This is a genomic window from Leucobacter chromiisoli (assembly GCF_016522505.1).
GTDB lineage: Bacteria > Actinomycetota > Actinomycetes > Actinomycetales > Microbacteriaceae > Leucobacter > Leucobacter chromiisoli.
Genome location: NZ_JAEHOH010000009.1, coordinates 113,221 through 169,719 on the forward strand (window position 1 = coordinate 113,221; position 56,499 = coordinate 169,719).

A 56,499-nucleotide genomic window follows, 5' to 3' on the forward strand; every position below is an offset into this window, starting at 1 on the left:
CTCCTCCACCGTCTTCGGCAACGACGTGTGGGGCGTGCTCGTCAAGAAGAGCGCGCGCATGGAGTCGATGAGGGAGAGCCGCTGGTGGACCCTCGCCGCGGGCGTCGTCGTCATCCTGGTGGCCCTGGTGGTCCGCGACGTGGTGACGGCCCTCACCGTCGCGTACAACCTCCTCGTCGGCGGCCTGCTCGTCCCCGTGGTCGCCGCGCTGTTCTGGCGTCGTGCGACGTCCCAGGGGGCCTTCGCGTCGATCCTCGTCGGCAGCGCGGTGGTGATCGCGTCGATGGCGATCTTCGGGCTCGCCGCGGATCAGCCGATCTACTTCGGTCTCGTCGCCAGCGCCTTCGCGATGGTCGTCACGAGCCTGCTCGGGCCGAGGAAGGACGAGGCGACGCTCGTGGAGCGCAGCCGCGCATCCGAGGAGCGCCGGGAGGTGCCGGTGCGCGACTGACCGCGGTCACCGGCCGAGCGGTTTGATCATGCGGTGGCGCACGGTGAGCCGCCGCTCGGCGGCCCAGACGGCGACGCGGAGATCGGAGATGCCCGTCAGCGTGAGCGGATCCCGGCCGCTGAGCTCCGCGATCCGCGCGAGACGGTGGCGCACGGTGTTGACGTGGACGAACAGCCGCTCGGCCGTCGCCTGCAGCTGCCGATCCTCGGCGATGAACGCCGAGAGCGTCGCCATCAGGTCGCCCCGGCCGATCTCGTCGGCCCTGACGATCGGATCGACGAGCTGCTCGATGAACGGCGCCAGCTGCTCGGGGGCCTGCTGCTCGAGCAGGGCGTCGAGCGAGGCGAGCTGATCCGGGCCGGCCACGCCGCCCCGGCTGCGCGCGAGGCGGAGCGAGGCCCGGGCCTCGCTGAACGCCTGCCGGAGACTGCCGAGCGAGACGACCGTGCTGTAGCCGCACACGAGGCCGAGCGATGAGAAGGAGTCGTCGGTCTCGGGGCTGGTGATCAGGGCGACCTCGCGCGAGGTCGTGCCGATCAGCCCGTTCGCCCAGCGACGGCCGATCGCGCCCTCACTGCCGGCGGGCCAGAAGGAGACCCTGAGGCGATCCGGATCGAGGCCCTGGGATTCGATCTCGGGCAGGAGCGCCGCGGGGTGGGCGAGGCCGCCGATGATGAGGTCGATCAGCTGCCCGAGGCGCTGCTGCAGCTCGAGCAGCTCCCGCGCCTGCTCGACGTTCGAGAACTCGAGGAGGCTCTCCAGCTGGTCCATGAACGCGGTCGAGGGGGCCTCCCCGTCCGCCCTCCACACGAGGGCGCCGCCCGCCTCGTCCCGGCCCACCTCGCCGCCGAGCGCGTCGGCGACCTCGCGCAGCAGCGCCTCCTCTCCGGCTCCATCGCGCGCCAGCGTCAGGAGGCGCGCGAGCAACGACGTCTCGCGCCTCCTCGCGTCGCTCTCGATCTGGCTCCGCCTCCGGAGGACGGAGTCGTTCACCGCGAGGAAGGGGATCCCGTGCTCGAGGAGGAGGAGCGGCATGCCGCGACGGCGGCAGGCCTCGAGAAGCTCCTCGGGCGGCTCGAGGTGGACCTCGCCGAGGCCGAGCGCAATGCCCGCGACGCCCGCCTCGTCGAGCGCATCGACGAACACGTGGGCCGCGCGGGGTCGCACGATCGAGCTGCCCAGGGTGCAGACGAGCTCGTGCCGTCGCAGATGGGGGCGCGGATCGAGCTGCTCGGTCGCGTGCACCCAGAAGACGGGCCGCCGCTCGGCTCCGCGGGGGAGCACGGCGGCGGTCGCCGACAGGGTGCCGTCGGCGAGCAGATCGCCGACGGTCACGGACGCTTCAGGGGACCGGGTCTCGACCATGCATCGATTGTAGCTTCCTACATCGCAATCGGGTGCTGCTGGAGGTGCGTCCCGATCGATCCCGCGTCTCGTTGGCGAAGCGGATAATGAGTCTGACTCGCCGGTACCGGGTGGACGGTCGTGGCCCAGGGCCGCGCGGATCGCTCGCCCGCATGAAGCAGAAGGGTTCCCACTTGAGCACGAGCACCCCAGTCCCCCCGATCGACGGCCAGCTCTCCCCCCGCTACGCGGGCTTCACGACGTTCGCCCGCCTGCCCCGCATCGACGACGTCGCCGAGCACGACCTCGCCGTGGTCGGCGTGCCGTTCGACAGCGGCGTGACCTTCCGGCCGGGGGCCCGCTTCGGCCCCGGTGGCATCCGGGAGGCCTCCCGGCTGCTGCGCCCCTACAATCCCGCGCTGGAGGTCGCACCGTTCGAAGCGGTGCAGGTGGTCGACGCCGGCGACATCGACTGCAACCCGTTCGACATCACGACGGCGCTCGGCGAGATCGAGGCCGGCATCTCGGCGCTCGCGAAGGGCGGCAAGCCGGTCATGGTGCTGGGCGGGGATCATACGATCGCGCTCGCGTCGCTGCGCGCCCTGCATCGCGAGCACGGCCCCCTGGCGCTCGTGCACTTCGACGCGCACCTCGACACGTGGGGACCCTACTTCGACACGCCCGTCACCCACGGCACGCCGTTCCGCGTCGCGATCGAGGAGGGGCTGCTGCTGAAGGAGCACTCGGCTCACGTGGGCATCCGCGGCTCCCTCTACAGCGCCGACGACCTCAGCGATGACGAGGAGCTCGGGTTCACGATCGTCCACGCCCGGGAGTTCCACACGACCCCGTTCACGGAGATCATCGAACGCATCAGCGCGCGCATCGGCGATGCCCCCCTGTACATCTCCATCGACATCGACGTGCTCGATCCCGCGCACGCTCCCGGCACCGGCACGCCGGAGGCCGGAGGGCTGACGAGTCGCGAGCTGCTCGAGCTGCTGCGGGGCCTGCGCGGCAAGAACCTCGTCGGCGCCGACGTCGTCGAGGTCGCGCCGGCGTACGACCACGCGAGCATCACCTCGGTGGCCGCGTCGCACTGCGCCTACGATCTCGTCTCGATCATGGGCGCGCGCGTCGCGAGCCGGTCGGGTCGGTAGCGAGGGCCGGCCGTGTCGCCCCGTCGTCTCAGTCGAAGAGGTCGCCCAGCCAGTCCATCGGCTTCTTCTGCTTCCGACGGTGGCCGTCGCGCGACGAGCCGTAGCGGGGGTCGTCGTAGCGGCGGTCGCCGTAGCCGCGATCCCGATCCTCGTACCGGCGGTCGTCGTATCGAGGCTGCCCGTAGGGCTGCTGAGCGGGAGGGGCGTAGGGCTGCTGCGGCGCCGCCGGGGGAGCCGAGGGAGCGGGAGGAGCAGTGGAGGCCGGCGGGGCCGCGGCCTCGGCTTCGGCCTGGGCGCGCTCGAGGATCTTGTCGAGCTCGCCGCGGTCGAGCCAGACGCCGCGGCACTGGGGGCAGTAGTCGATCTCGATCCCCTGGCGCTCGCTCATGAGCAGGGTCGTTCCGTCGCTCGGGCAGTTCATGTCTCAAAGCTAGACCGCGCCGCGGGGCGGGCTCTCCGCCACGCTGGCTTTCGCAGCGGATTCACGGTTCTGCCCCGACGTCCCCTTCGGCGGCGTCTCTCCCGTGGGCGGCCTCCAGCGGTGGGTCTGCCTCCAGCGGTATCGGAACCGGGATCCTGATTCCTCTGAGGGCAGATCCACCGCTGAGGGCCGGCGGGCGCCGGCTGCTGAAGTCGGCCGCTGCGGGGAGGCGCGTGTTCAGCCGAACAGCTCGGCGGGGTGCGTGAGGCGCCACCACAGGTCGGGCTCCTCGATGGCCGAGCCCACGAGCACCGGGACGTCCTCGTCTCCGCTCGGGGTCTCGACCCGGATCGTCCCGGCGGTCGCCCCGGACGGCCCGGCCCCGACCGTTCCGAGGTCGACGGTGCGGCCGGCCGATTCGCCGGGCAGCAGCACGGCGCTCGCCCCGCGCTCCGCGCTCAGATCGATCGTCTCCCCCGTCCAGGTGGTCACCTCGCCGATCCGCTCCCCCTCGGCGGCCACCTCGATCGTCTGCGGCAGGGCGTCCATCGCGCCGAGCAGCGCTCCGGTCGAGGCCGCGCGATCCTCACCGGTGGCGCGTCCGAGCGTCGCCGCGATCTTCACCACGCTCCGGTCCGCGGCCGAGCCCTGCTGGGCCGCGACCAGGTTGTAGCCCGCGTCGACCGTGCGCCCGGTCTTGAGCCCGATCACTCCCGGGCGGCCGATGAGCGGGTTCGTGCTCTCCACGACGCCGATCCCCGGGATCTCGGCGCTGGGCATCGACGTGATCTCGGTGATCGTCGGGTTCTGCAGCGCGAGCCGGGCGATGCGCACCACATCGTCGGCGCTCGCCCGGTTGCGCGTGTCCATGCCGCTCGGCTCGACCAGCTCGAGCGTCTCGAGGCCGTTGCGGTCGGCCCACTCCGCGACCGCGGCGAGGAACGCGTCCTCGCTGCCGAACGTGGCCCGCGCGTAGGAGATCGCGTAGTCGTTCGACGAGGGGATCAGGGCGAGCTGCAGCAGCTGTCTCGTGGTCAGCTGCGATCCGGCGGGGAGGGGGTGCGCGACGCCGTCGAGTGCGATGAGCTCGCGCTGCACGCGCTCGTCCTCCTCCGTGAGCGTGTAGACCGGCCCGTCCTCGCCCGGCGCGAGCGGCGCGGCCTCGAGGCACACGAGCGCGGTGACGAGCTTCGTGATGCTGGCGATCGGATGCGGCGAGGCATCGTTCGTCCACACCCCGTCCGCTTCCGCCCAGCCGATGGCGGTGGGCTGCGGGTAGGCGGCGACCGCGGCCTCGGCCGGTGCGGGATCGGCCGGGAACTCGGCCGTCTCCGCCACCGCCGGCTGAACCCGGAGCTCGGGGAGCGGAGTCGCGGCGCACGCCCAGGTGTACCCGCCGCCCGCCACGATCAGTGCGCCGACCGTGCCGAGCGCCCACCGTTTCCTCACCCCGCCAGGTTAGCGGAGGCCGAGCGGTCGGAGAGGCGCCCGCAGAATCAGTGCTCCAGCACGTAGCGATCCCGGCCCACCGCGAGCCCCGCGAGCACCTGACCGAGCGCCACGGCGAAGAGCAGCGCGAACGGCAGCGTCCACCCCGCGGAGATCTCATGCAGCCATCCGAACGCGATCGGCCCTCCCGCGGCGAGCAGGTAGCCGACGGACTGCGACATGCCCGACAGGGCGCTGGAGCTCTCGGGGGTGCGCGCTCGCACCGCCACCAGCGTGAGCCCCATGCTCAGTGACGCTCCGGTGGCGAGCCCGTAGACCAGGATCCAGAGCAGGAGCAGCTCCGGGAGGAACACGATCCCCGTCGCCGACACTCCCATGGCGATCGGGATGAGGGCCGGGAGCCAGCGCCGCAGCCGGCCGCGGTAGAGGAGCGGGATGAGGATCGATCCCGCGATCCCCGTCAGCTGCAGGAACATGACGTCGAAGCCGGCCTCGACCTCGGAGCGGCCGCGGGAGATCTCGAGCGGGGCGAGCCAGGTGGTGAGCATGTAGAAGAGCGCCGACTGCGCACCCATGTAGAACGCGACGAGCCACGCGAGCCGATCCCGCCAGATGCGGCGCCCGGCGCTCCGGCCCCGGGCGCCGGGCGCCCGTGCATCGGGTCTGCCGGGCGAGTCCGCGGCGCGGGATCCGCCGGACGCTTCCGGAGCCAGGGCCTCGAGGGCCGCGGCGCCGACGCCGCCCGCCCCGCCTCCCAGCTGCTCGGGGTGCATCGGGGCGACCGTCCGCCGGCCCGCGTTCGCCCACACCCATGCGACGAGCGCGGGCAGGATCAGCACACCGGTGCCGAGCATGGCGAACCGCCAGCCGAGCTCCTCGCCGCCGTGCTCGATGTGGGAGAGCGGCGCCACGATGCCTGCGCCGACCGATCCCAGCGCGCCGAGCACGGCCGTGTACACGCCCATCACCAGCGGCACCCGATGCGAGAAGTCCCGCTTGATCACCGCGGGCATAAGCACGTTGCCGACCGCGAGCGCCGCCCCGATGAGGGCGGTGCCGAGCCAGAGGTTGAGGGGGCCGCCCGGCAGCGAACGCCAGACGGTGCCGATCGCCAGCACGACGAGGGACCAGGAGATGGTGCGCGACATGCCGATCCGCACGCTGATCGCGTGGGTGAGCGGCGACACGAACGCCCAGACGAGCAGGGGCACCGAGGCGAGCGCGCCGAGCGCGGACGGGCTGACGCCCTGGTCGTCGGCGATCTGGTCGAGCAGCGGGCCCACTCCCATGATGGTCATCCGCATGTTGGCCGCGACCAGGCACACCGCGATGAAGAGGGGGATCCAGGGGCGGGATCGGGCGGCTGCGGATGGGGCGGTCACAATCGACCCAGCCTATCGTGCGGTGGTCTACAGCGGCCCGCCCTCGTTCGTCGTGGAGACCCGCTCGAGGAGCCGGTCGGGCAGCACGCGCGTGAGCGGTGCGACGAGACGGTAGCGCCAGTCGGAGATCATCACGCTGCGGCCGCGGGAGAGGGCGCGGAGCCCCTCGCGGGCGACGCGGGAGGTATCGGCCCAGGCCATGCGGGGTAGTCTCGGCAGGTGATCGAGCCCCATGCGCTCGTGGAACTCCGTGTCGAGCAGCCCCGGGCACAGCGCCGTCACGCGAACGCCCCGGGCGCGATAGCGGGCGTTCAGCGAGCGGGAGAGGGAGACCACTGCGGCCTTCGCGGCCCCGTAGGTGCCGGTCGGCGTGAAGGCTGCGACGCTCGCGACGTTCAGGATCCATCCCCGGCCGCGCTGCAGCATCCCCGGCACGGCGGCGTGGGAGAGCCTGAGCGGCGCCCACGACAGCAGCTCGTGCAGACGCCGCTCGGCCGCGATGTCGCTGCGCTCGAAGCCGTCGTAGACGCCGAAGCCGGCGTTGTTGATCAGGATGTCGATCGGGCGATCATCGTCGGCGAGCCGAGCCGCGACCCGCTCGAGCCCCTCCGCGGTGGTGAGGTCGGCCGCGATCACCTCGGCGCGCTCCCGGGAGCCCCGCAGCTCGTCGGCGAGCGCCCGCAGCCGGTGCTCGTCGCGCGCGACGAGCCCCCCCGAGACGCCCCCCCCCGAGACCTGCAAAGCCCGCACGCCCCCGAGGCCGGTCGAAGCTCCGGTGATGAGTGCCGTGTATCCCATGCGACCAGTCTCGCAGGGATGCTCCCCAGCGGCCCGGGGCATGCGGAAGGCCCCCGGTCCTCGTCGAGATCTCGACGAGGACCGGGGGCCTCGCGTGGCGGAGCATGGGGGATTTGAACCCCCGAGGGCGTGAACCCAACACGCGTTCCAGGCGTGCGCCATAGGCCGCTAGGCGAATGCTCCGCGGATCAGTCTAGCCTGTTCTGCGCCGAGCCGCGAAACGGCCGGCTATTCGCTCAGCGGATGCGGCACCATGCCGGCGCCCGCTCCGTCCGCCTCGTCCTCTTCGGGCCGGGGCTCCCGTCCGTCGGCGGCCGCGAACGCCACCGCGGCCACGGCGAGGGCGAACGCCACGATCCCGAGCGGATTGCACAGCGCGATCGACATCTCGGTCGACCACGTCGACCCGCTCGGCGCGCTGAGGATCGACACGAGCTCGCCGTTCACGGAGTCGGGCACGGTCAGTCCGAAGCCGATCGCCGAGACCCACGCGAGCACCAGGCTCACGATGGTGCTGCGGCTGGTCCGGCGTCCGCGCTCGCGGGTGACGCGGATGCGGCGAGCGGCCCACAGCTGCAGCGCCGCGAACCCGAGGCCGATCGTCGGCAGATACCACCAGGTCAGGGGCCCTCCCAGCCCGACCGCCCATCGGCCGAGAGACATCCAGACCGCCATCACGATGCCGATCGTCGCCACCCACCGGCTGCTCACGTGCGCTCCTCCCGTTCCCCGTCGTGCGGCTCGCGCCCCGGATCTCCCCGAGGTCTTCGCCCTGCCGAGATGATATCGGGGATCCGGGTGCAGCGGCTCGCGAGGCGGGCGGCCGATTTCGCATCGACATGAGAAAGGTGTTATTCTCTAACGGTTGTCATCGCAAGATGGCCGCGCCCCGATAGCTCAGTGGTAGAGCACTTCCATGGTAAGGAAGGGGTCGCCAGTTCAATCCTGGCTCGGGGCTCTGACTCTGTTGGTCTTCGGATCAGGTTTGGCTGAGTAGCTCAGCTGGTTAGAGCGCACGACTCATAATCGTGAGGTCGCGGGATCGAGCCCCGCCTCAGCTACCGGAGTCACGACAAGCCCCCGGTGCAGCCGGGGGCTTCGTCGTTCACCGGGGCCGCGGCCCCGTCGATGGGAACGGCCGGATCGCCGGATCCTGACGGAATGGACGGCCCGCCGCGGCGCCTCAGCCCGCCGCCTTCTTCTTCCGCGCGCGGGGCTTCGCCGTGCCGGATCGCCCCTTCCGGCTCCGCCCCTTCGCGGCCCGGGACCGCTGCACGCTCTGTCTGAGTGCCTCCATGAGGTCGATGACCTCGGCCCCCGCTCCATCGCCGTCCTCGCCGTCCTTGCCGAAGGTCGCCTCGGTGTCGAGCGCCTCCCCCTCCTCGAGCTTCGCCTGCACGAGGGTGCGCAGCTCCTCCTGGTACTCGTCGCGGAAGTCCTCCGGCGAGAAGTCGGACGAGAAGCTCTTCACGAGCGCCGCCGAGAGCTGCATCTCCTTGGCGCTGATCCGCACCCGCTCCTCGAGGGCGGGGAAGGCGGCCTCGCGCACCTCGTCGGCCCAGAGCAGCGTCTGCACGAGCAGCACGTCCCCCCGCACTCGCAGCGCCGCGAGTCTGGTCTTCTGGCGCAGCGCGAACTGCACGATGGCGGTGCGGTCGGTCTTCTCCAGGGTGCGGCGCAGCAGCACGTAGGCCTTCGAGGACTTCCCCGCCGGCGCGAGGTAGTAGCTGCGCTCGAAGAGGATCGGGTCGACCTGCTCGCTGGGCACGAACTCGACGACCGAGATCTCCCGGCTGCGCTCCGCGGGAAGCGCCGCCAGCTCCTCCCGCGTCAGCACCACCGTCTCCTCGTCCTCCACGTAGGCCCGGTCGATGTGCTCGTAGGGGATCACCTCTCCGCACACCTCGCAGCGGCGCTGGTAGCGGATCCGGCCCCCGTCCTCGTCGTGCACCTGGTGCAGATCGAGGTCGTGATCCTCCGTCGCGCTGTAGAGCTTGACGGGCACATTGACGAGGCCGAAGGTGATCGCCCCGGTCCAGATCGCTCTCATGGGTACAGTACAGCCGATCTCGATGTCAAAGGGCTACCCAGTTGCGGATCCCCCGGTCGATGATGTACCCATGGCTGGATCTCATCAGATGGTGACGATCGGGGGGCGCCGCATCCGGCTCTCGAGCCTGGACCGAGTGCTCTACCCCTCGACCGGAACGACGAAGGGCGACGTGATCGGCTACTGCAGCGCGATCGCGCCGGTGATGCTGCCGCACTGCCGCGACCGGGCGGCGACGCGCAAGCGGTGGCCGAGGGGCGTCGGCGAGGACGGGTCGGCCGACTTCTTCTTCCAGAAGGACCTCGGCGAGGGGGCGCCCGACTGGGTCGAGACGCGGAGCATCCAGCATCGGGATCACGTCAACCGCTATCCCCTCGTCAACGACGAGGCGACGCTCGTGTGGCTCGCGCAGCTCTCGGCCCTCGAGGTGCACGTGCCCCAGTGGCGGTTCGGGCGGGGCGACGAGCAGCTGCCCCCGGACCGGATGGTGCTCGACCTCGATCCGGGGGAGGGCGTCGGCCTGCGGGAGTGCGCCCAGGTGGCACGCCTCGTGCGCGACATCCTCGCCGACATGGGCCTCGAGTCGATCCCCGTCACGAGCGGCAGCAAGGGCATCCACCTGTACGCAGCACTCGACGGACGGCAGAGCTCCGACGAGGTCTCGGCGGTCGCGCGCGAGCTGGCGCGGTCTCTCGAGGCGGATCACCCCGACGAGGTGACGAGCTCGATGAAGCGGTCGCTGCGGCCGGGCAAGGTGTTCATCGACTGGAGCCAGAACAATGCCAGCAAGACGACGGTCGCCCCGTACTCGCTCCGGGGGCGCGTGCGTCCCACGGTCGCCGCGCCCCGGACCTGGCGCGAGCTCGCCTCTCCGCACCTGCGGCAGCTGGAGTATCACGAGGTGCTGCAGCGCGTGGAGCGCCGCGGGGACCCGCTCGCGGCGATCGCCGAACGCGCCGCAGGGGGCGGCGAGAGGCTGGACCGATTATCCCGCTATCGATCGATGCGGGACGCGGGCGTCACGCCCGAGCCGGTGCCCGAGAGGATCGAGGTGCGGCCGCGGGGAGGGGACCTGGAACCTTTGAGGTTCGTCATCCAGCGCCATGAGGCCCGGCGCCTCCACTACGACTTCCGGCTCGAGCACGACGGCGTGCTCGTCAGCTGGGCGCTGCCGAAGGGGGTGCCCACCGATCCGGCCCGCAATCACCTCGCCGTGCCGACCGAGGATCACCCCATGGAGTACCGCTTCTTCGAGGGAGAGATCCCGAAAGGCGAGTACGGCGCGGGGACGGTCGAGATCTGGGACAGCGGGACGTACGAGCTCGAGAAGTGGCGGGAGGACGAGGTCATCGCGACGCTGACCGGGACGGCGGGCGGCGGCCTGGGCGGCACGCGCAGGCTGGCCCTCTTCCGCACGCAGCCGGATCCGAAGCCGTCATGGATGATCCACCTGATGGAACTGAAGACCGGAGGAGCCGATCGGCAGAATCATGCCGGGATGAGGCCGATGCTCGCCACCCGCGCGTCGCCGGAGCAGCTGGAGCGGCTCGACGAGCAGCGCTGGGCCTTCGAGATGAAGTGGGACGGGATCCGTGCGCTCGCGACCCTCGACGGCGGCGACGTCGGGCTCATGAGCCGCTCGGGCGCCGAGATCACGGACGCCTACCCCGAGCTCGGCCGGCTCGCCGAGGTGGTCGCCGCAGACGGGGCGGTGCTCGACGGCGAGATCGTCGCCTTCGGGGAGGACGGCGCGCCGAGCTTCGGTCGGCTGCAGACGAGGATGGGCTTGAGCGGGGCGCGGGAGGTGGCCCGCGCCCGATCCGTCGCGCCGGTGTCGCTGCTGCTCTTCGACGTGCTCTCGGTCAACGGAGAGGACTGTCGTCGGCTCGCCTACGAACAGCGACGCGGACTGCTCCTGGAGATGATCGACGACGATCCGGCCGTGCCGGTCGCCCTTCCGCCCGCGTTCGAGGGCGACGCCGCCGAGGCGATCGCCGCGAGCCGGCGTCTGCACCTGGAGGGGATCGTCGCCAAACGGCGGGAGAGCCCGTATCGATCCGGTGCGCGCTCCCTGGACTGGCTCAAGATCCCGCTCTTCGAGACGGCGGAGGTCGTGGTCGTCGGATGGCGACGGAGCGAGGCGGACGCGCTCGGCCTCGCCTCGTTGCTGCTCGCCACCGTGCACGACGGCGAGCTCCGCTATGCGGGGCGGGTGGGCACCGGCTTCTCGAACGCCGATCGTCGAGCGATCCGCCGACGTCTGAGCGGCATCGAACAGGCCTCTCCTCCGGTCGCGGTACCCGGTGCCGACCGCGTCGACGCCCACTGGGTGACCCCGGAGCTGGTGGCGGAGGTCACCTACAAGCAACTGACCGCCTCGGGGCGGCTGCGGCAGGCGGTGTGGCGCGGCTGGCGCCCCGACAAGTCCGTCGACGACGTCGCCGATCCGGTGGTCGCTGCCGTGGGGGCGGGCGAAGGGGCATAACGGAAGCGGGGGGGCGCCCCCCACGTCGGGGGCCCCCCCCACAGGGGGGATACGCGACCGGGGGGGGGGCGGGGGGGGGGGGGGCCCCCCCCCCCCCGCCGGCGGGGGCCCCCCCCCCCCCCCCCCCCCCCCCCGCTCCTCTGGAGTGCTACGCGAGCAGACTCGCGTCACATTCCGCTACTGCGTTCCGGCTTAGAGCTCGGCCGCCTTCTGACGACGAGCCGCCAGCACGGTCACCGCGCCGCCCACGAGCAGCATGGCCGCAGCCGTGATGCCGAGGGGGAGCAGCGAGAGGCCACCGGTGTTGGCGAGGTCGTCGCCGCCGCCGTTGCCGCCCTCACCGTTGCCGTCACCATCGCCGCCGCCGTTGCCGCCACCGCCGTTGTCGGACGCGACAGCGAAGGAGACGGTGGCCGCGGCGGAATCGACGCCGCCGACGTTCTGGGTGGCCGACAGATCGTAGCTGCCGGCGGCCAGCGCCGCACCGAAGTCGACGGTCCAGGTGCCGTTCTCACCGACCGTGGCCGTGTAGGACTGACCGCCCACGGTCACGGTGACGGTGGCGCCGGGGATGCCGGTGCCGGAGACGTTGCTCGGGCCCTGGCCGGCCGGGAAGGCCTGGCCGTCGGTGATCGAGGTGATCGTCGGCGCGGCGGGGACCTCGGGCTCCGTCACGACGAAGGAGGAGGTCGTCGCGTTCGAGGTCACGCCCTCGACGGCCTGCGTCGCGCTGACCGAGTACTCGCCGGCACCGAGGTTCGTCTCGACGGTCCAGTTGCCCTCGGCGTTCACGGTGGCGGTGCCCTCGACGGCGCCGGTCACGGTCACGGTCGCGCCGGGGATGCCGGTGCCGGTGATCGCGGTGACGGGGCCCTCGACGGTCGAGCCGTCGGCCGGAGCGGTGATCGCGGGCGCCTCGACGACCGGATCCTCGCTCGGAGCGGCCTCACCCGAGAGGGTGTAGTTGCCGAGGCTGCCGTAGTTGCTGAAGCCGCCGGCGTTCGCGCCCGTCGCGTTGTCGGGGTTGCCGGTGCCGACGCCCTCGACGGTGAGCGTGTAGGTGCCCGCCTCGACGTCGTTCGCCGTGATGGAGGCGCCCATCCCGCTGGCGACCGCCTCGGAGTCCCGAGTCGGGTTGCCCGCGTCCTCGGCCACCACGTTGCCGCTGGCGTCCATGAGGGTGAGCTTCGCGTTCAGGTTCGGGGAGACATCGGCGACCTCGACGGACGCGGAGACCTCGCCGCCCTCGGTGCTGAGGGCGAACGCGTCGACGTCGGCGGTGTTGCCGATGACGCCCTCGGCGGCGAAGCTGCCGGTGGCGTTGTCGAGCGCCGTAGCGCCGGAAGCGTCGTCGCCGTGATCGTCGGCGGCGAAGTCAGCGCGGTCGGTGAACGTCCAGTTGGTGGTCAGGATCGCGCCGCTGCCATCGCACTGGTTATCCGCGTTCGGAACCTGGAACTGGTCGCCCGGCTGCGGGTTCTGCGGGTCGGAGCCGTTCACGGGGCACACGGGGCCGTCGTACGGCGTGCCGTCGGGCAGCGTGACGCTGACGAGGAAGTACTCGGCGGCACCACGATCGGTGATGACCGAGAGATCGTCCTCGCCGTTGGTCGCACCGGCGTAGTCGCCGATCGACCACTGGGTGACGGGGACGTTGTAGCCGGCGCCCATGATCGGACCCCACAGGCCCTCGGTCGGAGCGTAGTACTCCTCCTCGCCGTGGCCGTCGTGGGTGAGGCCGAAGTTGTGGCCGGACTCGTGCGTGGCGATCTCGGCGATGCTCTTGGCGGTCGCGTCGGCGCCGCCCGCGCCCTCGGTGAAGACGAGCGCGCCCCGGAGGAAGTCGGAGCCGGTGCCGCCGCGCCAGGCGATGCCGCCGGTGCCTTCGGCCTCGTCGAGAACATCGGTGTACGAATCGGTGATGATGACGTGCGAGCCGTAGGTGTTGTCATCCGTCGAGGTCTTGTAGAGCGCGTCGGCGCCGGGGTTGACCGTGGTGACGTTCACGTTGAACGGTGCGTAGTCCTCCGCGACCGCTGCCCAGACCCGCGCCTCGTTGACGCCGGAGGCGGCAGCGAAGTTGAGCGTGGCCTCGCCCTGGAGCTCGTTCCAGTTGGTGCCCTCGAGGGTCTCTCCGTCGAAGTCGAGGTAGACCGTCACGGGAGCGCCGGGGCGCGAGCCGCCGATCGGGTCGCCCGGGACCTGGGCCTCGTCGATCTCGAAGTCGGCGTGCCCGTGCACATCGATGGGATCGATGTGGGCGACGAAGCCTCCCTCGGTGACGAGAAGCTTGTCAGCTGCTTCCTGCTGCTGAACGTCTTCCTTCGTCGTGCCGAGCTGAGCTGCGGCGAGCTCGTACTTGTCGGCGGTAGTGGTCTCAACCGGTGCGGTAGGTGCTTCCTCGGCAAGCGCGGGGCTTGCGAGGAAGAGGCTGCCGAAGCCGATCGTTGCTGCTGCGCCGAGCGCAAGCGGGCGACGTATCGTCACTCTTTCCCCCATGCTGTGCTGTTTCCTCAATGTGTTGATGGACATGCTTGGTCGTGCGAGGGACCCGGCAGACTCCCACCCGCCGGTCGCACAAGCCCGGATCTTTCGATCGGGTGACACCCGTGAAATACGTCGGGCACCGCAAGCCAAAGTAACCTGAATGCTCGCTGAGCGCAAGAAAGTTATTGCATTCAAGTAACTTTTGGGCGCGCCTACTTGAGGGGAGGAGGCAGGCGGAGGATTCTACTGTGCTGGAACAACGAGCTGCCGAAGCGCCCTACGCCGCGGCCGGGAGGGTCAGGGGTAGAGGAGGAAGCCGTTCTTCGATACCTTGGCGCTCTTGTCGCGGAGCAGCAGCTCCTTCAGCTCGTCGACGGTCATGCCGTTGCGCTCCGCCACGACGTCGATGTCGTCGCCGAGCGCCTCGATCGCGTCCTGCCCGCCCATCGTCTTCGGCAGGACCTGACGGGTATCGGACTTCACGCCGCCCTCGTCGCCGGTGCCCTCGTCGCCTCCGTTGCCGGCGCCGTCGGTGTCGTCGTCGCCCGGCGTGCCGGGAGCCTCGGTCTCGCTCGTGTCCGTGCCGTTCGAGGCGGGGGAAGTCGAGTCGCCGTTCGTGGTCATCTGCATCACTCCAAAGACGATCGCGGCCGCGATGACGATAGCGAGCACCACAAGCGTCACGAGCAGGCCCTTGCGGCTGCGCGGTTCCGTGGTCTTGTTCTCAGTCATGTTGGTTCCCTTGCCAGTGCATCCGGTGTGCCCAAGGTAGTGAAGCGAGGTGTGAGTTCGCCGAATTGGCTCGTGGTGCGCCCTACTCCCGGGTGAACAGCGCCACGGACTCGAGGTGGTGCGTGTGCGGGAAGAGGTCGAAGGCCCGCAGCCCGGCGAGTGCGTAGCCGGCGGCGAGCAGCGTCTTCGTGTCGCGCGCGAGCGCCACCGGATCGCAGGCCACGTAGACGATGTTGGCGGGGGCGAGCCCGGCCAGCTGCGCGCACACATCGCCGCCGGCCCCCGATCGGGGCGGATCCAGCACGACGGTGCCGCGCCGCAGGCGATCCCGAACGGGCGGGGCGGCCGAGAGCAGATCCGCGAGGTAGCGGTCCACGCGCGCCGTGATCGCGCGGGCGCCGACGAGCTCGGCGAGGTTCTCGGCGGCGTCGTCGGTGGCGCCGGCATCGGCCTCGACCGTCGTGACCTTGACCTGCGGGCCCGCGGCCTCCGCCATGGCCGCCGCGAGCAGGCCGGCGCCGCCGTAGAGGTCGAGGTTCGCCGCCGCGGCGTCGAAGCGGCCCTCGTCGATGAGGTGCGTCACCGCGTCCCGCACGGCGGTGAACAGCACCTCGGGGGCTTCGCGGTGCACCTGCCAGAAGCCCCCGGCGCGCACCAGGAAGCCGCGGTCGCCCACGAGCTCGCGCACCGGATCGTCCTCGCCGGCCCGCTTCCTCCCGTCTCCGACGGTCAGCAGCATGCGCGGGTCGTCGGCGCTCGGGGCGACGAGGTCGACGGCGGCGACGTCGGGCATGGAATCCCCGAGCGGCGCGATGGCCTCGACGCCCTCCGTCGCGAGCGGCAGCGACAGCACCGGGATCACGCGGCGGCTGCGAGCGGCGTAGGGGCCGACGGCGCCGGTCTCGGGATCGACGTGCAGCCGCACGCGGGTGCGGTACCCGAGTCCGTTCGACTCGTCGTCCCCGAGGCACGCCTCGACCTCGAGCCCGACGAGCTCCTCGACGTCGAGGCCCCCGAAGCGCTGCATCGCGTCCACGAGCACCTGGGCCTTGAGGTCCCGCTGCCGGGGGAGGGCGATGTGGCCGAACTCGGCCCCTCCGGCGCGATCCTGGGGCGCGCGGTCGAGAGCGGCCTCGGGCCAGACGTGGTCGCGTCGATCCGGTGACGCCTCGATCACCTCGACCGTGACCGCCCGGGCGAACGACTTCTTGCGAGCCTCCGTGACCCGGGCGCGCACCCGCTCGCCGGGGATCGCGTCGGCGACGAACACGACGCGGCCGCCGTGGCGCGCCACGCTCACACCGCCGTGCGCGATGTTCGTGACGTCGAGCTCGACCTCGTCGCCGACGGAGAGGGGAGCGGGGGCCGCAGGGTCTGCGGGCTGCGAGGAGTGTGCCATGCTCACATTCTCCCACCGCCCGCCCGAGCGGATCGGCAGCGCGCCGCTTGACGCTGCGGATCCGGCGGCGCAGGATGCAGATATGAGCTCAGCGGATCCGGCGATCTCGGTGCGCGGCCTGTCGGTGCGGCGCGGCGGGAGGGACGTGTTCTCGGGCGTCGACCTCGACATCGCCCGCGGCCGGGTGACGGGTCTGCTCGGGCCATCCGGATGCGGCAAGAGCACGCTGATGCGCGCGACGGTCGGAGTGCAGCTGGGCGTCAGCGGCGAGATCAGGGTGCTGGGGCTGCCCGCCGGCTCCCGAGCGCTGCGTCGCAGGGTCGCCTACGCGACGCAGTCGGCCTCCGTCTACGACGACCTCACCGTCGGCCAGAACCTGCGCTACTTCGCGCGCATGCTCGGCGCCCCCCGCGGTGACGCCGAGCGCGTGGCGGCCCTCGTCGGTCTCGAGCCGCAGCTGCGGCAGCGGGTGGACGCGCTGAGCGGCGGGCAGCGCGGCCGCGTGTCGCTCGGCGCGGCGCTCCTCGGAAGCCCCGAGGTGCTCGTGCTCGACGAACCCACCGTGGGTCTCGATCCGGTACTGCGCGCCGAGCTCTGGGAGCTGCTCCGCGGGCTCGCCGACGAGGGCGCCGCTCTGCTCGTGAGCAGCCACGTGATGGATGAGGCGCTGCACTGCGACCGGCTGGTCCTGATGCGAGAGGGCGGCATCGTCGCCGACACGACGCCCGACGAGCTGCTCTCCTCCACCGGGGCCCGCGATCCCGAGGCCGCATTCCTGGCCGTGATCGAGGCCCGCTCGTGAGCCCGGTCAGAGCGCTCGCCACCGCCGGCCGGGTGCTGCGCCAGCTCTCCCACGATCCGCGCTCCGTCGCGCTGCTGCTGCTCGCGCCGAGCCTGCTCGTGGGTCTCTTCGCCTGGCTGTTCAGCGAGCAGGAGGGGGTCTTCGACCAGTACGGAGCGCCGATCCTCGCCCTGTTCCCCTTCATCCTGATGTTCGTGGTGACGTCCGTGACCACGCTGCGGGAGCGGCGATCGGGCACGCTTGAGCGGCTCATGACGATGCCGATCGGCAAGGGCGACTTCATCGTCGGCTACGCCCTGGCGTTCGGCATCGTGGCCGCCCTGCAGGCCGTCGTCACCGTCGGCTTCGCGGTGCTCGTGTGCGGCCTGACGACCGAGGGCCCCGTCTGGCAGCTCGGGCTGGTCGCCGTGCTCGACGCGCTCATGGGCACCGCCCTCGGCCTGCTCGCGAGCGCCTTCGCCCGGACGGAGTTCCAGGCGGTGCAGTTCATGCCCGCGATCGTGTTCCCGCAGATCATCCTGGGCGGCCTGCTGATGCCGCGGGATCGGATGCCGGAGGTGCTGCACGCCGTCTCGGACTGGCTGCCCCTGAGCTACGCGATCGACGCGGTGACGGCGGTCGTCGCGGGCGACGAGGGCTGGGACGTGACGAGGCCGCTGCTCGTGATCGCGGGGATCGCGGTCGCGTCGCTCCTCGCGGCGTCGCTGACCCTGCGCCGGCGCACCCCCTGATCGCCGCGGGCGGGAGCGCCGCGGGCGGGACCGTCGCCGGGAGGATCGCCGCCGGTAGGATCGCCGCATGCGCCTGATCCTCGCCTCCACGTCCCCGGCCCGCCTCTCCGTGCTGCGCGCCGCCGGCATCGAGCCGGTGTGCTTCTCGCCCGAGGTGGACGAGGAGGCCGAGGTCGCCGCTCGCGAGACGGCGCTCGGGCGACGGCTGACGGCTCCCGAACTGGTGGAGCACCTCGGGCGGCTGAAGGCCGAGGACGTGGTGCGGCGGCACCGCGCCGAGATCGCCGAGATCGGCGGCGGCCTCGTGCTGGGCGGGGACTCGGCGTTCCTGCTCGACGGGGAGATCCTCGGCAAGCCCCACCTCCCCGCGGTGGCGCTGGAGCGGTCGAAGCAGCACCGCGGACGGACCGGGGTGCTGCACTCCGGCCACTGGCTCGTCGACTGCACCGGGGGACCCGGGAGCGGTGCTGCGGAGCCCGGCGTCCCCGAGGCGGGAGCGCGCTCCGCCGCGGGCGCCGTCGACACCGCGACCGTCACGCTCTCCGCGGACGTCGGCGACGCCGAGCTCGAGGCCTACGTGGCGACCGGCGAGCCGCTGCAGCTCGCCGGCGGCTTCGCGATCGACGGGCTCGCAGGGGCCTTCATCGAGCGGATCGAGGGCGCGCCGAGCTGCGTGATCGGACTCTCGCTCCCCGCCCTGCGTCGCCTCGTCGTGCGGCTCGGCCACGACTACACGGCGCTGTGGAACGCCCCCGGCCTCCCCGGTGCGGCGGGCGCGGCCGAGCCGCGGGGGTGAGCGCCCCGTGTCGCCGGCGAACTTCACGCTGATCCAGCTGCGCTACTTCACCGAGACGGCGCGCGCGGGCAGCATGACCGAGGCGGCCCGGAAGCTGCACGTCTCGCAGCCGGCGCTGTCGACGGCGATCAACCAGCTGGAGCGCGATCTGGGGGCGACGCTCTTCGAGCGCGTTCCGCGCAAGGGGATCCGGCTCACGGCCGCAGGGCGGCAGTTCCACCTCGACGCCGTCGCGCTGCTCTCGCACGCGGAGAGCATGTCGGAGCGGGCGGGCAACTTCGCCGGCTCCCTGAGCGGCACGCTGCGGGTCGGCATGTACCTGCCGATGGCGCCGTTCCGGGCGCCGACGGTGGTGCACGCGTTCACCAGGCGGCACCCCCAGATCGCGCTGGAGCTCGTCGAGGCCGACCACGACGAGCTGGTGCGGATGCTCGACGAGCAGGAGATCGACGTGGCGCTGGCCTATGCCATGGCGCCGTTCGAGCATCACGAGGCGGAGCTGCTCGAGACGATCCAGCCCCACATGATCGTGTCGCCCGAGCACCCGCTGGCCGGCGCCCGGAAACCGGTGAGCCTCAGGAGGTTCGCCTCCGACCCGCTGATCCTGCTCGACCTCCCGCACACCGCCTCCTACTACCTGGGACTAATCCGCTCGGTCGGCGTCGAGCCGCAGGTGAGGTTCCGCGTCAAGGGGTACGAGACCGTGCGGGGGCTGGTGGGCCGCGGGTTCGGGGTGTCGCTCCTCAATCAGCGCGTCGCGCACGACCTCACCTACGGCGGCACGAAGGTCGTGGCCGTGGAGCTCGAGGAGGAGCTGCCCGGCCTGAGTCTGCGGCTGGTGCGCAGGCTCGGCGAGGAGTCGCAGCGCGTCGAGGCGTTCAACGAGGTCTGCCGCCGTCTCTACGCGCCCTCGCGCTGAGCGCTGCCGGCCGGTTTCGCACGCAAAGAATCTTGCCATCGGTATCAGTTTTATTTAGTTGAAATCGATTATTCATTGCGAGCGCCGTCGCCGGCGGATGCGCGAAACCCGGCACCAAACCGCGCTTCGGCGCGGGGTGCATCATTGCGGAATGCACGATCTTCCGAAACGCGCCGGAAATATTCGACCGGTGGAAGCCCGCTTTCGCCGCAGCTCGGGCCCGGGACACGCATTGACAGGGGCTATGGCTGTCCGTAGGTTCTGATGACCATGAACCACATAAGCAATGAAGCTTCTCCAGGTACCAGGCCGGGCGGCCACGCCGGTGAGATCCACGCGTTCGACAGCGGCGAGCACACGGGCATCACCCGCATGCAGCGCCGCGTGCTGCTCGGCGGCAGCGTCGGCCAGTTCATCGAGTTCTACGACTTCGCCCTCTACGGGCTCTCCGCGGTCGTCCTCTCCGCGCTCTTCTTCCCCTCCGACAATCAGCTGGCGGGGCTGCTCGCGCTGTTCGCGACGTTCGGCGTCGCGTTCTTCGTGCGCCCCATCGGCGGCCTCATCTTCGGTTCCCTCGGCGACCGCATCGGCCGCCGCAACGTGCTCGTCATCACACTCCTGCTGATCGGCGTGGCGACCACGGGCATCGGCCTGCTGCCGACCTTCGAGACGGCGGGCCCGATCGCGCCGATCCTGCTCGTGCTGCTGCGTCTCGTGCAGGGGCTCTCTGCCGGCGGCGAATCGGCGGGCGCCCCCTCCTTCGTCTTCGAGCACGCGCCGGTCAACCGCCGCGGCCTGTTCGTCAACATCACCCTCGCCGCGACGGCGCTGCCCTCCGTGGCCGCGGCCTTCTTCATCTTCTTCCTCTCGATCTCCATGAACGACGAGGCCTTCACCGCCTGGGGCTGGCGCGTGCCGTTCCTCATCGCCCTGCCGCTCGCGCTCGTCGGCCTCTGGATCCGGGCGAAGACCGAGGAGTCCCCCGCGTTCAAGGAGATGGCGCGCGAGCAGGCGGAGCAGGCCGCCGAGGTCGCGGCCGAGGTCGAGGTCGCCAAGCACTCCCCGGTGCGCGAGGCCTTCCGCACCAACTGGCTCAAGATGATCCAGGTCGTCTTCGTCATGGGCCTCACCGCCATGGGCTTCTACTTCCTCTCCGGCTACTTCGTGCCCTTCGTGCAGACCTCCGGCAACCTGAGCCGCGACCAGGCGCTGCTGCTCAACGGCTTCGCGATGCTCGCCTACACCGTCCTGCTCCCCGTCGCCGGCGCCATCGGCGACCGGATCGGGCGCCGCCCCATGCTGATCGGCGGCGCGATCACGATCGCGGTGCTGGCGATCCCGTCCTTCCTCCTCGTCACGAGCGGCAGCGTGCCCCTCGCGATGTGCGGCCAGCTCCTCTTCGTGCTCGCCATCTGCTTCTACGGCGGCGGCTGCTACACCTTCTTCATCGAGGTGTTCGACACGAAGACCCGCTTCACCTCGGCGGCGTTCAGCTACAACCTCGGCTACGCGCTGCTGGGCGGCACCGCGCCCTTCGTCGGCACCGCGCTCGTGAACGCCACCGAGGTGCCGTTCTCGCCGGCCTTCTACGTGATCGGCATCGCGCTGCTCACGCTCGTCGCCATGGCGATCACGAAGGTGCCCGAGACCCGCGGCCTGCGCCACTGAGCACGGGTTCGGGATCCCGAAGGCCGCCCGCTCGAGGGGGCGCCGGGATCCCGCACCCTCCCGTCCCATCCCGAGAACCACGAGAGAATCACCGAGAACCAGAAGAATGAGCATCGCAGACAGCTTCCTCAAGGATTTCCACCACGTCGCCACCATCGGCGCCACCGAGCACCGCGGCGTCGAGCGCCAGGCGGCCACCGAGAAGGATCGCGAGACCCGCGACTGGTTCGTCGCCTTCGCGAAGGAGCGCGGCTGGAGGGTCGACGTCGACGGCGTCGGGAACATCTTCGCGACCGTGGAGTTCGTGCCCGGAGCGCCCGCCGTGCTCACCGGCTCCCATCTCGACTCCCAGCCCCGCGCCGGCCGCTTCGACGGCGCCTACGGCGTGCTGGCCTCCCTGCACGCGGCCGCGGAGATCGAGCGCCGCGTGCGCGCGGGAGAGCTGCAGCCGAACTACAACCTCGTGGTCGTCGACTGGTTCAACGAGGAGGGCAGCCGCTTCGCCCCGTCGATCATGGGCAGCTCCGTCTACACGGGGCTCATGGACCGCGAGGAGATCCTCGCCGTGCGCGACCTCGAGGGCACGAGCGTGCGCGAGGCGCTCGACGGCATCGGCTACCTCGGCACGGGCGAGGGGCCGCGCGAGCTCGCCGGCTACGCCGAGATCCACATCGAGCAGGGCCGCATCCTCGAGCGCGAGGGCATCGAGCTCGGCGCGGTCGACTCCAGCTGGTACACCCAGAAGATCGACGTCGAGGTGCTCGGCGAGCAGTCCCACACGGGGGCGACCGCGATGGCCGACCGCCGCGACGCGCTCGTCGCCGCGGCCCAGATCATCCTGATGGCCCGCGACATCTGCGCGGAGTTCCCCGCCGAGTCGCTCGTCTCCTCGGTCGGCCAGATGACGGTCGAGCCCAACTCGCCCATCGTCGTGAACAGCCGCGTGCACCTCGTGGCCGACCTCCGCGCGAACGATCCCGCGATCGTGCAGCAGGCGCGCGACACCCTCATGGAGCGCTTCCAGGAGGTCGCGAAGCGCGAGGACGTCGAGGTCGTCGCGCGCGACTTCGACATCCGGCCCAACCGCTACTTCCCGCAGGAGGGCATCGAGCTCTCGGAGCGGGTGGCGAAGGATCTCGGCTTCAGCATCCGGCGCATCCAGACCATGGCGGGCCACGACACCGTGCCGCTCAACACCGCCACCCCCACGGTCATGCTGTTCGTGCCCTCGGTCGACGGCGTCTCGCACTGCGAGCGCGAGTTCACGAAGGACGAGGACATGGTGAACGGCCTGCGCGGCCTCACCGGCGTGATCTCGGAGATGCTCACCGGCGCGCTCGACGGGGTCACCTACCCCGGGACGGCCCCCGAGGGCTCGGGCTCCGGCTCCGCTTCGGGCGAGGGGCGGTAGCGATCGTGGCACCCGAAGCCCTCCACGAGCTCGGCGCGGTCGAGGCGCTCCGCCGGTTCCGCGCGCGGGAGCTCTCGCCGGTCGAGCTGCTGACGGCCGTGCTGGATCGGATCGACGCGGTCGACCAGCATGGCGGCGCCGACGCGGTGAACGCCGTCGTGCAGACGCTCGACCGCAGCCGGGACGCAGCGGCGGCCGCCGAGCGCCGCTACGCCGACGGCGGCGATCTGGCGCCGCTGGGCGAGGGGGAGACGGCCCTGCTCGGCCTTCCCGTCGCCACCAAGGAGAAGCACGGGATCGCCGGCGAACCGCTGAGTCAGGGCATCTACGCGCTGCGCGACGAGGTCGCCGCGGCCGACCACCCCGTGATCGAGCGGATCTCGGCTGCGGGCGGCATCGTGCACGCCCGCACGAGCTCGCCCGAGTTCAGCTGCGCCACCGTGACGCACTCGAAGCTCTGGGGGGTCACCCGCAACCCCTGGAACCGTGAGCTCTCGCCCGGCGGGTCCTCGGGCGGGGCAGGCGCCGCGCTCGCCGCCGGGTACGCGCCGCTCGCCACGGCCTCGGACATCGCGGGATCCACCCGCATCCCCGCCGCCTTCTGCGGCGTCGTCGGTTACAAGGCCCCCTACGGCCGCATCCCCGGTCTGCCGCCGCTCGCCGCGGACTGGTACCGCGGAGACGGGCCCATGGGGCGCAGCGTGGCCGACACGGCGCTGCTCACGAACGTGCTCACGGGCATCCACCCCGTCGACCACGGTACGGTGCCGGGCGAGGGGCGGATCCCCGTCGAGTTCCCGGATGCCGCCGCGTGGCTCGCGGGCAAGCGGATCGCGCTCGTCGCGCGCCCGGGCGACTACCCCGTGCACCCCGACGTCGAGCGCGCCGTGCGCGAGGCGGCGGCGCAGCTCGCGGCGGCCGGCGCCGTCGTCGAGGAGGTCGAGCTGCCGTGGTCGACGGCTTCGGTGCGCGACATCACGATGGGCCACTTCGGCAACATCCTGGGGCCGGCGATGGCGCAGGTGACGGATGGGCTGCCCGATCTCGCCGATTACACGCAGCGCTTCATCGCCGACACGGCCGCGGCGGCCGGGCGGATGAGCCTCGTCGAGACCCTCGCCGGCGAGGCGCGGATGCAGGCCGAGCTCGCCGGGGCGATGGCCGGCTACGACGTGCTGCTCGCGCCGGTCAACGCCGTCGACGGGCTGCGCGCCGACGGCAGCTATCTCGAGGGCGTGGACGCCGTGTCGGCCGCTGGCGTCGGCGTGCACCTCGAGCACTACTGGGAAGGGCACATCACGGTACCCTTCAACGTGAACAACCGCTGCCCCGTGCTGTCGGTGCCCGTCGGGTTCGCCGGCAACGGCCTGCCCGTGGGCATGCAGATCGTGGGGCACCCCTACGCCGAGGAGTCGGTGTTCCGCGCCGGCGCCGCCCTCGAGGCGATCCGGCCCTGGCCGCTGCTCGCGCCGTAGCCGGCGCCGCCGGTGCTGGATCCGAGGACGGCGCCAGGCTCGAGGAAGGCACAGGGCTCCAGGAAGGATCGATGAGGTGAGGAACGACGATCGCTCGGGGGCGACGAGCCGGGCGACGCTGCTGCTCGTCACCGCGATCTGGGGCGTCAACTTCGTGTCCGCCCGCTTCGGGCTCGACGCGATGACCCCCTGGGCGTTCCGCGCGCTCTCCTTCGGAGGAGGCGCGCTGCTCCTCCTCCTGCTCGCGCTGGTGCTCCGGGTACGGCTGCGGCTGCCCCGGTCGATCGACTACCTGCACCTGCTCGTCGCGGGGGCCTTCGGCGTCGCCGGCTTCGGGGTGCTCTCCGCGATCGCGCTGCTCAACACGACGGCCGGCCGCACCTCGATCGTGGTGTACACGATGCCGATCTGGGTGGCGCTGCTCAGCCGATTCTTCCTGGGCGAGGTGCTGGGCGCGAAGCGGGTCGCCGCGATGTGCCTCGGGATCCTCGGTCTCGGCGTGCTCATGCTGCCGGTGCTCGCCGACGGGTTCTCCATCGGCGTGCTCGCCGCGCTCGCCGCCGCGCTCAGCTGGGCCGTGGGCACCGTGTACCTGAAGTGGGCGCGTCCAGACGCGCCGCCCCTGGCGGTCACCGTCTGGCAGCTGCTCGCCGGGGCGGTCGTCTCCGCGGCGGCGCTGCTCATCGAGGGCGGCCGCATCCTGCACGCCGCACCCGGTCCGACCGCGTGGGCCGGGCTCGCCTACACGACCCTCATCGGCACGGCCGTCGCCTACCTGCTCTGGTTCCAGGTGGTGCAGCGTCTTCCCGCGAGCGTGGCCGGCCTGGGCACCCTGCTCGTGCCGGTCTTCGGGATGCTCTCGGGCGTGCTGCTGCTGGGGGAGCGACCGACGCTCTTCGACGCGGCGGGCTTCGCGCTGATCCTCGCGGCCGGGGTGCTCGCGCTCGGAGGCGGGGCGTCGAATGCGCAGCGGGCTTCGCGTGGTGCGGATCCGCGGCGGGGCTCGCAAGCGCCGGGTGGGTCGGGTGGGCCGGACGCGCCGCGCCCGCCGGGTGGGTCGGACGCGCCGACCACGCCACGTCCGCCCGCCCCGTAGCCGCGGCCCCCGGCGCCGGACCGTCGCCGCGGCCGTCCGCTCTGCGGCGCCCCAGCAGCTCCTCTCCCCGCCGCAGACATTTCGCGCAGGATGCGGGCTTCTCGTGCATACTTCATCGTCTGTTGCATAAACGTGATCTTCATCTCCGTAGCATCTGAATCGACGCCGAATGGGGAGGCGTCTCTATTCGAACGCGATCACAGGGGAGCCGAAGATGGCACAGGATGTTATTGAGACCGGCGCGGCGGCGCGGACGACGAGCGCCGCGAGCTCGAAGCGGCGCAAGATCACCGCGGTGCTCGCGGGCGGGCTCGTGCTCGGGGTGGGCGCCGCGGTCACGCTCGCCGCGTGGAACGACTCCGAGTTCGCGACTGGCACCTTCACCGCAGGCTCGTTCACCTTCCAGGGCTCGGCCGACGGCGCGACCTTCGAGGATCACGCCTCGGTCGGCGGCGCGGCGGATCTGAGCTTCACGCAGGGCTTCGACAACCTCACACCCGGAGATACGGTCTACGCGCTCTACTCGCTCAAGCTCGAGGGCACGTCCGACGCGACCGTCACCCCGGTCGCTCCGGCGCTCGCAGCGGGATCCACCCTCGAGGCCGGCGACCTGACGTTCGCCTCGAACACCATCGCCGGCACCACCTGCGACGCGACCGCGTTCGCCGGCGGCACCCCCACGGCGAGCTCCTTCGCCATGAGCCCCGACGACCAGGTGAACCTGTGCCTCGAGGTGACCGCCGGCTCCGCCGCCGTGCTCGAGCAGGGCGAGACCGGCGACGTGGTCTGGCAGTGGAACGCGGTCTCGCAGTAGCGGAGGCCTCACGGCAGCGCAGGTCCCGATGAGCTCCCGCCGCACCTCGCGGCACGCTTCGCCGCGGCAGCGCCCGAGCACGCTCGCGCGTGTCCGGGCGCTGCTGGCCGGTGCCCTCGTGCTGGGCGTCGGCGGGACCGCGACGCTCGCCGCCTGGACGGACGAGGAGCGGGCCACGGCCACCGTGACGGCGGGGACGTTCGCGCTGCAGTCGCGCGTCGGGCCCGCTCCGACGCCGTGGGCGAACCACACCACCACGGCCGCCGCGCTGCCGCTCTCGGCGGCCGGACTGTACCCGGGGCAGAGCCGCGCGGCCTGGATCCAGATCCAGAACACCGGCAGCGTGGCCGGCACCGTGAACCTCAGCGGCGTGACGTTCGCGTCGACCCCGGCGCCGGGCTCCAATCACGAACGGCTGCGGGATGCCACGAGGGTGCGCATCTCGGCGACCGCCGCGGACGGGGCGGCCTCGAACGCCCCGAGCTGCACCACCTCGACGCCGGGCACGGAGGTGACGGGACTGCAGAACGTCCCGGCGCTGACCGCGCAGCCGCTCAAGGCCGCGAGCGCCAACACGGTGACCTACTGCGTGGTCATCACGCTGTCGGCCGACGCGCCCAATGAGGCCCAGGGCGGCAGCGTGACCCCCACCTGGACCTTCACCGGCTCGACGCCGACGAGCTGAGGGCGGGCGCCGTGGTCGGATCGAATCTTCGGAGAGCGGACGGGACCCCGCGCGCCCCGGTCGGGGCGGGCCCGGCCGCGGGCGTGGCGACTCCCGCGGCGGACGGGGCGACTCCTGCCCCGTCGAGGGCGCCGGGCTCCATGGGCCGCGCCGCCCGCGCGGTCGCCCGTGCGCTGCGCGAGACGCTGCTCACGATCGCGGCGCTGGGCGGGGCTGCCTGCATCGTCCTGGTGATCCTCGCCTTCGCCGGCGGATACTCGCTCGTCATGTTCAAGACCGGGTCGATGTCGCCCACGATCCCGGCGGGATCCGTCGCCCTGGTGCGCGAGATCCCGGCGGGCGAGGTGTCGGTTGGGGATGTGCTCACCGTCGACCGCCCCGGGAGCCTGCCCGTCACCCACCGCGTCACGAGCGTCGCGGCGGGCCCCTCGGCGGCCGAGCGCGTCATCACGATGCGGGGCGACGCGAACGACGTCGAGGATCCGCTCCCGTACACGATCGAGCGGGGCAGGGTCGTGGTCGGCTCCGTACCGCATCTGGCTCACGTGATCGTGTGGTTCGGCAGCCCCTGGGTGCTCGGCGGCATCACGGTGGGGGCCGCGCTGCTCGTGACCTGGGCGTTCTGGCCGCGGGATCCCGCGCCGGCCGAGCCGAGGCGGCCGAAGCGCGGTCGCCGTCGCGCCGCCGCGGCGGGTGCGATCGCGGTGCTGATCGGGATCCTGCTCCCCTGGGCGCCCGGGCGGGCGGCGCCCGCGACCGCGGTGGAGCCGGACTCGACGCGCGATGCGCTGACGCTGCACTCCGATCTCCCCGAGGGAGGCCCGCATCCCCTCGATGCGGAGCTGCCGCTCCACTGGCATCTCCACGCCGACGCAACGGCGGCCCCGAGCGGGGGCGAGCTGACGCTGACGATCGAGGGCCGGGGCGACCCGCTCGTCGGCGTCGCGGCGGAGGTGAGGAGCTGCGACGATCCGTGGTCGGCCGGAGAGTGCCCGAGCGGCGAGCGACTGCTGCGATCCGCCGTCCCGATCGCCGTGGACGGCGCTCCGAGCGAACTGCTCCGCACCCCCACGCCGGTGAGGGCGCACCTGCGGATCGCCCTCACCGCCCGACCCGATGCGGAGGCCGGCGGCGATGAGCAGATCGAGCTCACGGTCAGGGCCTCCGCTGCGGGGGAGCACCGCGAGACCGGCACGGGCGAGCTTCCGGTGACCGGGTCGGGCCCTGCGGGGCTGGCGCTCGCTCCGGCCGCGATCCTGATCGGTCTCGGCGCGGCCCTCGTCGCCCATCGCAGGCGCGGGAGACGCCGGGAGGGGGAGCGATGAGCGGCAGGCTTTCGCGCCCGCACCACCCGTGGGCCCGAGGACGCGCCCTCTGGAGGCGCCTGCTCGCCGGAATCGCAGGAGGCGGGCTGGTCCTGTCGGTCGCGCTCAGCACGGCCCGGCCGGTCGAGCCGGTGGAGGCCGCCTGGACGCACGACCAGCGCGCCGCCGCGGGGACCGTGAGCGCCGCGGCGCTCGCGTCCCCCGCGGAGTACCGGTGCGCGAGCGGAGGCAACTTCGTGACGGGATGGACCGCCACGCTGAGTTGGAAGGAGGTGACGGGCGCCACCGGCTATCGGCTTCGCGTCTGGGATCCCGCTGCCTCGCAGTGGGTGCGCAGCGATCTGCTGACCGGTACCGGCATCACCTTCAGCAACGGCCTGCTCGGAGGCCTGCTGGGAGGGCTCCTGGGCGGCCTGCTCGGCACCCTGCTCGGGGCGGCCGGCAGCACGGCCGACATCTACGTCGAGGCCGTCCGCGACGGCACGAACTGGGTGTCCGCCCCGGGCGGGCCCCTGAAGATCGCCCACAAGGTCTCCCTGCTGGGCCAGAGCTACGAGTGCGGATGAGGCGACGCGCGGGTATCGCCTGCGGATGACGCGGGGCGAACCTCAGAGTCGAGAACCTCAGAGCCGAGAGCATCAGAGCCGAGAACCTCGGGAGTCGAGAACCGCGCGGCACCGCGCGATCCGCTCCCGCCACCAGGCCTCGCGCTCGGGTGACGCCGCGTAGCGGTCGAGCAGTTCGGGATCCAGCGCGGGGCGCCGTACCCGGAGCCGGCCGTCGACCGGCACGAGCGGGTCCGCGGCGACGTCGCCCTGCAGCAGCGCGACCGTGCCCAGACCGCATGCGCCCGCGAGCAGGTGCTCGGGAAGGGCCGCTGCCAGGCGCAGACCCATCGAGATCCCGGCCGAGGTGTCGAGGGCGCTCGACACGACGACGGGCAGGCCCGCCTCCTCCACGATCCGGAGGGCCCGGCCGACGCCGCCGAGCGGCTGCGCCTTCACGACGAGCAGATCCGCGGCGCCCGCGCGGGCGACGGCCAGAGGATCCTCCGCCTTGCGCACGCTCTCGTCGGCCGCGATGCGCACGAGCGGGGAGCGACCAGCGGACGCCGGGAACGCGGCGTCGGCCAGGAAGCCGGGCTCCTCGGCCCGTTCGCCCTCGGCCCGTCGGCCCTCGGCCTGTCCATCGTCGGCCCGCCGGCCCGTCGTCAGCCGATGCCGCAGCTCGACCAGCTCGGGCACGGTGACGCACGGCTGCTCGGCGTAGTCGAGGTCGAACTCGGAGAGAGTCCGCAGCGCGTGCGCCGCCTCGTCGACCGTCCAGCCGCCGTTGGCGTCGATCCTGATCAGCGCGTCCTCCCCCATCGCCTCGCGCACGGCGCGCACGCGGGCGATGTCGTCGGCGAGGCTCTGGCCCCGCTCGGCGACCTTCACCTTGGCGGTGGTGCACCCGGGGAAGCGGGCCAGGATCCCCGCCACCTCCTCGGCCGCCACGGCGGGGACGGTCGCGTTCACCGCGATCGTGTCGCGCAGCGGCGGGGGCGCCTCCCCCCAGCCGAAGTCGAGCGCGGCGGCGAGCCAGCTCGCGGCCTCGGCGTCGTCGTACTCGGGGAACGGGGAGAACTCGCTCGGCCCTCGCGGGGCGTCGAACACCACCGCCTCACGCACCTCGATGCCGCGGAACCGGGTGCGTGTCGGGATCGCGACCACCCGCGCCGCCGACAGCACCGCGTCGATCGGGGGGAGCGTCCCGCTCTCCGGTGCGGTCGCGGGGGTGCGCGCGGCGGGGGTGTCGGCAGGGACGGGCGTGGGCGTGCGCTGCGGATCGGTGATGCTCGCCATGCCCCGAGTCTACGGATCCCTCAGTGGTGGTCAGGGGTGTTCTCGCGGTCGGAGGCCTCCCTCCGCGCCCCGACTCCGGGGTGCGATCCACCCGTAGGCTGGGGGCATGACAGATCAGGGCGCGGTGCAGCAGGTTTCGGACATCTTCGATCCCGGGGAGTGGGAGGTCGCCCCCGGCGCCGATCGCTACACCGACATCACCGCTCACCTCAGCCTCGACGGCCGCATCGCGCGCATCGCGTTCGACCGGCCCGAGGTGCGCAACGCCTTCCGGCCGCACACCGTCGACGAGCTCTACGACGCCCTCGAGCGCGCTCGGGTGAATCCCCGCGTGGGGGTCGTGCTGCTCACGGGCAACGGACCGAGCCCCAGGGACGGCGGCTGGGCGTTCTGCTCGGGCGGCGACCAGCGCATCCGCGGGCGGGACGGCTACAAGTACTCGGACTCCGAGACGGCGGTCGGCCCGGAGGCGCAGGCCCGCGCGGGGCGCCTGCACATCCTCGAGGTGCAGCGGCTCATCCGCTTCATGCCGAAGGTCGTCATCGCCCTGGTCCCCGGCTGGGCGGCCGGAGGCGGCCACTCGCTCAACGTCGTCTGCGACCTCTCGATCGCGAGCGCCGAGCACGCCCGCTTCAAGCAGACCGACGCCGACGTCGGCTCCTTCGACGCCGGCTACGGCAGCGCCTACTTCGCCCGCCAGATCGGGCAGAAGAACGCCCGGGAGGTCTTCTTCCTCGCCCGGGAGTACTCCGCGCAGCGCGCCTACGAGATGGGCGCCGTGAACGCGGTGGTGCCGCACGCCGAGCTCGAGGCCGCCGGCATCGAGTGGGCGCGCGAGATCCTCGGCAAGTCGCCCACCGCGATCCGGATGCTGAAGTACGCCTTCAACGCGGTCGATGACGGGCTCGTGGGCCAGCAGCTCTTCGCGGGCGAGACGACGCGCCTCGCCTACGGCACCGATGAGGCGGTCGAGGGGCGCGATTCCTTCCTCGAGAAGCGCGATCCCGACTGGACGCCCTTCCCCTACCACTACTGAGCCGGGTCGCGCCGGTGCCGCGCTAGTGCCGGCGCCGGTGGCACGTCGTGTCCGTAGTCCCCTTCAGCTCGTCAGTAGGTGCTCCCTATCGGGGTGCCAGGCAGCACCTACTGACGAGCTGAAGGGCGGAGTAGCCTGGAGGGGTGACTTCGCCGAACGGTCTCCGCGCCATCCCGACCGACGACCGGGCCTGGCTGCACGCCGCGCTCGCCGACGCGCTCGCGGGCGGTGCGCCCGTCCTGCCCGTGCCGGCAGACACTCCGCCCGAGACCGTCTCCGCGGTCCAGGGTGCAGAGCTGCCGCAGGGTGCGGCTCTCGTGATCCGCACGTCGGGCTCGACCGGCACGCCGAAGTCGGTGGCCCTCTCCGCGGACGCCCTGCGCTCGAGCGCGGAGGCCACCCTCGAGGAGTTGGGAGGAGCGGGCCAGTGGCTGGTATCGCTGCCGACGAACCTCATCTCGGGCGTGCAGATGCTGGTGCGCAGCATCGTGGCCGGCACCGAACCCGTGTTCGCCCCCGACCGCTTCGACCCGGAGGCGCTGCTCGAGCGTGCCGAGGAGCTCGACGAGGGGAGGCGCTACGTCTCGCTCGTGCCGGTGCAGTTCACCCGACTGCTCGACCTCGCCGCTCGGGATCGCGACGCGGCCGAGGCGCTCCGCCGCTTCGACGCGGTGCTGGTCGGGGGCCAGGCGATGACGCTCGATCTGCGGCGCCGGGCGCACGAGCTCGGCGTCCCGCTCAGGCGCAGCTACGGCATGACGGAGACCGCCGGGGGGTGCGTCTACGACGGCGTCGAGATCGGCGACACCCGGGTCCGCATCCGCGGGGGCGAAGTGCAGCTGGCCGGCTCCGCGCTCGCGCTCGGCTACGTCGGCGATCCGGCCCGCACCGCCGAGCGCTTCATCGAGGAGATCGGTGCGGATGGCGCCGGCAGCCGGTGGTACCGCACGGGAGACGCGGGGGAGCTGCTCGGGGGCATGCTCACCGTCACCGGCCGCCTCGACCGGGTGATCGTCTCCGGCGGCGTGAACGTCTCCCTCGACGAGGTCGAACGCGCGGCGCGGGAGCACGCCGGCTGGTCGAGCGCGGTCGCGATCGGCTCCGAGCATCCCGAGTGGGGCGAACGCGTAACGCTCGTCGTCGAGACGGAGGAGGGGGCGGCGGGCTTCGACGAGGTCAAGGCCGCGATCCGGGAGCGCCTCGGCCCCGCCGCCGCTCCCGTCTGGGTTACGGAGACCGATCGGATCCCGCGCCTCGCGGGGGGCAAGCCCGACCTGCCGGCGATACATGCCTGGATCGGCATGCTCCGCGCGAGCTTCAAGCAGACCGGCGCGTAGGGCTCGGATGCCGCGGGGCGCAGTCCGAGGTCTTCCGATGAAAGCCCGGGATGCGACCCTCTGCGGGCGCGGAATCGGCCGGCGGGCCCGAACTAGACTGATTCGGGATCGGGGATCGGGGATCCGGCGAACGGCCCGGGCGAGATGGCCAGGGATCCGGCGAACGGCGAACGAGGAAAGAGGCAAGGTGGGAGAGAGGAACTCCGGGAGGGCTTCCGGGGCGGCGCGGGATCGGCGCAGATCGGGCAACCCGGCGGTGCGCGCCGCAGCCGAGCGGCGGGCGGAGGCGGGAGCCCCGCCCCGCATCACCTGGCGCAACTGGGTGGGCGGTGCGCGCCTGCGCACGCTGCCGCTCGCCATCGCCCCGGTCGCCGCGGGGGCGGGCGTCGCGCACATGGTGCACGGTTTCTCCTGGACGCTCTCGCTGCTCGCTCTCGGCGTCGCGATCTTCCTGCAGATCGGCGTCAACTACGCCAACGACTACTCCGACGGCGTTCGGGGTACCGACAAGTTCCGCGTGGGGCCGGCGAGGCTGACCGGCTCGGGGCTCGTGAAGCCGAAGCGGGTGCTCGTGACCGCGCTCGTCTTCTTCGGGCTGGCCGCGGTCTGCGGCCTGATCGCGGTCGTGCTGAGCGAGCGCTGGTGGTTCCTCGCCCTCGGCGTGCTCGCGATCCTCGCCGCGTGGTTCTACACGGGGGGCAAGCGCCCCTACGGGTACGCCGGCCTCGGCGAGGTCATGGTGTTCATCTTCTTCGGTCTCGTCGCCACGGTCGGCACCGTCTGGCTGCAGACCGACGTGCAGACCCAGGAGGCCTGGTTCGCGGGCGCGGGCGTCGGCCTGTTCGCCGTCGCGGTGCTCATCGCGAACAACGTCCGCGACATCGAGACCGACAGACTGGCCGGGAAGCGCACGCTCTCCGTGCGCATCGGAGATCGCGCCTCGCGGATCCTCTACGTCGTCTGCGTGCTGCTCCCCTTCGCCGTGCCCGGCATATTCCTCTTCGCGCATCCTGGGCTCGTGCTCACCTGGCTGGTGCTGTTCGCCGCGATCCCGTGCTGCATCATCGTGCTCTGGGGAAAGACGGCGCGCGAGCTGATCGCGGTGCTCGGGCTGACGAGTCTCGCCGCACTCGCCTATGGCGCGCTGCTCGGGATCGGCTTCGGGTTCCCCATCCTCTGAGCTCGCGGGGCCGTCCTCAGGCGGCTCATGCACCTCATGCGAGCCGAGGCATCCACATCTGCGGTTTCGATGCGTCACCTGTGGAATCGACGTGGCAGCATGAGTGCATCTCGGGCAGAATGAGGAGTGTGCTGACCATGAGCGAACCCCAGACATGGACGATCATCGGCGTCTTCGCCGCCACGCTCGTCGGCATGGTCGCGCTGGTCTCGCAGCTGCTCACGCGGGGCCTGGCGGGGTTGCGCGACGAGATGGTGCTGAGGTTCGAGCATCAAGACGAAAGGATCGGCGCGCGGTTCGACCGCGTCGAGGATCGTCTGGACCGAGTGGAAGGGCGTCTGGACCGGATGGGAAAGCAAGTCGAAGATCTCGATCGGGATGTGCAGGCCATCTCCAAACGGGTGTTCCCCGACTAGGCGCTGCCTGCGCCGAGGCCGAGCCCGAGGCGCTCAATGCGCGGGGATGCGGAACGCCTCGGGCGGGGAGGCGATCCCGAGCGAGGCGTCGGCGAGAACGCGGCCGATGGCCGGCGCGAACTTGAATCCGTGGCCTGAGAAGCCGGCGCCCGCCGTGACGAGCCCGGCGCTGTCCAGCACGAATCGCCCCGAGGCGGTGGAGGTGTACGTGCAGCTGATCTCCTCCGCCGAATCGGGATCGAGGCCGGGGAACCACTCGGCGACGTAGGCGCGCAACTCGGCACGGGCCGCATCGCTCGCCCGGAACGGCCGGGCGTCCGGGTCGACGACGTCGCCGGTCATGTGGAAGCCGACCTTCACGCCCTCTCCGGGGGTCAGCATGCCGTAGACGTTGCCCCTGCGGCTTTCGGCTGCGCCGGCGAGAAAGTGATTGAACGAGGGCCACGCCTTCTCGGCGCCCGGCTCGACGACACGGGGAAGGACCGAGAAGTGGGCCGGGTGCTCCTCGGTGACGGTGAGCGGAGGCAGGGCGATCGAATCCGCGAGGAGCTGCCGGCTCCACGCCCCCGCAGCGACGACCGCTCCCAGGGCCTCGACGCGGAGCTCATCACCGGAGTCGGCGACCGCCGTGACGGCGACGCGGTCGCCGCGCTGCTCGATGCTGACGACCCGGTGTCCGTAGCGCAGCTCCGCGCCCTCCCGTACCGCCTCGCTCGCGAATGCGCGCAGTGCCGCCGCGGCGTGCACCCGGCCCGCGTCGCGGTTCACGAGCACGCCTCCGTCGAACCGCATTCCGGGCCAGCGCCGCTCCGCCTCCCCGGCCTCGATCAGCTCGACCGCGGCTCCCCGTCTCTGCAGCGCCGCGTGGGCGCGCCCGACGGGGCCCGGATCTCCGTGGGTGACGAGTCCGCAGAGGGTCAGCAGTCGCTGCCCCGAGCTCGCCTCGAGTTCGCGCCAGAGCCCCAGCGCCTCGTCGTAGAGATCCAGGTAGTGGGGCTCCTCGTACGCGTTGTTCATGTTGCGGGTGGCCCCGTGAGATGCCCCGCGGGCGTGGCCCGGCGCGAAACGCTCGAGCAGCAGCACGCGCTCGCCCCGGCGGGCGAGCTGCCACGCGGATGGGAGGCCGATCGCACCGCCGCCGATGACGACGCGGTCGAACGTCTCGGGCATGACGGGCTCCTCGGGGTCGAGAGGGGTGGGTGCGCGTCGGGCGCGGGTCGGGCCGCGGAACGGCGCGACGCCAGTGCTACCTGACCTCGTCGGTCGGTCCGCGGGATCCGGAGGGGCTCGGGGAGTCGGGAGCAGCGGCGGAGCCGGGCGTCGCGGAGCCGGGGGCAGCGGAGGAGTCGATCGCCTCGTCCTCGGCGATGTCGTCGGCGGTGCGGTCCCGGTTGCGCCAGTCGTAGATGCTCTCCGAGGCGACGGTGCGCTGCCGGTGGAGGAAGATGACGGACAGGGAGAGGGCGACGAGGGTGGCGACGATGGCCGCAGCCCACCAGCTCCACCCGATCGCGTAGAGCACCGCGAAGGGCACCGCGAAGAAGACCAGGCGGAGCACGGTGTAGACGATCCAGGCGGTGCGCGTATTCACGCCCCGGAGTCTACCGGTGGCTCCTGGGCGGGGGATGAGGGCTGGAGGGAGACTGGTCGCTCAGCTTGCGCCGGTAGCATTGGGGGTATGGTGCGATTCGTGATCATCGGAATCGTCATCGCCGTGGCGTTCACCCTTTATTCGCTGGTGGATGCGGCGATGACCGATGGTGAGCGCGCCCGTGGGGTGAGCAAGCCCGTCTGGGTGATCCTGGTCGTGGTGCTCCCCGTCATCGGCGGTATCCTCTGGTTCACGATCGGCAAGGGCGAGGTCCCGCCGCCTCCCGCGAAGGCCCCTGACGACGACCCGCGATTCAGCGGGACGAAGATGTCGAGCATCGAACTCGACGAGCACGTGCGCGAGCTCGAGGAGCGGCTGCGCGAGCTCGACGAGGAGGTCTTCCCCGGCGAGACGGGCGAACCGGGACCCGGTCGCGCGTCGGCGCAGGGCGACGCGGGCGCGGCGACCGATCCGCGCGCCGGAGCGGGTGAGGACGACGGCTCGGGATCCGGGCCCGACGCTCGTTCGGGATCCGGGCCCGACCACGGCGGTTCGGGATCCGACCGGAACGCCCGCCCGGGCGCCGGTGCGAGCGGAGGCGGCCCCGAGGGCGACGACCCCGCGGTCGACGACGCGGATCCGGGCTCCGATGCTCCGGATCCGGGGACGAGGCGCGAGGGCGGCAGCGAACTCGGCGATCCGCGGACCGACCGCTCGTGAGCGCGGCGGCGCGCGGAGAGCGCGAGACGCTCGACCTCGCCGCCGGTGCCGCCGAACGCCTCGACGCGGGAAATGACGGCCCCGGCGACGCGCCCTCCTCGAGGTTCGCCGCGGCGCTCCTGCTCGAGCTGGTCGCCCGCGGTGTGCGCGACGTGGTGGTCTGCCCCGGCTCGCGCTCGCAGGCGCTGGCTCTGGCCGCCGCCGAGGCCGAGCGGGCCGGCGCGATCCGGCTCCACGTGCGCGTGGACGAGCGCTCCGCGGCGTTCTTCGCACTCGGCGTTGCACGTGAAACGGGGATGCCGGCTCCGGTCATCGTGACGAGCGGCACGGCGGTCGCGAACCTGCTCCCCGCCGCGCTCGAGGCGCACGAGGCGCGGGTCCCCATGCTGCTGCTCACCGCGGACAGACCGGCCGAGCTGCGGGGCATCCGCAGCAACCAGACCACCCGTCAGGCCGGCCTGTTCGACGACGTCGCGAGACTCTCGCTCGACGTGCCGCCGCCCGGCGACGGCGACGCCGGAGAGGCCGGCCCCGAGCACCCGTCGAAGGCGGGAGCGCTCGCCGCCGACGCCCTCGCGGCCGCTCGCGGGGTCGTGGCCGGCGCCGCGCCGGGCCCGGTGCACCTCAACCTCGCCTTCCGCGAGCCGCTGTCGGGATCCTGCGGGCCCGAGGCCGATCTCGTCGCCGCGTTCGCCTCGCTCGCCGCCGAGCGGGATACGTCGTCGGGCGACGGGGCGGGCGCCCCCGCGGTGCAGGCCTTCGCGGGCCGCTACCTCACCGTCCTGCCGTCAGCAGGCGACGAGTACGTGCACCGGGGCGATGCCCTCGCGGTCGTGATCGCCGGCGACGGCGCGGGCCCCGAGGCCGAGGCCTTCGCCCACGCCGCGGGCCTGCCGCTGCTCGCGGAGGTCGTGAGCGGCTCCCGATTCGGTCGCGAGGCGATCGCGGCGTACGCCACGCTGATCGACGACCCCGCGGTAGGCGGCCTGGTCGAGCGGGCGATCGTCTTCGGCCACCCGACGCTCACGCGGCAGATTCCAGCGCTGCTGCGCCGCGACGACGTCGAGGTGGTCATCATCGACCCGCACGACGGCGAGCACTACGACCCGAGTCGCGATGCCGAGGCATTCCGATCGGCGCGCGTCGCCGAGGATCACGACCCCCGCGCCCTGCGCCGCTGGCTGGGCGCCTGGGTGGTCGCCGATCGCGAGCTGAGGAGCGAGCGATCGACGGTGCACGAACCCGATCTCGGCGCCGCGACGGCCACCGGTTACAAGGAGCGCAGCGCCTACGCCCGGGCCGAGGTCGCCGTCATGCGCGAGCCCGTGAGCCGCGAGCTGCTCGCCGAGAGCGTGTGGCGGGCGAGCTGGCCGCATGATCGCCTGGTGCTCGCCGCCTCGCGGCTGGTCAGGGTGCTCGACAGCGTCGCGCAGCCCCGCCGCGTCGAGGTGCGTGCGAACCGCGGGCTCGGCGGCATCGACGGCACCGTGGCCACGGCGCTCGGGATCGCTGCGGCGAGTCAGGGCCACGAGGATCCGAGCCGCGCGGCGGGAACGACGCGCGTGCTGATCGGGGATCTCGCACTGCTGCACGACGCCGGCTCCCTGCAGCTGCCGCCCGGCGAGGAGCGTCCGCGGATCCAGCTGCTCGTCGGCAACGACCGCGGGGGCACGATCTTCGACGGGCTGGAGGTGGCGGCCTCCGCGGACCGCGACGCGTTCGAGCGGGTGATGCGCACCCCGCAGGACGTCGACCTCGAGGCGCTCGCCCGAGCCTACGGATGGGACTATCTGCGCGTGTCCACCCGCGCGGAGCTCGAGCGGCTGCTCACGGCGCCGGTCACGGGTCCGAGCCTCGTCGAGGTGCCGCTGGCGCGGTGAGCCGTGTGCTGAGCCGGTGTGCTGAGCCGACGAGGTGAGTCGCCCCGGTGAGCCAGCCCGCTTATGGCGCGAAGGCCTCCGTGACGGGTCGGAACTTCGAGACCGTCTCGGCGAGCTCCCGTTCCGCGTCAGATCCCGCGACGATGCCGCCCCCGGCCGTCGCCGTGATGGGCCGCACGCCGTCCCGCTCCTCGCCGAGCTGGGCGCAGCGCAGCGCGATGACCCACTCGCCGTCCCCAGCGGCGTCGATCCAGCCGACCGCCCCGGCGTAGCGCCCGCGGTCGAACGGCTCGAGCTCGGCGATCGCCGCGATCGCGTCGTTCGTGGGCGTGCCGGCCACGGCCGCCGTCGGGTGCAGCGCTCCGACGAGCTCGATGGAGGAGCTGCGCTCGTCGAGACTCGCACCGAGATCGGTCGCGAGGTGCCAGACGTTGGGCAGGCGCAGCGGGAACGGCTCCTCGCTGCTGCGGAGCTCCCGCACGTAGGGGGCGAGGGCCGTGACGACGCTCTGCACGGCGAAGGCGTGCTCGTGCTGCTCCTTGCCGCTCGTGAGCAGCTCGTCGCGTGCCCGGGCGTCGGCGGCGGGGTCGTCGGTGCGCCGCGCGCGCGTGCCCGCGAGCACGCGCGCCGACACGGCTCCGCCGGTCGAGCGGATCAGCGTCTCCGGGCTCGCCCCGATCAGCCCGTCGACGGCGAAGGTCCAGCAGTCGAGGTAGCGCTCGGCGAGGCGGGCCAGGGGCACGCGCAGATCGGCGTCGGCGTCGAGGTCGGCGCTCACCTGCCGGGAGAGCACGATCTTCTCGATGCCGCCGCGCGCGATGCGCTCGTCGGCCTCCCTCACACCGGCGAGGTAGGCGGCGATCGCCGACGGATCGGCGTTCTCGGCGTCGGCGTCGGTGGGCAGCTCCGCTCCCCGCCACGGTCGGCGCGGCGAGGGGGCCGGGAGCTCGGGATCCGCGCCCCGCCCGGCGTCCCGCGGGGTCACCTCGGTGATCCACGCCGCGCTCCGGTGCCGGGCGACGACGAGCCGCGGAACGACGAGCACGCTCTCGGCGGCGCTGCGGTCGTCGAAGGCGAAGGCGCCGAGCGCGACGAGGCCGGTGCCCGGCATCCGCACGGGATCATCGATCTCCGCCGCCTCGGCGATCCCACGCCAGGCAGCCGCCGCCTCCTCGAAGCGGCGGGGGCCTGCGAAGCTCAGTCGCAGCGCCTCGCCGATCCCGACCAGCCCGCGATCGCCTCTGGTCCACAGCAGGGGAGAGGCGGGATCCGCGAGTTCGATGAGCTCGGGGATCTCGCCGAGGGGTCGGGTCACCGCTCGCAGGCGGGGCACCGGGGAGACGCTCATCACCCTGACAATCTACTCTGCCCCGCATGTGAGGCCGGAGGGGAAGGGGCGCCGCCTCGGGTTCACGGCGTGATCCTCCGGGCCGGCGCCGAGGAACGACGGGCTAGCATGGAGGGGTGACCCGCCCCGATACCGCCACCAAGCTGGCCACCGACGTCTCGACGATGTTCGATGAGGTGTCTCCGCGCTACGACCTCATCAACGACGTGCTGACCGTCGGCAACGATCGCCTGTGGCGCATCGCCACGACTCGGGCCGTCGCACCCCGCCCGGGCATGCGCATCCTGGACCTCGCCGCCGGCACCGGAACGTCCTCCGCGGCGCTGGCCGCCCACGGCGCCCACGTCACGGCGGCGGATTTCTCCGAGGGCATGCTCGCCGAGGGCCGCAGGCGGCACGCGGGTGACCCCCTCGTCGAGTTCGTGTGGGCCGACGCCACCGAGCTGCCCTTCGAGGACGACAGCTTCGACGCGGCGACCATCTCCTACGGCCTGCGCAACGTCGGAGACCCGAAGCGCGCGCTCGCCGAGATGCGCCGCGTGGTCAAGCCGGGCGGGCGCGTGGTGGTCGCCGAGTTCTCGACGCCGCCGAGCGCGGCGATCCGGAGCCCCTACCGGCTGTACGCTCGGCACTGCCTGCCCCGTATCGCGGGAGCGATCAACCGGCATGCGGCTGAGGCCTACCGCTACCTCAACGAGTCCATCGAGGAGTGGCCCGCGCAGCAGGAGCTCGCTGCGTGGATGACCGAGGCGGGGCTCGAGCGCGTCGCGTACCGCAATCTGACGTTCGGGATCGTGGCGCTGCACCGCGGCTTCGTCCCGCACGACCGGCGGCCCGAGCCCGCGAAGCCGCGGGCGGCGTCGAGCGAGCCGGCCGAGCCGGAGTCCGAGGCCGCTGCGTCGCAGACCGCGGGGGGCGTCGAATGAGCCGGCCGATCGCCGAGGACACGGCGACACAGGCCCTGCCGATGCGCCTGTTCCGAGGTGCGCAGGATCGGCGGCACGCCAAGCGGCTGCAGGATCAGCTCGAGCTCATCGAGGCCGGGCTCATGGAGAACCTCGAGTTCGCGTCCTCCGTCGCCGACGCTCCCGCCCGATACCTCATGGAGGCGGGCGGCAAGCGGATCCGGCCCATGCTCACCCTGCTGACGAGCGAGCTCGGCGAGGGCCCGAACGAGATGGTGCGCCGCGCCGCGCAGGCGGTCGAGATGACGCACCTGGCGTCGCTGTACCACGACGACGTCATGGACGACGCGAAGCTGCGGCGAGGGGTGCCCGCCGCCCAGACCGTGTGGTCGAACTCCGTCGCGATCCTCGCGGGCGATCTGCTCTTCGCGCGGGCGTCCTCGCTCGTCTCCGGCATGGGCGAAGAGGCGATCATGCTGCAGGCCCGCACCTTCGAGCGCCTCTGCCTGGGGCAGCTGCACGAGACGGTCGGGCCCCAGCCGGACGACGAGCCGATCCCGCACTACCTGCAGGTGCTCGCCGACAAGACCGGCGCGCTGATCGCGACGGCCGCGCGGATGGGCGTGATGTTCGGCGGAGCGCCGACCACCTACGCTGACGCGGTGATGGAGTACGGCGAGCGGATCGGCGTCGCGTTCCAGCTCATCGACGACGTGATCGACCTCTCGCCGAAGGCCGACCAGACGGGCAAGCGCGCGGGCACCGACCTGCGGGCGGGGGTGGCGACGCTGCCGCTGCTGCTGCTGCGGCAGAGCGCCGAGGGGAACTCCGCGGACGCCGCACTGTTGGAGCGCATCGAGGACGGCGTCGCCCGCATCGCCTCCGGGGAGGATCCCGCGCTGCTGGATCCGGAGGTCGAGGCCCTGCGGGCGCACGAGGTGACGCGCGAGACCGAGGCCACCGCCCGCCGCTGGGCCACCAACGCCGTGGCGGCGCTGGACGTGCTGCCCAAGTCGCAGGTGCACCGGGCGCTCGAGCGGATGGCCGACTCGATCGTGAACCGGGAGGGCTAGCGGCGCGGTCGCGCCGCGCGGCATCTCTGGGCGGCCCGGCGATCGCCGCGGGCCGGGCCGGATCCGACACAGACTCCGATCACCGAGCCCCGCGGATAATACCGTTCGGGGAATGGAAGGAAAACGAAGACGATGAGCAAGATGCGACTGGCGATCGTCGGCGCGGGCCCGGCCGGGATCTACGCGGCCGACCTGCTGCTGAAGCAGGAGCGGGACTTCGAGGTCGAGATCGACCTCTTCGAGCAGCTGCCGGCCCCGTACGGGCTCGTGCGCTACGGCGTCTCCCCCGATCACCCGCGCATCAAGGGCATCATCAACGCGCTGCGCGAGGTGCTCGTCAGCGGCGACATCCGCTACTTCGGCAACGTCCGGTACGGGCAGGACATCACGCTCGACGATCTCAAGAAGCACTACAACGCGGTGATCTTCTCGACCGGGGCGATCCGGGACGCCTCCCTCGACATCCCCGGCATCGACGCCGAGGGCTCCTACGGAGCCGCCGACTTCGTCAGCTGGTTCGACGGGCACCCCGACGTGCCGCGCACCTGGCCGCTCGAGGCGGAGCAGGTCGCGGTCATCGGCAACGGCAACGTGGCGCTCGACATCTCGCGCATGCTGATCAAGCACGCCGACGACCTGCTGCCGACCGAGATCCCCGACAACGTCTACGAGGGGCTGAAGCAGAACCCGATCCAGGAGCTGCACCTCTTCGGCCGTCGCGGACCGGCCTATGTGAAGTTCACGCCCCTCGAGCTGCGCGAGCTCGGAGAGGTGCGCGACGTCGATATGGTGGTGGACGAGCGCGACTTCGATCTCGACGACCCCTACGTCGAGGAGACCCTGCTGAAGAACAAGCAGGTGCTCGTGATGACGCGCGTCATGAACAAGTGGCGCGAGGAGCAGCGGGCGAGGGAGGCCGGCGAGGCGCCGCCCGCGTCGCGCCGGCTGCACATGCACTTCTGGTCGAAGCCGGTCGAGGTGATGACCGAGAACGGCCGCGTCACGGGGATCAGGATCGAGCGCACCGCCCCCGACGGCCAGGGCGGCGTCGTCGACACCGGCGAGTTCGAGGTGGTGCCGGTGCAGGCGCTCTACCGTGCGATCGGCTACTTCGGCTCGCCGCTCGACGAGATCCCGTTCGACGAGGCCCGGGGCGTGATCCCGAACGAGGCCGGGCGGGTGATCGGGGCCGACGGGCGGCAGATCCCGGGCGTCTACGCGACGGGCTGGATCAAGCGCGGCCCCGTGGGCCTCATCGGGCACACGAAGTCGGACGCGATGGAGACGCTCGAGTGCCTGCTCGAGGACCGTGACGGCTGGTGGACGCCGGAGATCCCCGAGGTGGAGGCGATCCCGGCGCTGCTGTCGGAGCGGAACGTGCCCTACACGACGATCGAGGGCTGGCAGCGGCTCGACGAGCACGAGCTCTCGCTCGGCGAGACCGCGGGGCGCACTCGGGTCAAGGTCGTGCCCCGCGAGGAGATGACGCGCATCTCCCGCGGCGAGTAGCGGGAGCCCGGCTGAGCGCCGGGAACTCTGGCGCAGTCGATGCCGGGTGGCCTGACGGACCGGGAAGCATATCTCAGCTCGTCAGTTGTGTACCCGAAATCGTGATTTCAGGTACACAACTGACGAGCTGAAGCGCTCCTCTCATACCCCCGCACCCAGGCGATCGGCGAGAGCGGCGAGCGTCTCGCTCGTGCCCGCGTCGAGCCGCAGCGCGGCGCGGCGATCGGCCGCGGTGGGCCCGCGGTTGATCACGGCGATCGGGATCCCGCGCCGCTCGGCCCGGTGGACGAGCCGCATGCCGGTGTTCACCGCGAGCGAGGATCCCGCGATCACCAGGGCGCCCGCTCCAGCGACGAGATCGGCGGCGGTCGAGAACACAGAGGACGGCACGAACTCCCCGAAGTAGACCACGTCGGGTCGCAGCAGGCCGCCGCACGCGGGGCACCGCGGCACTCGCACGCCCGAGATCTCGGTGACGATCGCGTCGCCGTCGGGGGCGACCTCCGCGTCCGCGTGGCGCGCCGCGAAGCCGGGGTTGAGGTCGTCGAACCAGCCGAGCACCTCGGCGCGCGACCACCGCCGGTCGCAGTCGACGCAGCGGATCGTGCCGCCGTTGCCGTGCAGCTCGACGACGGTGCGGGATCCCGCGCGGGAGTGCAGGTCGTCGACGTTCTGCGTCACGATGCCGTTCAGGAACCCCGCGAGTTCGAGCCGCGCGGCTGCGAAGTGGCCGGCATTGGGCTCGACGCCGGAGGCGCGGACCGATCCGATCCGCGCGCCCGCCCAGAACCTGCGGCGATAGTCCTCGTCCTGCATGAACTGGGCGATGCTCATGGGCGTCCGAGGCGGACTGCCCTCGCCGCGGTAGTCGGGGATACCCGAGTCGGTGCTGACCCCGGCGCCCGTGAGCAGCGCTACCGGGCCCGCCTCGAACAGTGCGGCGAGGCGGTCGATTCCCGCCTCGACCGCCTCGCCGTGATCTGCGGGCCGGCCGGGGTGCGGTGCCGCCCGCAGCACCCTGGCGCCGCTCGCCGCCGTCTCTTCTCTCATCACCCCACTACCGTAGCCCCGGAAGGCGTATCGGTCCCGCCGCTGTCAGCGAACGGGGCGCGGGATTCCGAGCGCGACCTCAGCTCGTCAGTTGTGTACCCGAAATCGCGATTTCGGGTACACAACTGACGAGCTGAAGCGCTCCCCGAGAAATCCCGACTGACGCCGCTCGGGGGCACGGGGCGCCCTCAGCTGTTGTCGGCCGTGCTGATCTGGCGCTGGGTCGTGGGCTTCTGCGAGCTGCCGCCCCACATGTCGATCGCGCCGAACATGGTCGGATCGAAGGTGCGGGGAACCCAGGCGTCGTCGTCGTGGATGAGGCGCACGTTCCAGGAGTACTCGTAGGTGAGCCCCTCGGGGCCCTTGAAGTAGAGGAAGACCGCACCCGATTGCGGGTGTCGCCCGGGGCCCTGCTCGATCTCGACGCCGTGCTCCTTCAGGAAGTTCCAGTTGCGGAAGATCGCGTCGATCTCGTCGACCTGGAAGTTCATGTGGCAGAGCCCCGGCTCGTCGCCCTGGAAGACGGCCAGCGTGTGGTGCACGGGATTGAACCGCATGAGCGCCGCGGAGTTCTGCACCCAGTCCGACACCTTGATGTTGAAGTTCTCGGTCCAGAAGTCGGCGGCCTCGTAGATGTCGGCGGCGTCGACGCAGATGTGCCCGAACTCGGTGATGCCGCTCGACGCGCGGGTGAGCTCCAGGAACGACGGATCCTGCAGCTGCCCGATCACCAGGTCGAACCGGTTGCCCCAGGGGTCGTCGAACGCGATGAAGTCCTCGACCCGGCGACTGCGCGCCTCCTCGGGCGTGCCTCGGTGCACCTCGATGCCGATGGATTCGAGGTGCTCGGCGGCCTGCTTCAGGGCGTGCTTGTCGCGCAGCACGAGCCCGCTCGAGAGCACGCCGCTCTCGCCCTCGACGAATGCGAGGCAGTGGTGCCGGTGATCCGCGCGCAGATAGTGGACGCCGTCGACCTCCCCCTGGTACTTCAGGCCGACGATGTCCCTGGCGAAGCCGACCGCGCCCTCGATGTCGGCGGCGCCGCTGCGCACGTAGGCGATGTCGATGATCTCGATCATGGTGTGTCTCCTCGTTTCTGCGATGCGGCGTCCGTCGGCGCATCGCGGGTCGCTCCGCTGCGATCACCCTTCCAGAATACCTATATCCATACATATATGGCAAGCAATGTCAGGCCCCCGCTCGCACTCACCGGCGGGATAGGATCGGATCATGTCTGAAGCGCGCGACCAGCTCATCGAACTCATCAAGGACGAGGCCGTCTTCCACGGGGACTTCACCCTCACCAGCGGCAAGCGGGCGAGCTACTACATCGATCTGCGCAAGCTGAGCCTCGACCACCGCGCCGCGCCGCTGATCGGGCAGGTCATGCTCGACCTCATCGATGACATCGACGGCGTGGTGGCCGTCGGCGGGCTCACCATGGGCGCCGACCCGATCGCCTCGGCGATCATGCACCAGGGGGTCGCGCGTGGCCAGGTCTACGACTCGTTCGTCGTGCGCAAGGAGCCGAAGGATCACGGCCGCGGACGCCAGGTGGAGGGGCCGGACCTCGAAGGCAAGCGCGTCGTGGTGGTCGAGGACACCTCGACCACCGGAGGATCCCCGCTCACGGCCATCGAGGCCCTCAAGAAGGTCGGCGCCGAGATCGCGGCGGTCGCCGTGGTCGTGGACCGCCAGGCTCCCGCCAAGGCCCGCATCGAGGGCGAGGGCTACGAGTACCGCTACGCGATCGGCCTCGACGACCTCGGCCTCGAGGCGCAGTAGCAACGAGGCGCAGGAGCGACGAAGCGCAATAACGGCGAGGCGCATAACGACGCACCGCAGTAGCGGCGCACCCTCAGCCGTCGGCGTCCTCGGCGGAGGAGTACGCCGAGAAGCGCAGCCCGGGCCTGCGGCTCAGCCCGCGGGAGAGCGCCAGCGCCGCGGTCTGCACCGCCGGTCCGATGCGGCGCGGGTCGAACTCCCCCGCCCAGCCCGCCGCCGACAGCGCGGCGATGGGTTCGCCTCCCGCGCCCCTGATCGCGGCGGCTGCGCAGGCGATCCCGGGTCCGCTCTCCTCGCGTTCGTACGAGATCCCCGATGCTCGGATCCGCGCGAGCTCGCGCCACAGCTTCTCGGGGTCGGTGATCGTCTGCGGGCCGACCTTGCGCAGGCCGCCCGCGATGAAGTCGTCGATGGTCTCATCGGGAGTGAGCGCGAGCAGGGCCTTGCCGACGCCCGTGGCGTGGGCGGGCATCCGTCCGCCGACCCTACTCGGCAGCCGCGGCCCGCGTTTCACGGGCAGGATCTCGATGTACACCACCTCGCCGCCCTCGAGGATCGCGAGGTGCACCGTCAGGTTCACCGCGTTGCGGAGGTCGGTCATCGAGGCGAGCGCCAGCTTGCGCAGGTCGCGGGGCCTCGCGGCGAGCTCGCCGAGCTCGAAGACGCGGATGCCGAGGCGCAGGCCGGCCCCCGTCCGCTCGAGGAAGCGATGGGCGACGAGATCGCCCGCGATGCGGGAGACCGTCGACTTCGCGAGGCCGGTGCGGCGTGCGAGCTCGGAGACGCTCACAGCCCGGTCGCCGGGCTCGAATGCGGAGAGGAGGAGGGCCACCCGCGAAACCATCGAGACGGACTCGTTCCGTTCAGTGGGACACATGCTTTGAGTATCCCGTTCGGGTCAGCAGAATTCAAGTGACCCGGGCAGCCGGGCCGCAACGACGAGGTCGCGAGATGACGGATGAGGTCACAGATGAACGACGAACGGTTCGCCCGCTTCGGCGACGCACTCCTGGAGGCGTACGAGACGCAGCAGCCGACGAGCCCGCTGACCGCCTCGGAGCCGGATCTGACGCCGCAGGACGCCTATGGGATCCAGCTGCACCAGGTGCGCGCCTGGAAGGCCGCCGGCCGGCGGGTGCGCGGGTACAAGGTGGGGCTCACATCGAAGGCGATGCAGCGCCAGCTCGGCGTCGACCAGCCCGACTTCGGCCACCTCTTCGATGACATGGTGCTCGACGGCTCGGCGCCCATTCCCACTGAGCGGTTCATCTCACCCAGGGTCGAACCCGAGATATCGTTCGTCCTCGGGCGTGAGCTCGCCGGTCCGGGGCTCACCCTGCCCGACGTGCTTGAGGCCGTCGACTACGCCGTCGCGTCGATCGAGATCATCGACTCGCGCATCGCCGACTGGCGGATCGGGCTCGCCGACACGATCGCCGACAACGCATCCTCGGGAGCGCTGATGCTCGGCTCCACCCCGCTCGCGATCGATGCGCGGGATCTCGGGCTCATCGGCTGCGTGCTCACCCGCAACGGCGAGGTCGTCGGCACGGGAGCCGGCGCCGCCGTCCTCGGACACCCGCTGAACGGCGTGCTCTGGCTGGCGAACACGCTGGGTGCGCTGGGTCAGCCCCTCGAAGCCGGGTCCATCGTCATGGCGGGCGCCGTCTGCGCCGCGGTGCCGGCAGCGCCGGGCGACGTCGTCACCGCATCCTTCGCCGGGCTCGGATCCGTCTCCGCGCGGTTCTCCGACCCCCAGAACACCAACGCATAAAGGAGTGCATGCATGACCCTCTCCGCACAGGACACAGCGGCGGCGGACACCGGCCGCAGGCCCACGGCCGCCATCGTCGGCTCGGGCAACATCGGCACCGATCTGCTCGTGAAGCTGCTCCGCAGCGACCGATTCGAGGTCCACTCGCTCGTCGGCGTCGACCCGGCCTCCGACGGCCTCGCCCGCGCCCGCAGGCTCGGCGTCGAGGCCAGCCACGAGGGCGTCGACTGGCTGCTGGCGCACCCGCAGAAGCCCGACCTGGTCTTCGAGGCCACCTCTGCCGGTGCGCATCTCTCGAACGCGCCGCGGTACGCCGAGGCTGGCATCACCGCCATCGACCTCACGCCCGCGGCGATCGGACCCTTCGCGTGCCCCGCCGTCAACCTGACCGAGCACCTGGATGCGCCCAACGTCAACATGATCACCTGCGGCGGTCAGGCGACGATCCCGATCGTCTCCGCCGTGTCCGAGGTGACCGATGTGCCCTACGCCGAGATCATCGCCTCCATCTCCTCGCGCTCCGCCGGCCCGGGCACCCGTGCCAACATCGATGAGTTCACCGAGACCACGGCGCGCGCGCTCGAGACCGTGGGGGGAGCGGGGCGCGGCAAGGCGATCATCATCCTGAACCCCGTCGAACCCCCCATGATCATGCGCGACACGGTGTTCTGCGCGATCGGCCCCGACGCCGACCGGGACGCGATCTCCGAGTCGATCCACCGACGGGTCGCCGAGGTGCAGCGGTACGTGCCGGGCTATCGGCTGCGCGCGGAGCCGCAGTTCGACGAGGCCAGCGAGCTCTGGGGCGGTCGCGCCAGGGTCGCGGTGTTCCTCGAGGTGAAGGGGCGGGGAGACTACCTGCCCGACTGGGCGGGGAACCTCGACATCATGACGGCCGCGGCCGTGCGGACCGGCGAGGTGCTCGCGCAGCGCTTCGCGAAGGAGAAGGCAGCATGAACAGCATCGATGAGACGCCCGTCCGCGTCCGGATCACGGACACGACGCTGAGGGACGGCAGCCACGCCGTCCGCCACCAGTTCACCGCCGAGCAGGTGGTCTCGGTGGCCAAGGCCCTCGACGCCGCCGGCGTGGCCAGGATCGAGGTCACCCACGGCGACGGACTCGCCGGATCCTCGTTCAACTACGGCTTCAGCAAGGTGCGCGACATCGAGCTCGTGGCGGCCGCGGCCGACGCGGTCGAGCGCGCCCAGATCGCGGTGCTGCTGCTGCCGGGTCTCGGCACGATCTCCGATCTCCGCGAGGCCCGGGAGGCCGGCGCTTCGGTGGTGCGGGTCGCGACCCACTGCACCGAGGCCGACGTCTCGATCCAGCACTTCCAGGCGGCCCGCGAGATGGGCATGGACACCGTCGGGTTCCTGATGCTCGCGCACCGCACCGGGCCGGCGGAGCTCGCCGCCCAGGCCCGCATCATGGCCGACGCCGGCTGCCAGTGTGTCTACGTCGTCGACTCGGCGGGCGCGCTCATGCCGCACACGGCGGCCGCACGGGTGAGCGCGCTCGTCCAGGAGCTCGGCGACGACGCCGAGGTGGGCTTCCACGGGCACCAGAACCTCTCGCTGGGGGTGGCGAACTCGATCGCCGCCGTCGAGGCGGGCGCTCGCCAGATCGACGGCACGCTGTGCGCGCTCGGCGCCGGCGCCGGCAACTCCCCCACCGAGATCGTCTCCGCGGCGTTCGACGGACTCGGCATCGAGACCGGCCTCGACGTCGAGCAGGCGCTCGCCGCCGCGGAGGAGGTGCTGCGTCCCATGATCGACCGCATGCCGGTCGCCGACCGAGCCTCCATCGTGCAGGGCCGCTACGGCGTCTACAACTCCTTCCTGCTGCACGCCGAGCGCGCGGCCGAGCGCTACGGGGTGCCGGCCTACCGCATCCTCAAGCACGTCGGCGAGGCCGGGTACGTGGGCGGCCAGGAGGACATGATCATCGACGTCGCGATCTCGCTCGCGAACGAGGCAGAGAAGGAGGCCGTCCGATGAGCGCCGAGGAGTGGAACGAGGAGCGCGTCGCCGAGACGCTGCTCGCGGCGGAGGCGGAGCGGCGGGATCTGGGTCGCTTCACCGACGAGTGGCCGGGGCTCGACCTCGACACCGCGTACCGCGTGCAGCAGCTGATCGTCGACCGCAAGGTGGCCGACGGCGAGACCGTCGTGGGCGTCAAGCTCGGGCTCACGTCCCGCGCGAAGCAGCAGCGCATGGGCATCTCGTCCCCGCTGACCGCGGTGATCACCGATCGGATGGTGCTCGAGGCCGGGGTGCCTCTCCAGACGGACGAGCTGATCCACCCGCGCGTCGAGCCCGAGATCGTCTTCGTCATGGCCGAGCGCCTGGAGGGTCCCGGCGTCACCGGAGCCTCCGCCATGGCGGCGGTCGGCAGCGTGCACGCCGGGCTCGAGGTGATCGACAGCCGCTATCGCGACTTCAGCTTCGCCCTGCCCGACGTCGTCGCCGACAACGCGTCGAGCGCGCGCTTCGTCGTCGGAGCCGACGGCCTCGACCCGAAGGGGCTCGATCTCCGGCTCGAGGCCTGCGTGCTCCGCGTCAACGGCGAGGTCGTCGACACCGCGACCGGAGCCGCTGTGCAGGGGCACCCGGCCGAGGCGCTCGCGCTCGCGGCCAACGAGCTCGGCCGGCGCGGCGAGGCCATCGAAGCGGGGTCGATCGTGCTCACGGGCGGCCTCACCGACGCCGTCTTCGTGCATCCCGGCGACGAGGTGAGCGTCGAGTTCACCTCCCTCGGCGCCGTCACGCTTCCCGTCAGGGGCGGATCATGAGCACGACCGTCATCCGGCTGCCCCTCTCGAAGCGGGATCCGATCCGGGTGAGCGCGGGCCGGATGCGGGTCTACCGCGGAGCGGTGGGCGTCGTCGTCGCCCTGCTGCTGCTCGAACTCGTCTCGCGGGTCGGGATCATCCCCTCCGATCTGCTGCCGCCCGTCTCCCGGGTGCTCGCCGACACGGGCGGCCTGCTCGTGAACCCCGGCTTCCTCGGGGACGTCGGCGCCACGATCGCCGCCTGGGCACTGGGCCTCGGCATCGCGATCCTCGTCGCAGTGCCCCTCGGGCTGATCCTCGGCTCGTTCCGGGTCGCCTACGAGGCCTCCTCCACCGTGGTGGAGTTCCTGAGGCCGATCCCATCGGTCGCGCTGATCCCGCTCGCGATCCTCGTGTTCGGCCAGGGCACGGAGATGAAGGTCGCGCTCGCCGTGTACGCGGCGATCTGGCCCGTCTTCTTCAACACGGTCTACGGCGTGCGCGACGTGGATCCCGTGACGAAGGACACCGCGAAGTCGTTCCGCCTGAGCCCGCTCGGCACGCTCTGGCACGTCGGGATGCGGCACGCCGGCCCGTTCATCTTCACCGGAATCCGGATCTCGGCTGCGATCGCGCTGATCGTCACGATCAGCGCCGAGCTGCTGGCCGGGTCGTCGAGCGGGATCGGCGCGTTCATCCTGCGCACGAGCTCGGGAGGCGGCGACACCGCCCTGGTCTTCGCCGGCACGATCGTCGCCGGGCTCCTCGGCATCATCATCAACTGGCTGCTGCAGCTCGTGGAGCGCCGCATGTTCGCCTGGAAGTTCGTGGGGGAGGACCAGTGACCGCCGTGCAAGAGACCGCCCCGCCCGCAGAGTCTCGGGCGCAGAAGAAGGCCGCGGCCCCGAAGCAATCGTCGGCGAGGAAGGCCTGGTGGGGGCGCTTCGCGCTCCGCTGGGTGGTGCTGATCGCGCTGCTCGTCGTGTGGCAGGTGCTGACGACGGTCTTCACCTCCCCGTTCTTCCCGCAGCCGAGCCGGATCCTCGTGCGCTTCGCCGAGCTGTGGCTTCCCGGCGACGGCGAGTTCATCACCCGCAGCATGGGGGCCGACGTGCTCCCGTCGCTCGGGAGGATGCTGCTCGGCTTCGGCGTCTCCGTGGTGATCGCCGTCGTGCTCGGCGTCGCCATCGGCCTGAGCCGCGCCTTCGCCGACTACGTGGATCCCATCATCCAGTTCCTCAGGGCCGTGCCGCCGCCCGCACTCATCCCCGTGTTCCTCGTGCTCTTCGGCACGGGCGAGCAGATGCGCATCCTGCTCATCGCGTTCGGTACGGCCTGGCCGATCCTGCTGAACACCATCGAGGGCGTGCGCGGCATCGAACCGCTGAAGTACGAGACGGCCAGGGTGTTCCGCATCGGCTTCGTCGATCGCCTCACCCGCATCGTGCTGCCGGGCGCCGCCCCCAAGATCCTGGCCGGCGTGCGCACGAGCCTCGCGCTCGGCCTGATCCTGATGGTCATCTCCGAGATGGTCGCGAGCTCGAGCGGCATCGGCTTCTCGATCCTGCAGGCGCAGCGGGGCTTCGCGTTCCTCGACATGTGGGCCGGCATCGTGCTGCTCGGCGTGCTCGGCTTCATCCTCAACATCATCCTCACCGTCATCGAACGTCGTCTCCTCGCCTGGCAGCGCAGCTCGGGCCGCGAGACCGCCTGAACGAGAGAAGACCCATGCTGAACATCTCACATCTCACGCACACCTACGGCACCGGAGCGAAGGCGCACCTGGCGCTGAAGGACATCACCTTCGAGGTGCGATCGGGCGAGCTCGTCTCGATCGTCGGTCCCTCCGGCTGCGGCAAGACCACGCTGCTGCGCACGATGGCCGGCCTAATGCCGCCGACCGGCGGCCGGGTGGAGTTCCTGGGCGAGCCGATCGTCGGCGTGCCCGAGGGTCTCGCGATGGTCTTCCAGGACTATCGCGGCTCCCTGTTCCCGTGGCTCTCGGTCGAGGCGAACGTCCGGTTCCCCCTGAAGCACCTGGGCCTCAGCTCCTCGGAGACCGCATCGCGCGTCTTGGAGTCGCTCGCGGCCGTCGGGCTCACGGGCTTCGAGAACCGCTACCCCTCCCAGCTCTCGGGCGGCATGCAGCAGCGCGTCGCGATCGCCCGCGCGCTGGCCTACCGGCCGAAGATCCTGCTGATGGACGAGCCGTTCGCGTCGATCGACGCGCAGACCCGCGAGGATCTCGAGGACCTCGTGCTGCAGGTCAAGCGCCGCTTCGACATGACCATCCTCTTCGTCACCCACGACATCGACGAGAGCGTCTATCTCGCCGACCGGGTGGTCGTCCTCTCGAAGCCCCCGACCGAGGTGCTCACGACCATCGACATCCCGCTGCCCGCGGAGCGCGACCAGATCACGACGAAGGAGAACCCCGACTTCATCCGCGTGCGGGGCGAGGTCGCCCGCCTGATCCGCCACCCGGCGGGCGAGGAAGTCGCGGCGTGAACCTCGACCTCGACGGCCGCACGGTCGTCGTCACCGGAGCCGGCTCGGGCATCGGGGCGGCCACCGCGGGGCTGCTGCTCGCCGAGGGCGCGTCGGTGCTCGCGGTCGACCGCGACGAGGCGGGCCTGGACGCCCTCGCCGAGGCGCAGGGATCCCCTCGCCTGCGGACGCTCGCCGCCGACGTCACGGACGCCGAGACCGCGACCGCTGCGCGGGATCTGGCGCTCGCCGAGTTCGAGGGGGTCGACGCCCTCGTGAACGGCGTGGGCGTCGCGGTCGCCCGCGACGGCTTCCTCGAGACCGGACTCGACGAGTGGCGCCGCGGGTTCGACGTGAACCTCTTCTCCGCCGTCGCGATGTGCCGGGCGTTCCTGCCGGCGCTGCTGCGGCGGCGGGGGACGATCGTCAACGTGGCCTCGACCTCGGGACGGTACCCCGAGCCGATGCTCGTCGACTACGCCGCGGCGAAGGCGGGGCTGCTCTCGCTCACGGGAGCGCTCGCCCAGGAGTTCGGGCCGCGGGGGGTGCGGGCCGTGGCGATGTCGCCGGGGCCCACCCGCACCGAGCTCTGGGAGCGGCCCGGCGGTTTCATCGACGCCCTCGCCGAGCGCACCGGCCTCGACCGGGAGGCCGCCGTCGAGCACCACGTCCGGGAGGTCCGCCGCGTCGCGCTGGGCCGCCCGGCCGAGGCGGAGGACGCCGCCCGGGCGATCGTCTTCCTCTGCTCCACCGCCGCGAAGCACATCACCGGCACGAACCTCGCCGTGCACGGCGGCATGGCCACACATCTCATGTAGCGGAGGGCGCGGCAGCGCCCTCCGCGAGTCCAGCACACCCCAGAAAAATCGAACACCGCGTCATCGCGCATCTTCAAGGAGGAATCATGCGTCATCGCATCGCCCACACCCGAACCGGCCGCGTCATCGCGGCGGCGAGCGCCGTCGCGCTCATGACCGGCCTCGCCGCCTGCTCGTCGGACGGCGGGGGAGACGACGCCCCGGCCGCCGACGGCGGAGCGCCGGAGACCTCGGAGCTGCTCGTCGGCATCGTGCCGGTGATCGACCACGCCTCGGTCTTCGTCGCCATCGACCAGGGATTCTTCGAGGAGGAGGGCCTCGACGTCACGGCCCAGCCGGCCCAGGGCGGCGCGGCCGCGGTGCCCGCGATGATCTCGGGCGAGATGCAGGCCGCCTTCGCGACCTACCCGTCCTTCCTGCTGTCCGAGAACAGCGGGATCGGCATCGACATCGTCGCGGAGGGCGTGCGGGGCACCGAGGAGACCGCCGGCGTCTACGTCGCGCCCGACTCCGACATCGACGCCATCGCAGACCTCGAGGGCAAGAAGATCGCGGTGAACACGCTCAACAACACGGGCGACCTCACGATCAAGACGCTGCTCGACGACGCCGGCGTCGACCCCGACTCGGTGGAGTTCATCGAGCTGGCGTTCCCCGACATGGTGCCGACGCTGAGCTCGGGCGGCGTGGATGCCGCGTGGCTGGTGGAGCCCTTCCAGACCGGCGGCCTCGAGGCCGGCATGAAGAAGGTGTTCTCCACCTACGAGGGCCCGACCGAGGGCATCCCCGTCTCGGGCGTCGGCATGACGCGGGAGTTCGTGGAGAAGAACCCGAACACGGTCGCCGCGTTCTCGCGGGCGCTCGCGAAGGCGAACGATCTGCTGGCCGAGGATCCGAGCCTCGCCGTCGATCTGCTGCCGACCTACTCCGAGGTGAGCGAGGAGGTCGCCTCGAAGCTCCAGCTGCCGCAGTGGACCGCCGGCGGCCCCGACGCCGAGGAGATCTCTCGCTGGAACCAGCTCATGGAGGACCAGGGCGTCCTGAGCGCACCCGTCGACGTCGAGTCGATGGTGCGGACCGGGGACTAGACCGCGGGCGGGCGGGGGCGCCGCTCCCGCCCGCCGAACCCCGATCCTCCCGTCATCAGAAAGAAGGAATACACCGTGGAGTTCTTTGGACACGTCATCGACGGTCAGGAGATCCGGTCCGCTTCGGATCGCGTCTTCCAGAGCATCGACCCGTACACGCGGGAGCCCTGGGCCGAGGTCGCGCTCGGCGGCGCGGAGGAGGCGGATCTCGCCGTCGCCGCCGCTCGCCGCGCCTTCGACGAGGGCCCCTGGCCGCGGATGACCGCGGGGAAGCGCCGCGAGCTGCTGAACCGGTTCGCCGACCTCATCGTCGAGCACGGCGAGGAGCTCGCGATGGCCGACACCCGCGATATGGGCAAGCCGATCACGCAGAGCCTCGGCAACGACGTGGCCCGCACCGCCCAGAACTTCCGGTTCTTCGCGGATCACGCGCATCTGGCCCCCGCCGAGGTGCTGCCCATGGACACGGGGCACCACACCTACACACGGTACGAGGCCGCGGGTGTCGTCGTCGCGATCGCACCCTGGAACTTCCCCATGATGCTCGAGAGCTGGAAGGTGGCCCCAGCGCTCGCGTGGGGCAACACCGTCGTGCTCAAGCCGGCCGAGGACTCGCCGGCATCGGCCACGATCCTCGCCCGCCTCGCCCTCGAGGCGGGGATCCCGGCGGGCGTCTTCAACGTGGTGCACGGCTACGGCCCCGACTCCGTGGGGGAGGCGCTCACCCAGCACCCCGACGTCGATCGGATCACCTTCACCGGCGAGTCGACGACGGGCAAGATCATCGCCCGCGCGGCATCCGACAACCTCGTCCCGGTCAGCCTCGAGCTCGGCGGCAAGGGCGCGAACGTGGTCTTCGCGGACGCCGAGCTCGACAATGCGGTCTCCTGGTCGATCCGCGCGATCTTCACGAACGCCGGCCAGGTCTGCCTCGCGGGCAGCCGCATCTACGTGCAGCGCGAGATCTTCGACACCTTCGTCGAGCGCTTCGTCGAGGCCGCATCGAAGATGGTCGTCGGCGATCCGAAGGACGAGAGCACCCAGATCGGCCCGCTCTCGAGCGGCGTCCACTACACGAAGGTCCGCAGCTACTTCGACACGATCGAGGAGGCCGGCGGTCGCAAGCTGATCGGCGAACTGCGCGACGGCTGGTTCGTGACGCCCACCGTGATCGTGGACGCCCCGGACGACGCGCCGCACCGCTGCGAGGAGATCTTCGGGCCCATCGTGACGATCACCCCGTTCGACACCGAGGAGGAGGTGATCGACGAGGTGAACTCGAGCCCCTACGGGCTGAACGCGATGCTCTTCACGGACGATCTCACCCGCGCGCACCGGGTGTCGGCTGCGTTCCGGGTCGGCACGGTCTGGGTCAACTGCTTCTTCATCCGGGATCTCCGCGCCCCCTTCGGCGGTGTGGGCCTGTCGGGCGTCGGACGGGAGGGCGGCAACTTCAGCCGCGAGTTCTTCACCGAGCCCAAGGCGGTGGTCATGCAGATCGAGCCGCCGGCCCACCACTGAGCCGGCCCGCCGCTGCATCATCCGCATCTGAGACGTCCACCAGTGAAACGAGGAGAGATGAGCGATCATCGGGAGCGCATCGAGGCGTACCGCCGCAGCTACCGCGACATGCTGGGCTTCGTGCCGCCGCGCGTGGCGGCGCGCTTCGCCCAGCTCGAGACGGAGGATCCCGAGCTCCTGCTCGCGCAGGAGGCGCTGCGCGCGCGGGTCGTGTACACCGACGAGCTCGACCAGAAGACGGTGCAGCTGATCCTGTTCGCGATCCTCGCGTCGAAGCTCAGCGACGCGGCGAAGCTGCACGGCCTCGCGGCGCGCCGAGCGGGGGCGAGCGACGCCGAGCTGCGCGCCGCAATCGCCCTCGCCGCGCTGTTCTCGGGGGTGTCGGTGAACAATCGCGGCCCGTCGCTGATGGCCGACATCGACGCGCTCGAGGAGAGGAGCGGCGCATGACCTCCGTCTATCGCGAGCCGCTGTACGACGTCGC

At 71.7% G+C, this 56,499-nt stretch carries 54 protein-coding genes and 3 tRNA genes (2 of these 57 cut by a window edge); 39 read left to right on the forward strand and 18 right to left on the reverse strand.

What is annotated here, in order from left to right; translation table 11 throughout:
* A protein-coding gene (locus JD276_RS07325; RefSeq protein WP_307866496.1) for a sodium:solute symporter family protein crosses the window boundary here: on the forward strand, positions 1-451 show its end. The gene continues 983 nt to the left of window position 1, outside the view; 451 of the gene's 1,434 nt are visible here — the last part of the coding sequence; its start codon lies beyond the left edge, outside the window; the stop codon is at positions 449-451.
* A 6-nt stretch (positions 452-457) separates the two neighbouring features.
* On the opposite strand, the gene JD276_RS07330 is transcribed toward JD276_RS07325, so the two are convergent.
* Complete coding sequence (locus tag JD276_RS07330; protein ID WP_200114993.1) at positions 458-1,816, reverse strand: PucR family transcriptional regulator; 1,359 nt, start codon at positions 1,814-1,816, stop codon at positions 458-460.
* 152 nt (positions 1,817-1,968) lie between these two features.
* On the opposite strand from JD276_RS07330, the gene speB reads away from it, so the two are divergent.
* On the forward strand, positions 1,969-2,955 hold the full coding sequence (gene speB, locus JD276_RS07335; RefSeq protein ID WP_200114994.1) for an agmatinase: 987 nt from the start codon (positions 1,969-1,971) through the stop codon (positions 2,953-2,955).
* A 28-nt stretch (positions 2,956-2,983) separates the two neighbouring features.
* Here the strand turns inward: speB and JD276_RS07340 are convergent, their stop codons facing one another.
* The 6 genes from JD276_RS07340 to JD276_RS07365 all read right to left on the reverse strand — a co-directional run bounded on the left by JD276_RS07340 (position 2,984) and on the right by JD276_RS07365 (position 7,716).
* Positions 2,984-3,376 carry a TFIIB-type zinc ribbon-containing protein gene (locus JD276_RS07340; protein ID WP_200114995.1) on the reverse strand — a complete coding sequence of 131 codons (393 nt, stop codon included), beginning with the start codon at positions 3,374-3,376 and terminating at the stop codon, positions 2,984-2,986.
* Positions 3,377-3,613: 237 nt separating this feature from the next.
* Positions 3,614-4,825, reverse strand: a complete 1,212-nt coding sequence (locus JD276_RS07345) for a D-alanyl-D-alanine carboxypeptidase family protein (protein WP_200114996.1) — start codon at positions 4,823-4,825, stop codon at positions 3,614-3,616.
* A gap of 47 nt (positions 4,826-4,872) precedes the next feature.
* Entirely contained in the window at positions 4,873-6,207 is a 1,335-nt protein-coding gene (locus JD276_RS07350; protein ID WP_200114997.1) for an MFS transporter, read from the reverse strand.
* Positions 6,208-6,234: 27 nt separating this feature from the next.
* A complete protein-coding gene (locus JD276_RS07355; protein WP_200114998.1) occupies positions 6,235-7,005 on the reverse strand; it encodes an SDR family NAD(P)-dependent oxidoreductase in 771 nt (256 codons plus the stop codon).
* A gap of 95 nt (positions 7,006-7,100) precedes the next feature.
* Positions 7,101-7,188, reverse strand: a tRNA-Ser gene (locus JD276_RS07360).
* Between the two features lie 45 nt (positions 7,189-7,233).
* Entirely contained in the window at positions 7,234-7,716 is a 483-nt protein-coding gene (locus JD276_RS07365) for a hypothetical protein (RefSeq protein WP_307866497.1), read from the reverse strand.
* 175 nt (positions 7,717-7,891) lie between these two features.
* On the opposite strand from JD276_RS07365, the gene JD276_RS07370 reads away from it, so the two are divergent.
* Together JD276_RS07370 and JD276_RS07375 are read left to right on the forward strand one after the other, a co-directional pair.
* Positions 7,892-7,963, forward strand: a tRNA-Thr gene (locus tag JD276_RS07370).
* Positions 7,964-7,992: 29 nt separating this feature from the next.
* Positions 7,993-8,066, forward strand: a tRNA-Met gene (locus tag JD276_RS07375).
* A gap of 122 nt (positions 8,067-8,188) precedes the next feature.
* Here the strand turns inward: JD276_RS07375 and ku are convergent.
* The gene (gene ku / locus JD276_RS07380) at positions 8,189-9,055 is read right to left on the reverse strand and encodes a non-homologous end joining protein Ku (protein WP_200114999.1); all 867 of its coding nucleotides are present in this window, start codon (positions 9,053-9,055) and stop codon (positions 8,189-8,191) included.
* Positions 9,056-9,125: 70 nt separating this feature from the next.
* Between ku and JD276_RS07385 the strand changes: the two genes are divergently transcribed.
* Positions 9,126-11,540, forward strand: coding sequence for an ATP-dependent DNA ligase (locus JD276_RS07385; RefSeq protein ID WP_200115000.1), 2,415 nt, complete (start codon positions 9,126-9,128; stop codon positions 11,538-11,540).
* 192 nt (positions 11,541-11,732) lie between these two features.
* Here JD276_RS07385 and JD276_RS07390 read toward each other — a convergent pair whose 3' ends face one another.
* The 3 genes from JD276_RS07390 to JD276_RS07400 all read right to left on the reverse strand — a co-directional run bounded on the left by JD276_RS07390 (position 11,733) and on the right by JD276_RS07400 (position 16,158).
* Positions 11,733-14,027: an Ig-like domain-containing protein gene (locus JD276_RS07390; RefSeq protein ID WP_200115001.1), complete on the reverse strand. Its 2,295-nt coding sequence runs from the start codon at positions 14,025-14,027 to the stop codon at positions 11,733-11,735.
* Between the two features lie 297 nt (positions 14,028-14,324).
* Positions 14,325-14,759 (reverse strand): hypothetical protein, encoded by a 435-nt coding sequence (locus tag JD276_RS07395; protein WP_200115002.1) that lies wholly within the window; start codon positions 14,757-14,759, stop codon positions 14,325-14,327.
* Positions 14,760-14,841: 82 nt separating this feature from the next.
* Positions 14,842-16,158 carry a class I SAM-dependent RNA methyltransferase gene (locus tag JD276_RS07400; RefSeq protein WP_200115003.1) on the reverse strand — a complete coding sequence of 439 codons (1,317 nt, stop codon included), beginning with the start codon at positions 16,156-16,158 and terminating at the stop codon, positions 14,842-14,844.
* Positions 16,159-16,240: 82 nt separating this feature from the next.
* Between JD276_RS07400 and JD276_RS07405 the strand changes: the two genes are divergently transcribed.
* From JD276_RS07405 to JD276_RS07460, 12 genes are all read left to right on the forward strand, one after another.
* Positions 16,241-16,960 (forward strand): ABC transporter ATP-binding protein, encoded by a 720-nt coding sequence (locus JD276_RS07405; RefSeq protein ID WP_200115004.1) that lies wholly within the window; start codon positions 16,241-16,243, stop codon positions 16,958-16,960.
* A complete protein-coding gene (locus JD276_RS07410) occupies positions 16,957-17,691 on the forward strand; it encodes an ABC transporter permease (protein WP_200115005.1) in 735 nt (244 codons plus the stop codon). The genes JD276_RS07405 and JD276_RS07410 overlap by 4 nt, the downstream gene beginning before the upstream one ends.
* Before the next feature lie 67 nt (positions 17,692-17,758).
* Positions 17,759-18,487, forward strand: a complete 729-nt coding sequence (locus JD276_RS07415) for a Maf family protein (protein ID WP_200115006.1) — start codon at positions 17,759-17,761, stop codon at positions 18,485-18,487.
* Positions 18,488-18,494: 7 nt separating this feature from the next.
* Complete coding sequence (locus JD276_RS07420) at positions 18,495-19,406, forward strand: LysR family transcriptional regulator (RefSeq protein ID WP_200115007.1); 912 nt, start codon at positions 18,495-18,497, stop codon at positions 19,404-19,406.
* Positions 19,407-19,676: 270 nt separating this feature from the next.
* Complete coding sequence (locus JD276_RS07425) at positions 19,677-21,074, forward strand: MFS transporter (protein WP_233615443.1); 1,398 nt, start codon at positions 19,677-19,679, stop codon at positions 21,072-21,074.
* Between the two features lie 106 nt (positions 21,075-21,180).
* Positions 21,181-22,485: a M20 family metallo-hydrolase gene (locus JD276_RS07430; protein ID WP_200115009.1), complete on the forward strand. Its 1,305-nt coding sequence runs from the start codon at positions 21,181-21,183 to the stop codon at positions 22,483-22,485.
* A 5-nt stretch (positions 22,486-22,490) separates the two neighbouring features.
* Complete coding sequence (locus tag JD276_RS07435; protein ID WP_200115010.1) at positions 22,491-23,960, forward strand: amidase; 1,470 nt, start codon at positions 22,491-22,493, stop codon at positions 23,958-23,960.
* A gap of 76 nt (positions 23,961-24,036) precedes the next feature.
* Complete coding sequence (locus JD276_RS07440) at positions 24,037-25,056, forward strand: DMT family transporter (RefSeq protein WP_200115011.1); 1,020 nt, start codon at positions 24,037-24,039, stop codon at positions 25,054-25,056.
* A gap of 214 nt (positions 25,057-25,270) precedes the next feature.
* The gene (locus JD276_RS07445; protein WP_200115012.1) at positions 25,271-25,870 is read left to right on the forward strand and encodes a SipW-dependent-type signal peptide-containing protein; all 600 of its coding nucleotides are present in this window, start codon (positions 25,271-25,273) and stop codon (positions 25,868-25,870) included.
* A 28-nt stretch (positions 25,871-25,898) separates the two neighbouring features.
* Entirely contained in the window at positions 25,899-26,555 is a 657-nt protein-coding gene (locus tag JD276_RS07450) for a SipW-dependent-type signal peptide-containing protein (RefSeq protein ID WP_200115013.1), read from the forward strand.
* A 140-nt stretch (positions 26,556-26,695) separates the two neighbouring features.
* A complete protein-coding gene (locus JD276_RS07455) occupies positions 26,696-27,880 on the forward strand; it encodes a S24/S26 family peptidase (protein ID WP_200115014.1) in 1,185 nt (394 codons plus the stop codon).
* Positions 27,877-28,446 carry a hypothetical protein gene (locus JD276_RS07460; protein WP_200115015.1) on the forward strand — a complete coding sequence of 190 codons (570 nt, stop codon included), beginning with the start codon at positions 27,877-27,879 and terminating at the stop codon, positions 28,444-28,446. The genes JD276_RS07455 and JD276_RS07460 overlap by 4 nt, the downstream gene beginning before the upstream one ends.
* 72 nt (positions 28,447-28,518) lie before the next feature.
* Here JD276_RS07460 and JD276_RS07465 read toward each other — a convergent pair whose 3' ends face one another.
* Positions 28,519-29,724 (reverse strand): o-succinylbenzoate synthase, encoded by a 1,206-nt coding sequence (locus tag JD276_RS07465; RefSeq protein WP_200115016.1) that lies wholly within the window; start codon positions 29,722-29,724, stop codon positions 28,519-28,521.
* A gap of 106 nt (positions 29,725-29,830) precedes the next feature.
* Here JD276_RS07465 and JD276_RS07470 point away from each other — a divergent pair, with 106 nt between their 5' ends.
* The 4 genes from JD276_RS07470 (at position 29,831) to JD276_RS07485 (ending at position 33,693) form a co-directional block, all read left to right on the forward strand.
* Positions 29,831-30,760: a 1,4-dihydroxy-2-naphthoyl-CoA synthase gene (locus JD276_RS07470; protein ID WP_200115017.1), complete on the forward strand. Its 930-nt coding sequence runs from the start codon at positions 29,831-29,833 to the stop codon at positions 30,758-30,760.
* 143 nt (positions 30,761-30,903) lie between these two features.
* Positions 30,904-32,097 carry an AMP-binding protein gene (locus JD276_RS07475; RefSeq protein ID WP_307866498.1) on the forward strand — a complete coding sequence of 398 codons (1,194 nt, stop codon included), beginning with the start codon at positions 30,904-30,906 and terminating at the stop codon, positions 32,095-32,097.
* A 187-nt stretch (positions 32,098-32,284) separates the two neighbouring features.
* Complete coding sequence (locus JD276_RS07480; protein WP_200115018.1) at positions 32,285-33,277, forward strand: 1,4-dihydroxy-2-naphthoate polyprenyltransferase; 993 nt, start codon at positions 32,285-32,287, stop codon at positions 33,275-33,277.
* 128 nt (positions 33,278-33,405) lie between these two features.
* Entirely contained in the window at positions 33,406-33,693 is a 288-nt protein-coding gene (locus tag JD276_RS07485) for a hypothetical protein (RefSeq protein WP_200115019.1), read from the forward strand.
* A 33-nt stretch (positions 33,694-33,726) separates the two neighbouring features.
* On the opposite strand, the gene JD276_RS07490 is transcribed toward JD276_RS07485, so the two are convergent.
* Both JD276_RS07490 and JD276_RS07495 read right to left on the reverse strand, forming a co-directional pair.
* Complete coding sequence (locus tag JD276_RS07490) at positions 33,727-34,863, reverse strand: FAD-dependent oxidoreductase (protein ID WP_200115020.1); 1,137 nt, start codon at positions 34,861-34,863, stop codon at positions 33,727-33,729.
* A gap of 76 nt (positions 34,864-34,939) precedes the next feature.
* Positions 34,940-35,284 (reverse strand): DUF4229 domain-containing protein, encoded by a 345-nt coding sequence (locus tag JD276_RS07495; protein ID WP_200115021.1) that lies wholly within the window; start codon positions 35,282-35,284, stop codon positions 34,940-34,942.
* An 87-nt stretch (positions 35,285-35,371) separates the two neighbouring features.
* On the opposite strand from JD276_RS07495, the gene JD276_RS07500 reads away from it, so the two are divergent.
* Both JD276_RS07500 and menD read left to right on the forward strand, forming a co-directional pair.
* Positions 35,372-36,004, forward strand: a complete 633-nt coding sequence (locus tag JD276_RS07500; RefSeq protein ID WP_200115022.1) for a PLDc N-terminal domain-containing protein — start codon at positions 35,372-35,374, stop codon at positions 36,002-36,004.
* Positions 36,001-37,884, forward strand: a complete 1,884-nt coding sequence (gene menD, locus JD276_RS07505) for a 2-succinyl-5-enolpyruvyl-6-hydroxy-3-cyclohexene-1-carboxylic-acid synthase (protein ID WP_200115023.1) — start codon at positions 36,001-36,003, stop codon at positions 37,882-37,884. The genes JD276_RS07500 and menD overlap by 4 nt, the downstream gene beginning before the upstream one ends.
* Positions 37,885-37,945: 61 nt before the next feature.
* Here menD and JD276_RS07510 read toward each other — a convergent pair whose 3' ends face one another.
* Complete coding sequence (locus JD276_RS07510) at positions 37,946-39,232, reverse strand: isochorismate synthase (protein WP_200115024.1); 1,287 nt, start codon at positions 39,230-39,232, stop codon at positions 37,946-37,948.
* Positions 39,233-39,348: 116 nt separating this feature from the next.
* On the opposite strand from JD276_RS07510, the gene JD276_RS07515 reads away from it, so the two are divergent.
* The 3 genes from JD276_RS07515 to JD276_RS07525 all read left to right on the forward strand — a co-directional run bounded on the left by JD276_RS07515 (position 39,349) and on the right by JD276_RS07525 (position 42,719).
* On the forward strand, positions 39,349-40,158 hold the full coding sequence (locus JD276_RS07515; RefSeq protein ID WP_307866499.1) for a class I SAM-dependent methyltransferase: 810 nt from the start codon (positions 39,349-39,351) through the stop codon (positions 40,156-40,158).
* Positions 40,155-41,210, forward strand: coding sequence for a polyprenyl synthetase family protein (locus tag JD276_RS07520; RefSeq protein ID WP_233615444.1), 1,056 nt, complete (start codon positions 40,155-40,157; stop codon positions 41,208-41,210). Before JD276_RS07515 ends, JD276_RS07520 begins: the two co-directional genes overlap by 4 nt.
* Positions 41,211-41,342: 132 nt before the next feature.
* Positions 41,343-42,719 (forward strand): FAD-dependent oxidoreductase, encoded by a 1,377-nt coding sequence (locus JD276_RS07525; protein ID WP_200115025.1) that lies wholly within the window; start codon positions 41,343-41,345, stop codon positions 42,717-42,719.
* Positions 42,720-42,860: 141 nt separating this feature from the next.
* On the opposite strand, the gene JD276_RS07530 is transcribed toward JD276_RS07525, so the two are convergent.
* Entirely contained in the window at positions 42,861-43,769 is a 909-nt protein-coding gene (locus tag JD276_RS07530) for a Sir2 family NAD-dependent protein deacetylase (RefSeq protein ID WP_200115075.1), read from the reverse strand.
* Between the two features lie 188 nt (positions 43,770-43,957).
* Positions 43,958-44,848 (reverse strand): VOC family protein, encoded by an 891-nt coding sequence (locus tag JD276_RS07535; RefSeq protein ID WP_200115026.1) that lies wholly within the window; start codon positions 44,846-44,848, stop codon positions 43,958-43,960.
* A gap of 151 nt (positions 44,849-44,999) precedes the next feature.
* Between JD276_RS07535 and pyrE the strand changes: the two genes are divergently transcribed.
* Positions 45,000-45,554: an orotate phosphoribosyltransferase gene (gene pyrE, locus JD276_RS07540; protein WP_200115027.1), complete on the forward strand. Its 555-nt coding sequence runs from the start codon at positions 45,000-45,002 to the stop codon at positions 45,552-45,554.
* Positions 45,555-45,627: 73 nt separating this feature from the next.
* Here the strand turns inward: pyrE and JD276_RS07545 are convergent, their stop codons facing one another.
* Complete coding sequence (locus JD276_RS07545) at positions 45,628-46,431, reverse strand: IclR family transcriptional regulator (RefSeq protein WP_200115028.1); 804 nt, start codon at positions 46,429-46,431, stop codon at positions 45,628-45,630.
* Between the two features lie 93 nt (positions 46,432-46,524).
* On the opposite strand from JD276_RS07545, the gene JD276_RS07550 reads away from it, so the two are divergent.
* The 12 genes from JD276_RS07550 to JD276_RS07605 form a co-directional block, all read left to right on the forward strand.
* Entirely contained in the window at positions 46,525-47,328 is an 804-nt protein-coding gene (locus JD276_RS07550; protein ID WP_200115029.1) for a 2-keto-4-pentenoate hydratase, read from the forward strand.
* 12 nt (positions 47,329-47,340) lie between these two features.
* Positions 47,341-48,285, forward strand: coding sequence for an acetaldehyde dehydrogenase (acetylating) (locus JD276_RS07555; RefSeq protein WP_200115030.1), 945 nt, complete (start codon positions 47,341-47,343; stop codon positions 48,283-48,285).
* Positions 48,282-49,328, forward strand: a complete 1,047-nt coding sequence (gene dmpG, locus JD276_RS07560) for a 4-hydroxy-2-oxovalerate aldolase (RefSeq protein ID WP_200115031.1) — start codon at positions 48,282-48,284, stop codon at positions 49,326-49,328. Before JD276_RS07555 ends, dmpG begins: the two co-directional genes overlap by 4 nt.
* The gene (locus JD276_RS07565) at positions 49,325-50,122 is read left to right on the forward strand and encodes a 2-keto-4-pentenoate hydratase (protein ID WP_200115032.1); all 798 of its coding nucleotides are present in this window, start codon (positions 49,325-49,327) and stop codon (positions 50,120-50,122) included. Before dmpG ends, JD276_RS07565 begins: the two co-directional genes overlap by 4 nt.
* A complete protein-coding gene (locus tag JD276_RS07570; RefSeq protein WP_200115033.1) occupies positions 50,119-50,946 on the forward strand; it encodes an ABC transporter permease in 828 nt (275 codons plus the stop codon). The genes JD276_RS07565 and JD276_RS07570 overlap by 4 nt, the downstream gene beginning before the upstream one ends.
* Positions 50,943-51,815 (forward strand): ABC transporter permease, encoded by an 873-nt coding sequence (locus JD276_RS07575; RefSeq protein WP_200115034.1) that lies wholly within the window; start codon positions 50,943-50,945, stop codon positions 51,813-51,815. The genes JD276_RS07570 and JD276_RS07575 overlap by 4 nt, the downstream gene beginning before the upstream one ends.
* Before the next feature lie 14 nt (positions 51,816-51,829).
* Entirely contained in the window at positions 51,830-52,609 is a 780-nt protein-coding gene (locus JD276_RS07580; RefSeq protein ID WP_200115035.1) for an ABC transporter ATP-binding protein, read from the forward strand.
* On the forward strand, positions 52,606-53,406 hold the full coding sequence (locus tag JD276_RS07585; RefSeq protein ID WP_200115036.1) for an SDR family NAD(P)-dependent oxidoreductase: 801 nt from the start codon (positions 52,606-52,608) through the stop codon (positions 53,404-53,406). The genes JD276_RS07580 and JD276_RS07585 overlap by 4 nt, the downstream gene beginning before the upstream one ends.
* A gap of 86 nt (positions 53,407-53,492) precedes the next feature.
* Positions 53,493-54,494, forward strand: a complete 1,002-nt coding sequence (locus tag JD276_RS07590; RefSeq protein ID WP_200115037.1) for an ABC transporter substrate-binding protein — start codon at positions 53,493-53,495, stop codon at positions 54,492-54,494.
* Between the two features lie 75 nt (positions 54,495-54,569).
* Complete coding sequence (locus tag JD276_RS07595; RefSeq protein ID WP_200115038.1) at positions 54,570-56,015, forward strand: aldehyde dehydrogenase; 1,446 nt, start codon at positions 54,570-54,572, stop codon at positions 56,013-56,015.
* A gap of 57 nt (positions 56,016-56,072) precedes the next feature.
* Complete coding sequence (locus JD276_RS07600; protein ID WP_200115039.1) at positions 56,073-56,465, forward strand: carboxymuconolactone decarboxylase family protein; 393 nt, start codon at positions 56,073-56,075, stop codon at positions 56,463-56,465.
* Positions 56,462-56,499, forward strand: partial view of a VOC family protein gene (locus JD276_RS07605; RefSeq protein WP_200115040.1) — the 5' portion only. It continues 925 nt past the right edge of the window; the window shows 38 of its 963 coding nt (coding positions 1-38); the start codon lies at positions 56,462-56,464; the stop codon falls past the right edge of the window. The genes JD276_RS07600 and JD276_RS07605 overlap by 4 nt, the downstream gene beginning before the upstream one ends.

Coding starts and splice junctions, on each gene's coding strand:
- JD276_RS07330 (WP_200114993.1), bottom strand. CDS start 1,816: ATGGTCGAGACCCGGTCCCCTGAAGCGTCCGTGACCGTCGGCGATCTG.
- speB (WP_200114994.1), top strand. CDS start 1,969: ATGAAGCAGAAGGGTTCCCACTTGAGCACGAGCACCCCAGTCCCCCCG.
- JD276_RS07340 (WP_200114995.1), bottom strand. CDS start 3,376: ATGAACTGCCCGAGCGACGGAACGACCCTGCTCATGAGCGAGCGCCAG.
- JD276_RS07355 (WP_200114998.1), bottom strand. CDS start 7,005: ATGGGATACACGGCACTCATCACCGGAGCTTCGACCGGCCTCGGGGGC.
- ku (WP_200114999.1), bottom strand. CDS start 9,055: ATGAGAGCGATCTGGACCGGGGCGATCACCTTCGGCCTCGTCAATGTG.
- JD276_RS07385 (WP_200115000.1), top strand. CDS start 9,126: ATGGCTGGATCTCATCAGATGGTGACGATCGGGGGGCGCCGCATCCGG.
- JD276_RS07395 (WP_200115002.1), bottom strand. CDS start 14,759: ATGACTGAGAACAAGACCACGGAACCGCGCAGCCGCAAGGGCCTGCTC.
- JD276_RS07400 (WP_200115003.1), bottom strand. CDS start 16,158: ATGGCACACTCCTCGCAGCCCGCAGACCCTGCGGCCCCCGCTCCCCTC.
- JD276_RS07405 (WP_200115004.1), top strand. CDS start 16,241: ATGAGCTCAGCGGATCCGGCGATCTCGGTGCGCGGCCTGTCGGTGCGG.
- JD276_RS07415 (WP_200115006.1), top strand. CDS start 17,759: ATGCGCCTGATCCTCGCCTCCACGTCCCCGGCCCGCCTCTCCGTGCTG.
- JD276_RS07425 (WP_233615443.1), top strand. CDS start 19,677: ATGAACCACATAAGCAATGAAGCTTCTCCAGGTACCAGGCCGGGCGGC.
- JD276_RS07430 (WP_200115009.1), top strand. CDS start 21,181: ATGAGCATCGCAGACAGCTTCCTCAAGGATTTCCACCACGTCGCCACC.
- JD276_RS07445 (WP_200115012.1), top strand. CDS start 25,271: ATGGCACAGGATGTTATTGAGACCGGCGCGGCGGCGCGGACGACGAGC.
- JD276_RS07450 (WP_200115013.1), top strand. CDS start 25,899: ATGAGCTCCCGCCGCACCTCGCGGCACGCTTCGCCGCGGCAGCGCCCG.
- JD276_RS07455 (WP_200115014.1), top strand. CDS start 26,696: ATGGGCCGCGCCGCCCGCGCGGTCGCCCGTGCGCTGCGCGAGACGCTG.
- JD276_RS07460 (WP_200115015.1), top strand. CDS start 27,877: ATGAGCGGCAGGCTTTCGCGCCCGCACCACCCGTGGGCCCGAGGACGC.
- JD276_RS07465 (WP_200115016.1), bottom strand. CDS start 29,724: ATGGCGAGCATCACCGATCCGCAGCGCACGCCCACGCCCGTCCCTGCC.
- JD276_RS07470 (WP_200115017.1), top strand. CDS start 29,831: ATGACAGATCAGGGCGCGGTGCAGCAGGTTTCGGACATCTTCGATCCC.
- JD276_RS07490 (WP_200115020.1), bottom strand. CDS start 34,863: ATGCCCGAGACGTTCGACCGCGTCGTCATCGGCGGCGGTGCGATCGGC.
- JD276_RS07500 (WP_200115022.1), top strand. CDS start 35,372: ATGGTGCGATTCGTGATCATCGGAATCGTCATCGCCGTGGCGTTCACC.
- JD276_RS07510 (WP_200115024.1), bottom strand. CDS start 39,232: ATGAGCGTCTCCCCGGTGCCCCGCCTGCGAGCGGTGACCCGACCCCTC.
- JD276_RS07520 (WP_233615444.1), top strand. CDS start 40,155: ATGAGCCGGCCGATCGCCGAGGACACGGCGACACAGGCCCTGCCGATG.
- JD276_RS07525 (WP_200115025.1), top strand. CDS start 41,343: ATGAGCAAGATGCGACTGGCGATCGTCGGCGCGGGCCCGGCCGGGATC.
- JD276_RS07530 (WP_200115075.1), bottom strand. CDS start 43,769: ATGAGAGAAGAGACGGCGGCGAGCGGCGCCAGGGTGCTGCGGGCGGCA.
- JD276_RS07535 (WP_200115026.1), bottom strand. CDS start 44,848: ATGATCGAGATCATCGACATCGCCTACGTGCGCAGCGGCGCCGCCGAC.
- pyrE (WP_200115027.1), top strand. CDS start 45,000: ATGTCTGAAGCGCGCGACCAGCTCATCGAACTCATCAAGGACGAGGCC.
- JD276_RS07545 (WP_200115028.1), bottom strand. CDS start 46,431: ATGTGTCCCACTGAACGGAACGAGTCCGTCTCGATGGTTTCGCGGGTG.
- JD276_RS07550 (WP_200115029.1), top strand. CDS start 46,525: ATGAACGACGAACGGTTCGCCCGCTTCGGCGACGCACTCCTGGAGGCG.
- JD276_RS07555 (WP_200115030.1), top strand. CDS start 47,341: ATGACCCTCTCCGCACAGGACACAGCGGCGGCGGACACCGGCCGCAGG.
- dmpG (WP_200115031.1), top strand. CDS start 48,282: ATGAACAGCATCGATGAGACGCCCGTCCGCGTCCGGATCACGGACACG.
- JD276_RS07565 (WP_200115032.1), top strand. CDS start 49,325: ATGAGCGCCGAGGAGTGGAACGAGGAGCGCGTCGCCGAGACGCTGCTC.
- JD276_RS07570 (WP_200115033.1), top strand. CDS start 50,119: ATGAGCACGACCGTCATCCGGCTGCCCCTCTCGAAGCGGGATCCGATC.
- JD276_RS07580 (WP_200115035.1), top strand. CDS start 51,830: ATGCTGAACATCTCACATCTCACGCACACCTACGGCACCGGAGCGAAG.
- JD276_RS07590 (WP_200115037.1), top strand. CDS start 53,493: ATGCGTCATCGCATCGCCCACACCCGAACCGGCCGCGTCATCGCGGCG.
- JD276_RS07600 (WP_200115039.1), top strand. CDS start 56,073: ATGAGCGATCATCGGGAGCGCATCGAGGCGTACCGCCGCAGCTACCGC.